Source organism: Embleya australiensis (genome assembly GCF_051903075.1).
Lineage (GTDB): Bacteria > Actinomycetota > Actinomycetes > Streptomycetales > Streptomycetaceae > Embleya.
Genome location: NZ_CP182422.1, coordinates 1605859 through 1663529, shown reverse-complemented (window position 1 = coordinate 1663529; position 57671 = coordinate 1605859). Strand labels below are relative to the sequence as shown.

Annotated in this window: 43 protein-coding genes (2 of these 43 only partly in view); 20 read left to right on the top strand and 23 right to left on the bottom strand. The window is 72.6% G+C overall.

The window, feature by feature from the left end:
• On the top strand, positions 1 to 1204 hold the 3' portion of the coding sequence (locus ACMXN5_RS06875; RefSeq protein ID WP_439674493.1) for an NADP-dependent succinic semialdehyde dehydrogenase. 170 nt of this gene lie to the left of the window's left edge; the window shows 1204 of its 1374 coding nt (coding positions 171-1374); its start codon lies beyond the left edge, outside the window; the stop codon is at positions 1202 to 1204.
• 15 nt (positions 1205 to 1219) lie between these two features.
• On the opposite strand, the gene ACMXN5_RS06870 is transcribed toward ACMXN5_RS06875, so the two are convergent.
• The 3 genes from ACMXN5_RS06870 to ACMXN5_RS06860 form a co-directional block, all read right to left on the bottom strand.
• The gene (locus ACMXN5_RS06870) at positions 1220 to 2101 is read right to left on the bottom strand and encodes an acyl-CoA thioesterase (RefSeq protein ID WP_126643663.1); all 882 of its coding nucleotides are present in this window, start codon (positions 2099 to 2101) and stop codon (positions 1220 to 1222) included.
• 61 nt (positions 2102 to 2162) lie between these two features.
• Positions 2163 to 3890 (bottom strand): penicillin-binding transpeptidase domain-containing protein, encoded by a 1728-nt coding sequence (locus tag ACMXN5_RS06865; protein ID WP_439674492.1) that lies wholly within the window; start codon positions 3888 to 3890, stop codon positions 2163 to 2165.
• A 159-nt stretch (positions 3891 to 4049) separates the two neighbouring features.
• The gene (locus ACMXN5_RS06860) at positions 4050 to 4592 is read right to left on the bottom strand and encodes a low molecular weight phosphatase family protein (protein WP_439674491.1); all 543 of its coding nucleotides are present in this window, start codon (positions 4590 to 4592) and stop codon (positions 4050 to 4052) included.
• A gap of 146 nt (positions 4593 to 4738) precedes the next feature.
• Here ACMXN5_RS06860 and ACMXN5_RS06855 point away from each other — a divergent pair, with 146 nt between their 5' ends.
• From ACMXN5_RS06855 to ACMXN5_RS06825, 7 genes are all read left to right on the top strand, one after another.
• Entirely contained in the window at positions 4739 to 6037 is a 1299-nt protein-coding gene (locus ACMXN5_RS06855; RefSeq protein ID WP_439674490.1) for a DUF5685 family protein, read from the top strand.
• Between the two features lie 333 nt (positions 6038 to 6370).
• Positions 6371 to 7180 (top strand): glycosyltransferase family 2 protein, encoded by an 810-nt coding sequence (locus ACMXN5_RS06850; protein WP_439674489.1) that lies wholly within the window; start codon positions 6371 to 6373, stop codon positions 7178 to 7180.
• Positions 7177 to 8646 (top strand): glycosyltransferase family 2 protein, encoded by a 1470-nt coding sequence (locus ACMXN5_RS06845; protein ID WP_439674488.1) that lies wholly within the window; start codon positions 7177 to 7179, stop codon positions 8644 to 8646. The genes ACMXN5_RS06850 and ACMXN5_RS06845 overlap by 4 nt, the downstream gene beginning before the upstream one ends.
• The gene (locus ACMXN5_RS06840) at positions 8643 to 10025 is read left to right on the top strand and encodes a lipopolysaccharide biosynthesis protein (protein WP_439674487.1); all 1383 of its coding nucleotides are present in this window, start codon (positions 8643 to 8645) and stop codon (positions 10023 to 10025) included. Before ACMXN5_RS06845 ends, ACMXN5_RS06840 begins: the two co-directional genes overlap by 4 nt.
• Entirely contained in the window at positions 10022 to 12772 is a 2751-nt protein-coding gene (locus tag ACMXN5_RS06835) for a glycosyltransferase family 2 protein (protein WP_439674486.1), read from the top strand. The genes ACMXN5_RS06840 and ACMXN5_RS06835 overlap by 4 nt, the downstream gene beginning before the upstream one ends.
• Positions 12769 to 13113: a hypothetical protein gene (locus tag ACMXN5_RS06830; protein ID WP_439674485.1), complete on the top strand. Its 345-nt coding sequence runs from the start codon at positions 12769 to 12771 to the stop codon at positions 13111 to 13113. Before ACMXN5_RS06835 ends, ACMXN5_RS06830 begins: the two co-directional genes overlap by 4 nt.
• A complete protein-coding gene (locus tag ACMXN5_RS06825; protein ID WP_439674484.1) occupies positions 13110 to 13949 on the top strand; it encodes a polysaccharide deacetylase family protein in 840 nt (279 codons plus the stop codon). The genes ACMXN5_RS06830 and ACMXN5_RS06825 overlap by 4 nt, the downstream gene beginning before the upstream one ends.
• A gap of 34 nt (positions 13950 to 13983) precedes the next feature.
• On the opposite strand, the gene ACMXN5_RS06820 is transcribed toward ACMXN5_RS06825, so the two are convergent.
• Complete coding sequence (locus ACMXN5_RS06820) at positions 13984 to 14799, bottom strand: glycoside hydrolase family 16 protein (RefSeq protein ID WP_439674483.1); 816 nt, start codon at positions 14797 to 14799, stop codon at positions 13984 to 13986.
• A gap of 18 nt (positions 14800 to 14817) precedes the next feature.
• Entirely contained in the window at positions 14818 to 16026 is a 1209-nt protein-coding gene (locus ACMXN5_RS06815; protein ID WP_439674482.1) for a carboxylate--amine ligase, read from the bottom strand.
• Between the two features lie 94 nt (positions 16027 to 16120).
• Between ACMXN5_RS06815 and ACMXN5_RS06810 the strand changes: the two genes are divergently transcribed.
• On the top strand, positions 16121 to 17299 hold the full coding sequence (locus ACMXN5_RS06810; RefSeq protein ID WP_439674481.1) for an FAD-dependent oxidoreductase: 1179 nt from the start codon (positions 16121 to 16123) through the stop codon (positions 17297 to 17299).
• A 222-nt stretch (positions 17300 to 17521) separates the two neighbouring features.
• Here ACMXN5_RS06810 and ACMXN5_RS06805 read toward each other — a convergent pair whose 3' ends face one another.
• The 6 genes from ACMXN5_RS06805 to ACMXN5_RS06780 all read right to left on the bottom strand — a co-directional run bounded on the left by ACMXN5_RS06805 (position 17522) and on the right by ACMXN5_RS06780 (position 28314).
• Positions 17522 to 19798 (bottom strand): FdhF/YdeP family oxidoreductase, encoded by a 2277-nt coding sequence (locus ACMXN5_RS06805; protein ID WP_439674480.1) that lies wholly within the window; start codon positions 19796 to 19798, stop codon positions 17522 to 17524.
• A gap of 96 nt (positions 19799 to 19894) precedes the next feature.
• A complete protein-coding gene (locus ACMXN5_RS06800) occupies positions 19895 to 21058 on the bottom strand; it encodes a globin domain-containing protein (protein WP_439674479.1) in 1164 nt (387 codons plus the stop codon).
• 251 nt (positions 21059 to 21309) lie between these two features.
• The gene (locus ACMXN5_RS06795) at positions 21310 to 23292 is read right to left on the bottom strand and encodes a hypothetical protein (protein ID WP_439674478.1); all 1983 of its coding nucleotides are present in this window, start codon (positions 23290 to 23292) and stop codon (positions 21310 to 21312) included.
• A gap of 162 nt (positions 23293 to 23454) precedes the next feature.
• Positions 23455 to 25953: a protein kinase domain-containing protein gene (locus ACMXN5_RS06790; RefSeq protein WP_439674477.1), complete on the bottom strand. Its 2499-nt coding sequence runs from the start codon at positions 25951 to 25953 to the stop codon at positions 23455 to 23457.
• 184 nt (positions 25954 to 26137) lie between these two features.
• Positions 26138 to 27295: an acyl-CoA dehydrogenase family protein gene (locus ACMXN5_RS06785; RefSeq protein WP_439674476.1), complete on the bottom strand. Its 1158-nt coding sequence runs from the start codon at positions 27293 to 27295 to the stop codon at positions 26138 to 26140.
• A complete protein-coding gene (locus ACMXN5_RS06780) occupies positions 27295 to 28314 on the bottom strand; it encodes an acyl-CoA dehydrogenase family protein (RefSeq protein WP_439674475.1) in 1020 nt (339 codons plus the stop codon). Before ACMXN5_RS06780 ends, ACMXN5_RS06785 begins: the two co-directional genes overlap by 1 nt.
• A gap of 289 nt (positions 28315 to 28603) precedes the next feature.
• Here ACMXN5_RS06780 and ACMXN5_RS06775 point away from each other — a divergent pair, with 289 nt between their 5' ends.
• The 3 genes from ACMXN5_RS06775 to ACMXN5_RS06765 all read left to right on the top strand — a co-directional run bounded on the left by ACMXN5_RS06775 (position 28604) and on the right by ACMXN5_RS06765 (position 31187).
• Positions 28604 to 29674: a hypothetical protein gene (locus tag ACMXN5_RS06775; RefSeq protein WP_439674474.1), complete on the top strand. Its 1071-nt coding sequence runs from the start codon at positions 28604 to 28606 to the stop codon at positions 29672 to 29674.
• Between the two features lie 383 nt (positions 29675 to 30057).
• Positions 30058 to 30513, top strand: a complete 456-nt coding sequence (locus tag ACMXN5_RS06770) for an ATP-binding protein (protein ID WP_235618757.1) — start codon at positions 30058 to 30060, stop codon at positions 30511 to 30513.
• A gap of 437 nt (positions 30514 to 30950) precedes the next feature.
• Positions 30951 to 31187, top strand: a complete 237-nt coding sequence (locus ACMXN5_RS06765) for a DUF397 domain-containing protein (RefSeq protein ID WP_020554482.1) — start codon at positions 30951 to 30953, stop codon at positions 31185 to 31187.
• A gap of 76 nt (positions 31188 to 31263) precedes the next feature.
• Here ACMXN5_RS06765 and ACMXN5_RS06760 read toward each other — a convergent pair whose 3' ends face one another.
• Positions 31264 to 32130, bottom strand: a complete 867-nt coding sequence (locus tag ACMXN5_RS06760) for a helix-turn-helix domain-containing protein (RefSeq protein ID WP_126643644.1) — start codon at positions 32128 to 32130, stop codon at positions 31264 to 31266.
• A gap of 488 nt (positions 32131 to 32618) precedes the next feature.
• Here ACMXN5_RS06760 and ACMXN5_RS06755 point away from each other — a divergent pair, with 488 nt between their 5' ends.
• Positions 32619 to 34067 carry an SWIM zinc finger family protein gene (locus ACMXN5_RS06755; protein ID WP_439674473.1) on the top strand — a complete coding sequence of 483 codons (1449 nt, stop codon included), beginning with the start codon at positions 32619 to 32621 and terminating at the stop codon, positions 34065 to 34067.
• Positions 34064 to 36883: a hypothetical protein gene (locus ACMXN5_RS06750; RefSeq protein ID WP_439674472.1), complete on the top strand. Its 2820-nt coding sequence runs from the start codon at positions 34064 to 34066 to the stop codon at positions 36881 to 36883. The genes ACMXN5_RS06755 and ACMXN5_RS06750 overlap by 4 nt, the downstream gene beginning before the upstream one ends.
• A 104-nt stretch (positions 36884 to 36987) precedes the next feature.
• Here ACMXN5_RS06750 and ACMXN5_RS06745 read toward each other — a convergent pair whose 3' ends face one another.
• Together ACMXN5_RS06745 and ACMXN5_RS06740 are read right to left on the bottom strand one after the other, a co-directional pair.
• Positions 36988 to 37659, bottom strand: a complete 672-nt coding sequence (locus ACMXN5_RS06745; RefSeq protein WP_439674471.1) for an O-methyltransferase — start codon at positions 37657 to 37659, stop codon at positions 36988 to 36990.
• Positions 37660 to 37662: 3 nt separating this feature from the next.
• A complete protein-coding gene (locus tag ACMXN5_RS06740; protein WP_439674470.1) occupies positions 37663 to 38508 on the bottom strand; it encodes an arylamine N-acetyltransferase family protein in 846 nt (281 codons plus the stop codon).
• Between the two features lie 168 nt (positions 38509 to 38676).
• On the opposite strand from ACMXN5_RS06740, the gene ACMXN5_RS06735 reads away from it, so the two are divergent.
• A complete protein-coding gene (locus ACMXN5_RS06735; protein ID WP_395785845.1) occupies positions 38677 to 39102 on the top strand; it encodes an ankyrin repeat domain-containing protein in 426 nt (141 codons plus the stop codon).
• 77 nt (positions 39103 to 39179) lie between these two features.
• The gene (locus ACMXN5_RS06730; protein WP_380008109.1) at positions 39180 to 39842 is read left to right on the top strand and encodes a hypothetical protein; all 663 of its coding nucleotides are present in this window, start codon (positions 39180 to 39182) and stop codon (positions 39840 to 39842) included.
• A gap of 132 nt (positions 39843 to 39974) precedes the next feature.
• On the opposite strand, the gene ACMXN5_RS06725 is transcribed toward ACMXN5_RS06730, so the two are convergent.
• The 3 genes from ACMXN5_RS06725 to ACMXN5_RS06715 all read right to left on the bottom strand — a co-directional run bounded on the left by ACMXN5_RS06725 (position 39975) and on the right by ACMXN5_RS06715 (position 43269).
• Positions 39975 to 41342: a M16 family metallopeptidase gene (locus ACMXN5_RS06725; RefSeq protein ID WP_439674469.1), complete on the bottom strand. Its 1368-nt coding sequence runs from the start codon at positions 41340 to 41342 to the stop codon at positions 39975 to 39977.
• Positions 41339 to 42676: a M16 family metallopeptidase gene (locus ACMXN5_RS06720; RefSeq protein ID WP_439674468.1), complete on the bottom strand. Its 1338-nt coding sequence runs from the start codon at positions 42674 to 42676 to the stop codon at positions 41339 to 41341. The genes ACMXN5_RS06725 and ACMXN5_RS06720 overlap by 4 nt, the downstream gene beginning before the upstream one ends.
• 164 nt (positions 42677 to 42840) lie before the next feature.
• Positions 42841 to 43269 (bottom strand): type II toxin-antitoxin system Rv0910 family toxin, encoded by a 429-nt coding sequence (locus ACMXN5_RS06715; protein ID WP_395785852.1) that lies wholly within the window; start codon positions 43267 to 43269, stop codon positions 42841 to 42843.
• Positions 43270 to 43439: 170 nt separating this feature from the next.
• Here ACMXN5_RS06715 and recD2 point away from each other — a divergent pair, with 170 nt between their 5' ends.
• A complete protein-coding gene (recD2, locus tag ACMXN5_RS06710) occupies positions 43440 to 45695 on the top strand; it encodes an SF1B family DNA helicase RecD2 (protein WP_439674467.1) in 2256 nt (751 codons plus the stop codon).
• A 119-nt stretch (positions 45696 to 45814) separates the two neighbouring features.
• Here recD2 and pssA read toward each other — a convergent pair whose 3' ends face one another.
• The 4 genes from pssA to ACMXN5_RS06690 all read right to left on the bottom strand — a co-directional run bounded on the left by pssA (position 45815) and on the right by ACMXN5_RS06690 (position 52230).
• Entirely contained in the window at positions 45815 to 46663 is an 849-nt protein-coding gene (pssA, locus tag ACMXN5_RS06705; RefSeq protein WP_439674466.1) for a CDP-diacylglycerol--serine O-phosphatidyltransferase, read from the bottom strand.
• The gene (locus tag ACMXN5_RS06700) at positions 46650 to 47312 is read right to left on the bottom strand and encodes a phosphatidylserine decarboxylase (protein WP_078977923.1); all 663 of its coding nucleotides are present in this window, start codon (positions 47310 to 47312) and stop codon (positions 46650 to 46652) included. The genes pssA and ACMXN5_RS06700 overlap by 14 nt, the downstream gene beginning before the upstream one ends.
• A 394-nt stretch (positions 47313 to 47706) precedes the next feature.
• On the bottom strand, positions 47707 to 49407 hold the full coding sequence (locus tag ACMXN5_RS06695) for an N-acyl-D-amino-acid deacylase family protein (RefSeq protein ID WP_439674465.1): 1701 nt from the start codon (positions 49405 to 49407) through the stop codon (positions 47707 to 47709).
• Between the two features lie 1911 nt (positions 49408 to 51318).
• Positions 51319 to 52230 carry an NAD(P)-dependent oxidoreductase gene (locus ACMXN5_RS06690; RefSeq protein WP_439674464.1) on the bottom strand — a complete coding sequence of 304 codons (912 nt, stop codon included), beginning with the start codon at positions 52228 to 52230 and terminating at the stop codon, positions 51319 to 51321.
• 268 nt (positions 52231 to 52498) lie between these two features.
• Between ACMXN5_RS06690 and ACMXN5_RS06685 the strand changes: the two genes are divergently transcribed.
• From ACMXN5_RS06685 to ACMXN5_RS06675, 3 genes are all read left to right on the top strand, one after another.
• On the top strand, positions 52499 to 53617 hold the full coding sequence (locus ACMXN5_RS06685) for a hypothetical protein (RefSeq protein WP_439678123.1): 1119 nt from the start codon (positions 52499 to 52501) through the stop codon (positions 53615 to 53617).
• A gap of 276 nt (positions 53618 to 53893) precedes the next feature.
• Positions 53894 to 54472, top strand: coding sequence for an RNA polymerase sigma factor (locus ACMXN5_RS06680; protein ID WP_439674463.1), 579 nt, complete (start codon positions 53894 to 53896; stop codon positions 54470 to 54472).
• The gene (locus ACMXN5_RS06675) at positions 54469 to 54870 is read left to right on the top strand and encodes a hypothetical protein (RefSeq protein WP_439674462.1); all 402 of its coding nucleotides are present in this window, start codon (positions 54469 to 54471) and stop codon (positions 54868 to 54870) included. The genes ACMXN5_RS06680 and ACMXN5_RS06675 overlap by 4 nt, the downstream gene beginning before the upstream one ends.
• Positions 54871 to 54899: 29 nt before the next feature.
• Here the strand turns inward: ACMXN5_RS06675 and ACMXN5_RS06670 are convergent, their stop codons facing one another.
• Both ACMXN5_RS06670 and ACMXN5_RS06665 read right to left on the bottom strand, forming a co-directional pair.
• Positions 54900 to 56063: a phytanoyl-CoA dioxygenase family protein gene (locus ACMXN5_RS06670; protein ID WP_439674461.1), complete on the bottom strand. Its 1164-nt coding sequence runs from the start codon at positions 56061 to 56063 to the stop codon at positions 54900 to 54902.
• 214 nt (positions 56064 to 56277) lie between these two features.
• A protein-coding gene (locus tag ACMXN5_RS06665; protein ID WP_439674460.1) for an ATP-binding protein crosses the window boundary here: on the bottom strand, positions 56278 to 57671 show its 3' end. It continues 2119 nt past the right edge of the window; 1394 of the gene's 3513 nt are visible here — the last part of the coding sequence; the start codon falls outside the window, past its right edge — the gene reads right to left on this strand; it ends in the stop codon at positions 56278 to 56280.

The window sequence follows — 57671 nt, the reverse complement described above, 5'->3', positions numbered from 1 at the left end:
GCTGGATGCGGAGCGGGATGAGGTTGCGGCGGTGATGACCGCCGAGATGGGGAAGACGCTGGGTGCCGCTCGGGCCGAGGTGGGCAAGTGTGCTCGGCTGTGTCGGTTCTATGCGGAGCGGGCGGCCGGGTTTTTGGCGGATGAGCCGGCCGATGCCGATGCCGTGGGGGCGCGGCGGGCCTATGTGCGGTATGAGCCGCTCGGGCCGGTGTTGGCCGTGATGCCGTGGAACTTTCCGTTGTGGCAGGCCATGCGGTTTGCCGCGCCCGCGTTGATGGCGGGCAACACCGGGTTGCTCAAGCATGCGTCGAACGTGCCGCGTACCGCGTTGTACATGGGGGAGTTGTTCACCCGCGCCGGGTTTCCCGAGGGGGCGTTCCAGACGCTGTTGATCGGGTCGAAGCTGGTCGAGCGGGTGTTGTCGGACCCGCGCGTGGTGGCCGCGACGCTCACCGGCAGTGAGGGGGCCGGGCGGTCGATCGCGGCGATCGCCGGGCGCGAGTTGAAGAAGACCGTGCTCGAACTGGGCGGCTCCGACCCGTTCCTGGTGTTGCCCTCCGCCGATGTCGAGGCCGCCGCGCGGACCGCGACCACGGCTCGGACCCAGAACAACGGGCAGAGCTGCATCGCGGCCAAGCGGTTCATCGTGCACACCGACGTGTACGACGCGTTCGCCGAGGCGTTCACGGCGAATATGGCCGCGCTCCGGGTCGGCGACCCCACCGCCGAGGGCACCGACGTCGGCCCGCTCGCCCAGGAGCAGGGGCTGCGCGACGTCACCGAGCAGGTCGAGGACGCCCGGGCCAAGGGCGCCCGGATCCGGTGCGGCGGCGAGCGCCCGGCCGGCCCCGGCTGGTACTACCCGCCGACCGTGGTCGCCGACCTGACCCCGGACATGCGGATGTACACCGAGGAGGTGTTCGGGCCGGTCGCCGGGCTGTACCGGGTCGCCGACCTCGACGAGGCGATCGACCTCGCCAACGCCACCGCGTTCGGCCTCGGAGCCAACGCCTGGACCACCGACGAGGCCGAACAGGCCCGCTGCATCGCCGAGTTGGCCGCCGGGGCGGTATTCGTGAACGGCATGGTCACGTCCTATCCCGAACTGCCCTTCGGCGGGATCAAGTCCAGCGGCTACGGCCGCGAACTCGCCGCGCTCGGCATCCGCGAGTTCTGCAACGCCAAGACGGTCTGGGTGGGCTGAGCGGCGCGGCCGGCGCTACCGCTGCCGGATCACCGCCTCCTGCACCACCGAGGCCACCAGCACGCCGTCGTGGTTGTAGAACTCGCCCATCGCCAGCCCGCGCGCGTCCTGCGCGGACGGGGATGCCTGGGCGAACAGCAGCCACTCGTCGGCCCGGAACGGGCGCAGGAACCACACCGCGTGGTCGAGCGAGGCCATCTGGAGCGTCGCCGGGTTGGTGATGTACGGCTTCGCGGCGGTGCCGGCCAGGGTCAGGTCGGACATGTAGGTCAGCCCGCACACGTGCAGCAGCGGGTCGTCGGGCAGCTGCTTGGCGGCGCGCATCCACACCCGCTGGTGCGGGATGCCGTCGACCATGTGAGTGCCCGGCGAGCGGTCCTCCGGGACGAAGCGCAGGTCCATCAGGAGCCGGGTCTGCGACTCCTCGTAGTGCGCGCGCTCCTCGGCGGACAATTTCTCGTACGGGTCCGGCAGGTCCTCCGGCAGCGGTACATCGGGCATCGCGCGGCGGTGTCCGGGGGTGTCCTCGGCCACCTTGAAGGACGCCGACAGGGTGAAGATCGCCGCGCCGTGCTGTACGCCGGTCACGCGCCGGGTCGCGAAGGAGCGCCCGTCGCGGACCCGGTCGACCTGGTACACGATCGGCGCCGTGGTGCTGCCGGGGCGCAGGAAGTAGCTGTGCAGCGAGTGCACGTGCCGCTCCGGGACCACCGTGCGGCCCGCCGCGACCAGGGCCTGTGCGGCGACCTGGCCGCCGAAGGCGCGCAGCGGGGCGCCCGCGTGGCACCAGCCGCGGAAGATGTTCTCCTCGATCTGCTCCAGCCGCAGCAGGTCGAGGAAGGTCTCGGCCCGGCCCGGGCCCTCGTCGGCAAGATCGTGTTCGCTCACCCTGCCCATGATGGACTACGGCCGCTCGGGCCGTCGCCCAGCCCGTCGCCGCGCCCGCCCGCCGCGCCGCTCAGCCCGCCGCGCTCAGGAACGCCCTCACGATCGGCCCGGCCGACTGCCCGCCGGTCACCCCGCCCTCGACCCAGACCGCCACCGCGATATCACCCCGGTAGGCGACCATCCAGCCGTTGTTGGGCCGACCGCCGCCGACCTCGGCGGTGCCGGTCTTGGCGCCCACGTCGCCGCTCAGGCCGCCGAGCGAGGCGCGCGCGGTGCCCTCGGTGACCACCGCGCGCATCAGCGTGCGCAACTGCCCGCTCACGGCGGGGGACAACGAGTTCGGGGCCCGCCACAGGCCCTCCTGGTCGGTGAGCAGGTGCGGCTGGCGGAAGGTGCCGGACTTGGCGGTGGCCACCACCGAGGCCATGGTGAGCGGGTTCATCTGTACCTGCCCCTGGCCGATCATGTTCGCGGCCTTCATGGTGTCGTTCGACGCGGCGGGCACCCGGCCGTCGAACGAGACGATCCCGGTCTTCCAGTCGCCGCCGATGCCGAAGCAGTCGTGCGCCATGGTGGACAGGTCCGCGCCGGTGAGCTTGCCGGAAAGGTTGGCCATGGTGGTGTTGCAGGACTGGGCGAAGGCCAGCTTGAAGCTGCCTTCCGGGAACGCGCGGCCCTCGGAGTTGGTGAACCGCATGCCGCCCGCGTCGGCCGATTCGGGGCAGCCCACCTTTTCGTCGAGGCCGACCGCGCCCTTGGACAGCAGCGTGGCGGCGGAGACGATCTTGAACGTCGAGCCGGGCTGCGTGGTGGCCAGGAAGGCGTTGTTCTGGCCGGCGGCCGGGTTGTTGGCCACCGCGACGATCTCGCCGGTACTGATCCGCACCGCCGCCAGCGAAGCGGTCCGCGACTCGCCCTTGACCGCCCGCTCGGCCGCCGTCTGGAGGTTCGCGTCGAGCGTGGTGCGGATCCCGCCGTCCCGGGGCGCGGCGGTGACCGGCTCGCCGAGCGTGGCGAGTTGTTTGACCAGGGTCCGGGTGGCCGTGTCGACCAGCCGGACCACGCCGCCCGGCTTGGCCTGCTCGCCGGGCTTGGCCTTGCTCGCCAGGCCGGTACGGATCGCGGCCAGGGACGGGTTGTCTGTCGGGGACAGCGCCGTACCGTCCTTCGCCCGCAACACGTCGCCGCCCACACCACCCTGGTTGGGCGCCAGTTCGAGCGAGGTGCCCGAGGTCAGCTCCGGATGCGGGGTGGCCGGGGACCAGGCGACCAGGTAGCCGCGATCCGCGCTCTTGGCCACGTCGAGGGCGCCGGTGTACGACCAGTCGCCGGCGGATCCGAGGGTCAACTTGGCGGTGAACGGCACCGGGACCGTCCCGTCCGGCCGCGCGGGGGCGGGCTCGCCCACGGTCAGCGTGCGGGCGGTGACCTTCAGCCCGTCGTTCAGGGCCGGCAGCGCCGTGGACGCGGCGCTCACATCACTGGTGAGCCGGGCCGCGCGGGTCCAATTGCCCGCCTGCCATTCGCCGAGGAATAATCGCGCGGCGTCGAGCGGGCTCCGCTCGCCCCGAGTCGCGGTCTCGCTCGGTCGCGCGGTCGGGGTCGAGCCGTCGTCGTCCTTCAGGAATGAATAGGCCCCGTAGCCCGTGCCGAGGACCAACACCAGGGCCAGAACCAGGAAAATCCAACCACCCCGGCGTCCGGCCCCGCCGTGGTCCGCGTCTTCGTAGTCGTCGAATCCGCCGCCGTACTCGCGCTCGTCGCGCTCTTCGCTCCGGTAGTGCTCTGCGTCGTGCATGCCCACCCCCATGCGGTGCCGCCGGCTCCGGCGGCAGGGGCGTGAGTTTACGGGCCCGCCAAAGAGTCGGTGGGCTCCAGGGCCCTTTTGTTGCCGAGAGGAAAGCGCACTTGTTCGAACAAGAAGTCGCTCGGCGATCCGAGGCGGACGCCCCCGGGATCACGTCGTCAGCAGCGCCACCAGCCGGTTCGTCAGCTCGTCGACCCGCGCCGCCATCACCCGGAACGACTCGATCGGCTCGCCCATCGGGTCGTCGAGTTCGTCGGCGGGACGGGCCAGTCGGCTCGCCGGTCGCCGCGCGTCCACCCCGGCCACCCAGTCGGCGAGCGGCAGCGTGCCGCGCGGGCCGAACGCCTCGCCCAGGCGCACCAGTTCGCCGAGCAGGAAGGTGCGCGGCAGGGCGTCGGCGGCGAGCGCGTCGATCGCCCAGTGGTGCTCGCGGGACATGCCGATCACCAGGTCGGCGGCGCGCAGCAGGTCGGCGGTGAGCTTGCGGCTGCGGTGCGCGGGCGGGTCGATGCCGTGCTCGATCAGCACCAGCGCGCTGTTGTCCGCCATGGGCCGGGCGTTCCAGTCGATGGTGCCCGCCGAGGACACCTCGCTCGGCAGCGCGGACCCGGCCAACCGGTCGCGCAGCATGGCCTCGACGACGGGGGAGCGGCAGATGTTTCCACTACATACGACCAGCACCGATGCAGTCACGCTGCGGATCCTAGAACGCCGCGAGCGCGGCCCTCGGGCCGCCCCGGGGTCCGATCCCGGGGCGGATCCGTACGGGGATGACGGGTGATCAGTAGGCTGACCGCGCTGAGGGGGCCAGGAATCGGCGCAGTGAATGGGGCGAGGGCTTGTTCGGGATCATCCGGCCGTGCCGGCATCGACTGTCGGAGAAGTTGCAGAGCGAGTGGATGGCGCACCTGTGCGGCATGTGTCTGGCGCTGCGGGACGACCACGGGCAGGCGGCGCGCGTCGCCACCAACTACGACGGGTTGATCATCTCGGTCCTGGTCGAGGCGCAGTCCGCCCGGCCGACCGCGGACGGGCGGCGCAAGGCCGGTCCCTGTCCGCTGCGCGCGATGCGCCGGGCCGAGGTGGCCATGGGCGAGGGGGCTCGGCTCGCGGGCGCGGTGTCCCTGGTGCTCGCGTCGGCGAAGATGCGCGACCACATCGACGACGGCGACGGGGTGTACCGGCGGCGCGCGGTCGCGGGCGGTGCGCGCCGGGTCGCCGAGCGCTGGGCCCGGCAGGGTGCGGGCACCGCGCTCGACGTGGGCTTCGATACGGCCGTGATGGTCGAGGCGGTGGACCGGCAGGTCGAGGTCGAGGCGCTGGCCGGACCGGGCGTGTCGGTGCTGGTGGTGACCGAGCCGACCGAGACGGCCACCGGCGCGGCGTTCGCGCACACCGCGGTGCTGGCCGAACGGCCGGACAACGCCGAGTCGTTGGCCGAGGCGGGACGGTTGTTCGGCCGGCTCGCGCACCTGCTCGACGCGGTCGAGGACATCCACGCCGACCGGGCGGCCGGCGCGTGGAACCCGCTGTTGGCCACCGGGACCGGGCCGGACGAGGCGTACCGGCTGTGCCGCGACGCGGCGACCGGTATCCGACTGGCCCTGGCCGAGGTCGAGTTCGTCACGGGCGCGCTCGCCCACCGGCTGCTCGTGCACGAGGTCGACGAGGCGATCGACCGGTCGTTCCGGCACGCGGGCTTCCCCGTCGAGAACCCCTCCTGCTCGGTCGGCGGCAAGCACGGCAGTGGCTGCGCCAAGCACGGCGAGCGGGCCGAACCCCGGCTCGCCGCACGCCCCGACGGGTCCTGGCCGAACCAGCCGCCGAACCAGACGCCCACCCAGCCGCCGCCCGGCAGCCCGTACGACCCGAACAGCCCGTGGGGTCCGCCCGGCGGCCCCACTCCGCCCCCGCCGCCGCCCGGCGGGCACAACGTGTTCGTCGCCTGTGCCATCTGGGCCGGGTTGTGCTGTACCTGCCAGTGGTGTTGCCGGGAGACCTTCGAGGATCCGTGCACCGGTCAACAGCGGCAGGGGTGTTGCCACAAGTGTGACTGCGGGGACTGCTGCGACGGATGCGACTGCTGTGGCAACTGCTGCGAATGCGGCGAATGTTGCTCGTGCGACTGCGGTTGCTGAGCGCGCCCGACCACACGCGGGCGCTCGCGTCGATCTTCGCGCGGGCGCCCGCGCCGACCCGCTCCCGGGCGCTCCCGCCGGGTGCGCCGTATCCGACAAGGCGTCGGAAAGCCGAGAAAATCCCCGAACTGGCATTCGACGGGAAAAACGCCCAACCGTAACGTCTTGGCAAAGCATCTTCGGTCCGATTGACCCTGCTTTCGCCGCCCAACCACGATCAGCGATGACCGGGTGTCGTGCGATCGGCACCCGGTGTCACCGATTTCGGGCCGGTTCCGCCGGCCCGATGCCGTGTGCTCTCCGGGGTACGCGGCAGACGGGAGGGGGCCGTTCATGCACGACACGACGCACGCGACGCACCCGAAACGCCCATTGCCCCGGATTGCCGAACTGCCCGGCGCCGCACCGGTACGAGCCGGACAGGCACCGGCCGACCCGGTGTCCCGGGACCGGGTCACCCTGGTCGTGCCGGCCCGCAACGAGGCCCGCAATCTGCCCTGGGTGCTCCAGCAGATACCCGAAGGCGTCGACGAAGTCCTGCTGATCGACGGGGACTCCACCGACGCCACCTCGCTGATCACCCGCCGCTACCTGCCGGCCGCCCGGGTCATCCCGCAGTCCGGCCCCGGCAAGGGCAGCGCCCTGCGCACCGGATTCCGGCATGCCACCGGCGACATCATCGTCACCATCGACGCCGACGGCAGCATGTCGCCGCACGAGATCCCGCACTACGTGCACTTCCTGAGCAACGGCTACGACTTCGTCAAGGGCTCCCGGTTCGTCGGCGGAGGTGGATCGCTGGACCTGACCGCGGTCCGCAGCCTCGGCAACCACGCGCTGATGGCCCTGGTCAGCCGGCTGTACGGGTATCGGCTCACCGATCTGTGCTACGGCTTCTGCGCGTTCCGCCGGTGCTTCCTGGAACACCTGGACCTGCGCTCGACCGGCTTCGAGATCGAGGCCGAAATGATCGTCCGGGCCCTGCGCGCCGGACTGCGGATCGCCGAGGTCCCCAGCCTCGAACTGCCGCGCCGGAGCGGCCGATCCCACCTCAACGCGCTCCGCGACGGACACCGGGTGCTGCGCACCGTCCTGCGCGAGCACGCCGGCGCCCGCCCGGAGCGAGCAGGGGAGGACGCTTGACGCCCCGCCGAGATCCCGAAACCGACCCGAGGCCGCTGATCCCGAGGCAGCGCCCGGCCGAACCGAACGCCCCGCTGCCCGGCCCGCGCCCACCGGCCACGCCGACCCCGATCGCCATCCCACGCCCGGCCTCGCCGACGGCCGCCACGCCGACCGCCGCCACGCCCACGGACGAACGGCCCGCGTCACCGGCCGAGCCCGCCGCGCCGGCCGACTCCGCCCCCGCCCCACCCCCCAACCTCGTGCACGTCCGCGTCCTCGACCTCGTCGCCGACGCCGGGCCGAGGTTGAGCACCCCCGACGGCACCCCCGCCGACTGCCCCGCCGGCGCCATGCTCGCCCTGGTCCGGCACGCCGGCACCCCCGTCGGCCTGCTCGACCTCGAACTGCCCACCCCCGGCCCGGACCGGCTGATCGCCTGCGCGACGGCCCGCTTCGGCACCCCCGCCGCACCCGACCACGCCCCCGGCCCGCCCGCCCCACGCGGCACCCCCCGGGTCAGCGTGATCGTGGCCACCCGCGAGCGGCCCGAACTGCTCGCCGCGTGCCTGCGCACCCTGCTGTGGCAGACCTACCCCGACATCGAACTGATCGTGGTGGACAACGCCCCCACCACCAACCGCACCGCGAGCGTGGTCCGCGGCGGTTGCGCCGGCCTGGTGCGCTACGTGCGCGAACCGCGCCCCGGACTGGCCCTCGCGCACAACCGCGGCATCGCGGTGGCCACGGGCGAGTTGCTCGCGTTCACCGACGACGACGTCCTGGCCGACCCCGGCTGGGTCGCGGCCCTGGTCGCCGGCTTCGCCCGCGAGGGCCGGCCCGCGTGCGTCACCGGCCTGATCCTGCCCGCCGAACTGCGCACCCCCGCGCAACTGATGCTCCATCACCACGGGGGCTTCGCCAAGGGTTTCGAGCCGATCCTGTACGACCCCCAGGCGCCGCCCGCCGACCCGCTGTTCCCGTTCACCGCCGGCCGCTTCGGCTCCGGCGCCAACATGGCCTTCAGGGCCGACGTCCTGCGCGCGATGGGCGGCTTCGACCCGGCCACCGGCGTCGGTACCCCCGCGTGCGGCGGCGACGACCTGCTCGCCTTCTTCCGCACCATCGTGCGCGGACACCGGATCGGCTACGAACCCGGCGCGCTGATCTGGCACCGACACCGGGCCGATCGGGCCGCGGTGGCCGCCCAGGTGCGCGGGTACGGCACCGGCCTGGGCGCCTACCTGACCGCCGCCGTACTGCGCGAGCCGCGCACCCTCGGCGCGCTCGCCAGACGCGCCCCCGACGGAATCCGCTACGCGCTGTCCCGAACCCGCGCGCCCGGGCGGCCCGACGTCCCCTGGCCCGCCCGGCTGGCCACGCTGGAGCGCCGCGCGCTGGCCGCCGGCCCGCTCGCCTACCTGCGCTCGCGGGTGCGGATGCACGGCGTGCGCACGCCCTGGAAGCAGGCGGAGCCCGGCCGGTGATCCAGGCCGGGCTGCGCCGGTCCGCCCGACCCCGGGTGGACCCGCTGCTGCGCAACGGGCATGTGCTGACCGCCGGTTCGCTGGTGACCTCGGCGTTCGGCGCGGGCTACTGGGCGCTCGCCACGCGCTGGTACGGCGACGCGACGGTGGGGCGTACCTACGCGGCGGTGTCCGCGATGATGCTGCTCTCGGGGCTGGGCCAACTCGGCCTGGCCAACGTGCTCGTACGCTTCCTGCCGCAACCGGGCGCGGACCGGCGCGGGCTGATCCGCACCGCGTACGCCGCCGCGTTCGGCGCGACCCTGGTGGCCGTCCTCGGCTTCCTCGCGCTGATCCCGCTGTGCGCGCCGGGCCTGGGCTTCCTGCGCGAACCGGCGGCCGGCTGCTGCTTCGCGGCGACCACGGTGGCCTACGCGCTGTTCGCGCTCCAGGACGGCGCGCTCACCGGCCTGCGCCGACCCGGCCTGGTGGTGGGCAAGAACAGCGGCTTCGCGATCGCCAAACTGGTCCTGGTCGCCGCGTTGGCCGCGTTGTTGCCCACGCTCGGCATCCTGATGTCCTGGACGCTGGCCCTGGTGTCGACCCTGCTGGTCGTCGACACCTGGCTGTTCGCGCGCCTGCTGCCCGCCCGGAAGTCCGTGCGGGCGGCGGGCGTCACCCCGGGCCCCGACCCACGCGTCACCTCGGGTCCGGCCCCGGGCGACGACCCGTGCCGCCCGGCCCGGCAGCGTACCCCCCACCCCGGCGCGCGATTTCGGCCCGGAGCCGGGCTCGTGCGGTACGCCGGGGCGGACTACCTCGGCACGCTGTGCTGGCTCGCCGCGACCACCGTGCCGCCGATCATCGTGCTCGAACGCGTCGGCGCCCGGGAGAGCGCCTACTTCTCGCTGGCCTGGGTGGTGGCCAACACGCTCTACCTGGTCGGACTCAACATGGGGGCGTCGCTGCTCGTCGAGGCCGCCGGCGGCACCGCCGGGCTCGCCACCGGCTGCCGGCGGGTGTTGCGCCACACCGGGGCGCTGCTCCTGCTCGCGATCGGCGTCCTCGTCCCCGGCGCGCCGCTGGTGCTGCGGGTGTTCGGCCCCGGCTACGCCCGCAACGGCGCCGGGCTGCTGCAACTGCTCGCCCTGTCCGCGCTGCCGCACCTGGTGGTCGCGACCGCGATCAGCGCCTGCCGGGTGTTGCGCCGGATGCGCGTCGTGGTCGCCATCCAGGCCGGCCTCGCGGCGACCGTACTGACCCTGACCGTCGTCCTGTTGCCCGCGCTCGGCCTGCTCGGCGCCGGCATCGCCTGGCTCGGCGCCCAGACCGCGACCGCGCTCGTGCTGCTCGCGGCCCGCCGGATCTGGCTCCCCACCGTTTCCGGGAGGCCCGCATGACGGAGACCCCACCGCGCACCAGACGCCTGGCCTGGGTGGCCATCCGCGCCGAGGAGGCCGCCGCCAGGCGGGCCCTGGTCCGCGCCCGCGGCGCCGGCCCCGCCGTCGAGCGCACCCCGCCCCGCCCCACCCTGACCGTGGTGGTCTGCGCGTACACCATGGACCGCTGGGACGACCTCACCGCCGCGCTCGACTCGCTCCGGGCCCAGGACGAGGCACCCGCCGAGATCATCCTGGTCGCCGACCACTGCCACGAACTCGCCGCCCGCGCGAGCGCCGCGTTCCCCGGCGTCACCGTGCTGCGCAACCGGGGCCGACGCGGCCTCTCCGGCGCCCGCAACACCGGCGTCGAGGGCGCGCGGGGCGACGTCGTGGCGTTCCTCGACGACGACGCCGTCGCCGAACCCGACTGGACCATGCGCCTGCTCGACGGCTACGCCGACCCGAACGTGCTCGGCGTCGGCGGCCGGATCCGGCCGAACTGGGACACCGCACGCCCGACCTGGTTCCCCGCCGAATTCGACTGGGTGGTCGGCTGCACCTACCGGGGCATGCCCGAACAGGCCGCGCCGGTACGGAACCTGATCGGCGCCAACATGTCCTTCCGGCGCAGTGTGCTGCTCGACGTCGGCGGCTTCCGCACCGACCTGGGCCGCGTCGGCACCCGCCCGCTGGGCTGCGAGGAGACCGAGCTGTGCATCCGCGCCGCGGCCCGACACCGCGGCGGCGTGCTCGGGTACGAACCGGCCGCCGTGGTCCGCCACCGCGTGCCCGCCGCGCGCACCACGTGGCGCTACTTCCGGGCCCGCTGCTGGGCCGAGGGCCTGTCCAAGGCGGCGGTCAGCCGGCACGCCGGCACCGGCCGCGCGCTCGCCTCCGAACGCTCCTACCTGGCCTCGACCATCCCGCGCGCCCTGGTCCGCCCGTTCGCCCCGGACCCCGGCCCGCCCAAGGCCACCATCCCCGCGCTGGTCCTGGGCGTGCTCACCACCGCGCTCGGCTACGCCGCGGGCCGGGCACGCGGACTGGGTCGGGATCCGCTGCCCACCCCCGCCGCGCTCGCGTTCCGCGCGTTCGGCCGGCTCGCCCTGCCGCTCGCCGTACTGCTGTGGGTCCTGGCGATGCGCATGCCGGTCGCGGTGGACCGGATGGGCGGACTCGGGCTGCTCGACGTGCTGCCCGCCCTGTACTGGTGCGCACTGGCCGTGCTCACCGTCGGCTTCGCGGTGAGCCTGCTCGACCGCACCGCCCGGACCCGGCGCTACGCGCTGTACACCGGCGCCCTGGTGACCATGCTGCACGCCACACCGGCGGTGCTCTACGAGCACCTGCGCTACGCGTGGGCCTGGAAACACGTCGAGGTGGTCGACCAGTTCCTGCGCACCGGCCGAACCCTGCCGGACGCGGGCGAGTTGGCGCCCTACCACCAGTGGCCCGGGTTCTTCTCCGCCGCCGCCACGGCCGTGCGCGCATCCGGCGCGCCCGACGCGCTGACCATGGCCACCTGGTCGCCGCTCGCCTTCGACCTGCTGCTGATCGGCCCCCTGGTCCTGCTCTACCGCACGCTCACCCGCAACCGGCGGATCGTGTGGGCGGCGGTGTGGATCTACTTCGCCACCGCCTGGGTCGGCCAGGACTACTTCGCCCCGCAGACCTTCGCGTTCGTTCTGTACGTGACCATCCTGGCGCTGGTCCTGGACCGCGACCGGCGCCCGCTCGCCACCGTCGGACTGTGCGCGCCGCTGGTGCTCGCCGTGGCGACGGCGCATCAGCTCACCCCGCTGATGCTCGTCGTCGCACTGGCCGCGCTCGCCTGCTCGCGCGCCCATCGGCCCGTCGCCCTCCCGCTGCTCGGGCTCACCGCGGTGGCCGTGCTCGGCTGGGACCTGACCGTGGCCCGACCCTTCCTGTTCGAGCAATTCGGCTCCTCCTGGGCCCAGTTCGGCGACTTCGAGTCGAACGCGCATGCCGGCATGGTCAATCTGGGCAGCGCCGAACCGGGCCAGGTGCTGGTCGCCCGAGTGGACCGGGCGCTGACCGCCGGCGTCGCGCTGCTCACCGCCGCCGCGCCGATCCGCAGTCCGCGCCTGCGCCGCTCGCCCGCCATGCCGCTGGTCCTGGCGCCGCTGCCGCTGCTCGCGGCCGGCGCGTACGGCGGCGAAATCATCTTCCGGGTCTACCTGTTCGCGCTGCCCGCCGCCGCGTTCCTGATCGCCGGCCGGCTCGCGCCGCTGTTCGGCGACCGGGGCCGGCCGCGCCCGCGCGCGGTGTTGCTGCCCGTGCTGTTCGCGCTGCTGCTCACCGGCTTCGTGTTCGGCTACTACGGCAAGGAGCGCCAGAACCACTTCGACGACGGCGAGATCGCCGCCCGGCAGTGGCTGGCCCGGGTGTCCGCGCCCGGCGACCTGATCGTCGCGGCGAGCAACAACTTCCCCGGCGCCTACGCCGACTACGAGCAACAGCGACACCGCTGGTTCGCGATGGAGACGCCCGCGCTGCGCGAGGGGGTGGTGCGCGACCCGGTGGCCGGGCTGAGCGCGCTCGCCGACGAGTATCCGGGCGACACGGCGTACCTGTTCCTGACCGCCGGCCAGCGGGCCGAGTGCGAACAGACCGGACTGCTGCCGGCGGGCACCCTCGGGCGCATCGACCGAGCGCTGTCCACCGCGCCCCGATTCACCCTGCTGCTGCGCGACCGGGACGCGGTGATCTACCGGATCGGCCCACGACCGGGGCCCGTGCGATGAGCGGCCCGATCCGGGCCCTGTGGCCCGCCGCCGCCGGGTGGTCGGCGTTCGGCGCGCTCGAACTGCCCGCCGAACACCCGCTGCGGGTCCTGGTCGTGGTCGCCTTCCTGGCCGTCGGACCCGGCTACGCCCTCGCCGGCGAGGGTGCGAGCGTCCTGGCCACGGCGGTGACCTCGGCGGCCGGCAGCGCGGCGCTGTGCGCGCTGACCGCCGAGGCATACCTGCTCGCCGGCGCCTTCTCCGCCCCGCGCGTGATCGGCACCCTCGCCGGCCTGACCACCACCGCCGCGCTGATCCGCACCGTCGCGCGTACGCACACCTCCCGAGAGGAGCTTCGATGAGATCCGAGGCCGCGGTACCGGTCCTGCTCTACCACGCGGTGCGGGACGACCCGCCGCCGTGGATCGCGCCGTTCACCGTCGCCCCGGCCCAGTTCGGCCGACACCTGGACCGGGTGTCGGCGAGCGGCCGGGTCCCGATCGGCCTGGACCGGTTCACCGAGGCCCTGCACGGCGGTCGCGACCTGCCCCGGGAGAGCGTGCTGATCACCTTCGACGACGGCTACGCCGACTTCGCCCGGTACGCGCTGCCGCAACTGGTCGAACGCGACCTGCCCGTGACGCTCTACGTCACCACCGACGCGCTGTGGCCCACCCCGAACCCGGTACTGCCGCCGGCCGCCATGCTCACCTGGCGCGAACTGCGCCGGATCGCCGACGCGCCGGGCCTGACCATCGGCGCGCACGGCTGCACGCACCGCGAACTCGACACCCTCCCGCTCGAATCCATGCACCGCGAGATCGCCTGTTCACGGCAGCGCCTGGAGGCCGAACTGGAGCGCCCGGTCACCTCGTTCGCCTACCCGTTCGGCTACAACGACGCCGCCGTGCGGGCCGCGGTGCGGCACGCGGGCTTTCGTACCGCGATGGCGGTACGCGACGCGCACAGCTCGCGCGAGGACGATCCGTGGCGGATCTCCCGGCTGATGGTGCGCGCGGACACCGGGCTCGATCGCCTGGACGCCTGGCTGGCCGGTGTCGGCCCCCGGGTCGCGCCGTTTCGGGACGGGCTGCCCACGCTCGGCTGGCGGGCCTGGCGCCGGATCAGGGCCCGCCGGCGCGGCCGGCCCGATCCCTGGCCCGAGCACTGCGACCCGGTGGCCGGCCGGGCCGGTTGAGGTGAGCGCCCGACCGGGGCCGGCGCGCGCGGGTTCAGCGCTCCCAGACCCGCACCGCCCGGATCCGCATCTCCGCGCCGGTCACCGTGTCGGGGACCGGCTCCGGGTAGCCCATCGCGAGAGTGAACAACACCTCCATCGGCTCGTGCGGAACATGCGCCCGGTCGGTCACGGCGAACACCTGCTCGCCGTCGATCGACCACGCCACCCGATCCGGCCGCCAGTCGAGGGTGAACCGGTGGAACCTGCCCGCCCAGTCGCGCTCGGGGGAGGCGTGCGTCTGTGCGTCGGGCCGGCCGTCGGGCCCGGTCCAGTGCACCGTGGCCCGGGCCAGGCCGTCCAGGCCGATCAGTTCGACCACGTCCAGCTCGGGAGGGGTGCGCTTGGCGGCGGGCATCAGCCAGAACGCCGGGAACGAGAACGGCTCGCGAGGCAACCGCAGTTCGGCCTCGACCCGGCCGTAGGTGAAGGTGAACCTCGGCCGACCCGACCAACTCGGTCGCCCGGTGGACAACATGCCCGAGACCCACGGGTAGGCCACGCCGTCCGAACCGGTGGTGGGCCGCCGCGCGGCGGTCAGGATCGCCTGCCCGTCCCGCACCCGGACCTGCTCGGGCAGGTACCACTGCTGCTCGTGGTTGCCCGCGTTGGTACAGCCGGCCACGTTCCAGTCGTAGCACGTCACCCAGCGCTCGGCGGCGAGCGCCGCCCCGGCGAAGTCGTCGGCGAACAACAACCGCGGCCCCGCCGGCGGCGCGGACGCGCACCCCGCGAGCAGCAGCACCGGCACCACGACCGGCAACACCGCGGCGAGCCGTCGGCGGACCCACATCGCTCGACCCGTCCCCATCGAACCCACCCACTCTCCTCAGTGCCGCCGCCGGCGTACGGCCAGGGCGAGCGTGCGCACCGCCGTGACCGCCGCCGGCAGCGGATCGTCCAGGGCCAGCCAGGCCGCCTCCACCCCGCCCCACCCCGGCGCCCGGCCCGGTGGCCGGGCCACGCCGCAACGCCCCCGGTAGGCCACGAACGCGGCGAGATCCAGATGCTCGGCGACATAGCGCCGACCCTCGCGCTGGCCACCCGGGGGGATCGGCCTCCCGGTCAGGTCCAGATGCAGCGCACGCACCACGTCCAGGCCCCGCGCGGTCTCGAACATGCGGAACTGGGCGCCCACCCGCGGGTTGAAGTCGACCAGCTTGTAGCGCCCGTCGCGCAGGTCGAGCCGCCAGTCCAGGTCGGCCGGACCCCGATAGCCGAGCGCCCGACACAGCCGCGCGGAACGACGGGCGAGACCCGGGTTGGCCAACGCCCGGGCGTACGTGGTCACCCCCGCGTGCGGCGGCCAGGAGCGGAGCTTGAGGCCGGTGAACACCGGCGCGCACCGACCGTCCGGCGCGGCGTACAGGTGCACGATCCAATCCTGCGCCGCCTCACGCGGCACGTACGCCTGCAACAACACCCCGCGCGGGTCGCCGACCAGCGCGAGCAGCGCGCGCCGGTCGCGGACCAGCGTGGTGCCCGGCACCACCGGCGCCCGCAGCCGATCCCACGGCGCGAGATTCTTGACCACCACCGGGTAGCCCAACTCGGCCGCGAACGCGATCAGTTGTTCGCGGTCGGCGGGGAAGCGGGTGTCCGGCGCGGGCACCCCGTGGGCCAGGCAGCGCCGGTAGAGCCCGCGCTTGCCCGCCAGCCCGGCGGGCAGGTCCGGGTCGATCTTGGGCAGCAGGAAACACTCCGCGAGGCGGTCCTGGGCACCGGCGGCCAGCAGCGCCGCCTCGTCGTCGGTGGGCACCAGGACCGCGCGGGCGGGCAACCGGCGGCCGATGTCGAGCAGTTGCTCCACCAGCGCCCTCGGGTCCTCCAGGCCGGTGGTGGGCCACACGTGCCGCCGACTCAGGTGCCGGGACAGGGCGGTGGGGGTGTACGCGTCCTCGACCACCGCGTGCACCGGCACACCCGCGCGCCCGAGGGAGCGCACCGCGCCGACCGAGCCCTGGTGCAGCGGATAGCGGCCGACCTTGAACAGCAGCGCGGGCACCGCACGATCCAGCTCGACTCCTCGGACAACCATTTCGTCGCCTCCCCGTCCGGACCTTTCTAGCAGCGTGAACCGACTTTTCACCGGATAAGCCAATAATCCACTCGAATATCCGAAGGGCACCGCCATGACCGTGGCCATCGTCGGAGCCGGCCCCTACGGCCTCTCGCTCGCCGCCCACCTGCACCAACTCGGGGTGACCGTCCGGGTGTTCGGCGTACCGCTGGAGAGCTGGCGGCGGCACATGCCGATCGGCATGCTGCTGAAATCCAGGCCCGATGCCTCCTCGATCGCCGCGCCGAGGCCAGGATTCACCCTGGCCTGTTTCCAACGGGCCCGCGGCGAGCGCCCGCTGACGGGCGATCAGCCGGTGCCCCTGGAGTTGTTCGTGGCCTACGGGCGGTGGTTCGCCGAGCGCCTGGTCCCGGACGTGGAGCGCGAGCGCGTCACCGGCATCGAGCCGGCCGGGCACGGCTTCGTGCTCGCCCGGGACGGCGGCCCGGACCTGGCGGTCGACGCGGTGGTGCTGGCCACCGGCCTGGCCGCGCACCGCTACGTGCCGGCCGTGCTCGAACACCTCGGCGACGACCTGGTCTCACACCCCGCGCAGCGCCCCGACCTGGCCGAACTCGGCGCGGACCGGGACATCGTGGTGATCGGCTCCGGCCAATCGGCCCTGGAGAGCGCCGCGTTGCTGCACGAGGGCGGCGCCGCACGGGTCCGGGTGTTCGGCCGGGCAGAGCACATCCGGTTCGCCGCCCCGCCCCGGGCCCGGCGGCTCACCCCGGACTCGCCGCTGGGAGCCGGCTGGACGATCGCCGCCGCCGCGCGGGGCCCGGCCGCGTTCCGGCTGCTGCCCGCCTGCGTCCGGGTCGACCTCGCCCGGCGCATCCTCGGCCCGTCCGCCGCGTGGTGGTTGCGCGATCGGCTGGACGGACGGGTCCCGGTCCGCGACGCGCAGACCGTCACCCGGGCCCGGCGCGAGACCGACGGGCGGGCGCGGATGTGGCTGCGGGACCGGACCGGCTACCAGCGCGAGGTACACGCCGACCACGTGCTCGCCGCGACCGGCTACCGGGTCGACCTGGCCGCCCTCGGCTTCCTGACACCCTCCGTGCGGCGCCGGATCGCCACGGTGGGCGGACTGCCCGCGCTCGACGCGTCGTTCGAGACCACCGTGCCCGGCCTGTACGTCACCGGCCCGCCCGCCGCCGCCACCTTCGGCCCGGCGATGCGCTTCGTCCACGGCACCGACTTCGCCTCCCGCCGACTCGCGGCGGTACTGGCGGCCCGATTCCGGGGCTGACCGCCGCCGGACCCCGTGGCGCGTCAGCGCCCACGACGCGGGCCGCCCCCGTGATCGACGCGCGAAGCGCGGAGAGCGGCGGAGCCGCAAAGTTCAGGTCGGATGGCCCGGAGCGAAGCGGAGGGACAGCCGACCCCGAGCGAGGGGCCGCTTTTCTGCGGAGGAGCGAAGCGGGGGAGCAGAAAAGCGGCCCCTCGCGAGCCGGCGCGAAGCGCCCAACAATCAGTGCGCGTGCGGCTCCAGACGGACCACGATCGACTTGGACGTCGGCGTGTTGCTCTCGTCGGCCGTGCTGTCCAGCGGCACCAGCACGTTGGTCTCGGGGAAGTAGGCCGCACAGCAGCCGGCGGCGGTGTCGTAGGACACCACCCGGAACGCCTCGGCCCGCCGCTCCGACCCGTCGTGCCATTCGCTGACCAGGTCGACCAGCGCGCCGTCGGCCAGGCCGAGCGCGGTCAGGTCGACGGGGTTGACGAACACCACCCGGCGACCCTGCTTGATCCCGCGATAACGGTCGTCCAGACCGTAGATGGTGGTGTTGTACTGGTCGTGCGAACGCACCGTCTGGAGGATCAACCGGCCCTCGGGCACTCGCAACACGGCGAGTTCGTTGCGGGAGAAGTTGGCCTTCCCGGTCGTGGTCGGGAACCGCCGCGCGTCGCGCGGCCCGTGCGGCAACACGAACCCGCCGGGCTCGCGCACCCGGCGGTTGAAGTCGGTGAAGCCCGGGATCACCCGCTCGATCCGGTCCCGGATCAGGTCGTAGTCGCGCGCGAGGTCGCGCCACGGCACCGACACCCGGTCACCGAGCACCCGTTCGGCCAGCCCGCAGACGATCGCCACCTCCGAGCGCAACCGCGGCGAGGCCGGCGGCAGTTTGCCGCGCGACATGTGCACCGCGCTCATCGAGTCCTCGACCGTGACGAACTGGTCCCGCTCGGTCCGCCCCAGGGTGGGCAGGATCAACGCCCGCCGCCCGGTGACGGCGTGCGAACGGTTGAGCTTGGTGGACACCTGCACGGTCAGCCGGGTGGCCCGCAGCGCCGCCTCGGTGGCCGCGGTGTCCGGCGTCGCCGAGACGAAGTTGCCGCCCACCGCGACGAACACCTTCACGCTCCCGTCGCGCATCGCCCGGATCGTGTCCACCACGTCGTGCCCGTGCGCGCGCGGCGGCGCGAAGCCGAACTCCTGCTCCAGCGCGTCCAGGAACGCCGGCGCGGGCTTCTCGTAGATGCCCATCGTGCGGTCGCCCTGCACGTTGCTGTGCCCGCGCACCGGACACACCCCCGCGCCCGGCCGGCCCACATTGCCGCGCAGGAGCAGGAAGTTGACCACCTCGCGAATGGTCGGCACCGAGTTCTTGTGCTGGGTCAGGCCCATCGCCCAGCACACCACGATCCGCCGCGAACCCAGCACCCGCCGATGGATGCGCTCGATCTGCTCGCGCGACAGGCCGGTCGCCTCCAGCACGTCGGCCCACGGCGTGGTCCGCACGTCGGCCGCGAACTCCTCGAACCCGTGCGCGTATTCGTCGATGAAGGCGCGATCGAGCACGGTGCCGGGCGCGGCGTCCTCGGCTTCGAGCAGCAGCCGGTTCAGCGCCCGGAACAGCGCGAGGTCGCCGTTCACCCGGATCTGCGCGAACTCGTCGGTCAGTTGGGTGCCCGAGCCGAGCACACCGGAGACCTTCTGCGGATTCTTGAACCGCAGCAGACCGGCCTCCGGCAGCGGGTTGACCGCCACGATCGAGGCGCCCGCCTCCTTGGCCTTCTCCAGCGCGGACAACATCCTCGGGTGGTTGGTCCCCGGGTTCTGGCCCACCACGAAGATCAGGTCGGACCGGTACAGGTCCTCGAGCGAGACACTGCCCTTGCCGACCCCGAGCGTCTGGGTCAGCGCCGAACCGCTCGACTCGTGGCACATGTTGGAGCAGTCCGGCAGATTGTTGGTGCCGAACGCGCGGACGAACAGCTGGTACACGAACGCGGCCTCGTTGCTGGTGCGGCCCGAGGTGTAGAACGCCGCCGCGTCCGGCGAGTCCAGCGCCGCCAACTCCTCGGCGACCACGTCGAACGCGCCCTCCCACGAGATCGGCGCGTAGTGCGTGGCACCCTCGGCGAGATACATCGGCTCGGTCAACCGACCCTGTTGGCCCAGCCAGTAGTCCGACTTGTCGGCCAACTCTGCCACCGGGTGCGCGGCGAAGAAGTCGGCGCCCACCCGGCGGACCGTGGCCTCCTCGGCGACCGCCTTCGCGCCGTTCTCGCAGAACTCGGCGACACTGCGGTGGTCCGGCTCGGGCCAGGCACACCCGGGGCAGTCGAAGCCCTGCTTCTGGTTGACCTGGACCAGGGTCAGCAGGCTGCGCTTGACCCCCATCTGGCGGCCGGCGTGGCGCAGCGACCAGGCGACGGCCGGCAGCCCGGCCGCGTACTCCTTGGGCGGCCCGACCACAAGGCCCTCGTCGCCGACGTCGTCCACGGGCGGCTTGCTGACCATGCGGGTGCTCCTGCGGCTCGAAGCGGTCGTATCGACACGACTCGACACGACCCTGATGACCCGTACGTTACGCCCCCGGGTCCCGCCCGCCGCAGCTCAGCGGCCCCGGAGCAGCACCGTCCCGCCGGCCGCCCCGTCCAGGCTCTCGGTACGCAGGCGCTGCGGGGCCACCCCCAATTCGCCGGTCAGGCGGTGTGCGGTGGCCCGGACCAGGGCCGCCGACCCGCTGACGAACACGTCGTGGTCCGCCCAGTCGCCGTACCTGGCCAGCACGTCGGGCAGCGCGCCCTGGTCGCCCGCGAACGAGCGGTCGTGGGTGACCGCGGGGATCACGTTCAACCACGGGTACACGTCGGCCATCGCGGACAGCGCGCCCAGGTCGTACAGGTCCGCCCGGTACTTGGCGCCGATGAACACATGTGCGCGGTGCGCCAGCTGACGCTGCGCCATGTGCTCCACCAGCGCCTTGATCGGCGCCAGGCCGGTGCCGTAGGCCACGCACAACGTCCGGCGCAGCGTCTCGCCGCGCAACACCAGGCCGCCGCGCGCCGGGCCGAGCCGGATCCGGTCGCCGACCCGGGCCCGATGTACCAGCGCGTTGCTCACCCACCCCGCCGGCACCGCGCGCACGTGCAGCTCCAGCCGGCCGTCGACGCGCGGGGCGTTGGCGATCGAGTAGTGCCGCCACACCCTGGGCCACCACGGGGTCTCCACCGTGACGTGCTGGCCGGGGTGGTAGGGCAGCGGGCGATCCGGCTCGACGGTGATCACCGCGATGTCCCGGCCGCGCGGCTCGTGGGCGGTGATCACCGCGTCCCACCACGCGGGCGCGTCCTCGGCGTCGTCGGCGGCGGCCTCGATCATCACCGCCGCCGCCCACGTGTACACCTCCACCCACGCGGCCTGCAGTTCCGGCGTCCAGCGCTCGCCCAGGTAGCGGGCCAGCGCGCCGATCAGCGCGCTGCCGACCGCGTCGTAGTGCTCGTCCAGCACCCCGTACTTGCGATGGTCCCGGCCCAGTCCGCGCAGATAGCGGCGCAACTCGTGCGGTTCGTCGCTGCTCCCGCCGACCCGGAGCAGCGCGGCGAGCAGGCGATCGCGCTGGTGGTCCATGGCCGGCGGGAACAGCGCGCGCAGGTCGGGGCGGCGCAGGAACAACAGCGCGTAGAAGTGCGAGACCAGATCGTGCGCGGCGGGCGCGACGGCCTCCAGGCTGCCGCGCAGCAGATCGGCCCGGGAGGGATCGGGACTTCCGGACATGACGGACCGCATCCTCGTGTGCTCGGAGAGCGATCCTGCGGCCGGACATGTACCACCGAAGCCGGAAACCGCCGGTCGCCCGAAGGGGAAGTGACCCGACGGTATGCGCCGGTCCGACTGCGGAGGGTGGGTAATGCGGTAAGCCCGCCGCGGGGAACCGCGACGGGCTTACGCTTGAGGATTTCTTGCGCCGTGTGGGTGACACGGCGGCCGGGCTCCGGCCACCCGGTCGAGGAGCGGTCGGAGCCGGGTCAGGACCGGTATTCGCTGAAGCTGCCCCCGATCCTGGCGTCCTGCTCGGCGCCGACGTAGACCGGGTCGGCGCCGCCCAGCACCTTCTCGGCGAAGTCCTTGAGCGGAACCGCCGTCCAGCCCGGTGCGGCCGGATACGGCTTGCCCTGGGCGAGCGCGGTCAGCGTCGCGGCCCGGGCCGGGTTGGCGGCGCCCGTGGTGGTGGTCAGCCCGCCGAGCGCCGACATCGTCTCGTTCTCGTTCGCCCAGCGCTCCTGCCACACCGACGAGGACATCACCCGGAGCAGGTTGGTCGCCCCCACCGGGTGTTCGGTCTTCGCCGACACGGCCAGCACGCCGGCCCACACGCCGACCGTCGCGGGCTTGCCGGCGGTGGTCCCGGGCATCGGGAAGGCGCCAAGGTTGCGGGCCGTCTCGGGGGAGGTGCGCAGCAGTTCGGCCACCACCCAGTCCGGCTGGACCGCCATCGCCGACTTGCCGGCGGTGAGCACGGCGGTGATGCTGCCGGCCGGGTCCTTGTACTCCTCGACGTTCTTCGGCGCGCTCGAATAGGACTGGAGCTTTTGGAAGAACGTGATGCCCGCGCGGCCCGCTTCCGTGTTCAGGCGCCCGGCCCAGCGCTCGTTCTGCGGCACGGCTATCTCGCAGCCGCTCGCGTACAGGCACGCGGCGATCGTCTGCCAGGCCCGGCCGACCAGGTGCAGCGCCTCGAACTGCGGGTCGCTCGCGTAGTGCTGCTTGAGCTTGTCCAACTGGGTGATCCACTCGTCGCGCGTGGTGGGCACCACGAACCCGGCCGGATCGCACAGCCGCTTGTCGTACAGCACGACCGGGGCGTACACGTCCATCGGCAGCGCGTACAGCTTGCCGTCGACGGTGCAGGCGGCCCGGGCCGCCGGGTGCCAGGAGTCCGCGTTCAACCGCTTGGCGTACGGGGTCAGGTCGAGCAGTGTGCCCTGCTTGACCCGGCGGGCCAGGCCCAGGCTGTCGATCTGGAAGAGGTCGGGGCCGTTGCCCGCGGCGAGCGCGGTGTCCAGCTTCGTCTGGTCGACGTATTCCTGGACATCGCTGCGCACGGTGCCCAGCGGGTCCGCCTTGACCAGCGCGGCGGCCAGGTCGGTGGTGGTCTTCGCCTGGTCGACGCCCGGGGTGTAGATCTTGTCCAGCCACATGGTGAGCGTGTACGGACCGCTCTCGGTGGTGGGCGGTTCGGGCAGGGCCGGCGGCCCCGGCGGCACCGGTGCGGGGGAGGTCGGGTTCGGCTTGGGCGGCGGGGCGGCACTCTTGTCGTCGCCTCGGGTGAGCAGCCACGCCGCGACCCCGCCGCCGGCCGCGACGGCCGCCGCGACCGAACCGGCCACGATCACCCGGCGCCGGGAGGTGCCGGCGCCTGCGGCGGGCTGCGGGGGTTGCGGGCCCCAGCCGCCGGGCGCGCTCGGGTACTGCGGCGGGCCGGGGTATTGCGGGGCGGCTCCCGGATACGACGCGCCCGCGCCATACCGCGCTCCCTGGGCGGGGGGTTGCGCGGGCTGCCCTGCCGGGTATTGCGGTGCCTGGTTCGGGTATTGCGGGGGCCGGCCGGGGGGCTGTGCGGGCTGCCCCGGCGGGTACTGCGGTGCCTGGTTCGGATATTGCGGGGCCTGGCCAGGCGGCTGCGCGGATTGCCCCGCCGGGTATTGGGGGGCCTGGCCTGGCGGGTAGCCCGGCGCGGCGCTCGGCGGCGGTTGCGGCACGGTGTCTGCCGGGGGCTGTGCCCCCGCCGGGTATCCGGGTGACTGGCCGGCCGGGGACTGCGCGGCCGCGCCGACCGGGTGGCCCGCCGGCTGTTGCCCCGCCGGTCCGCTGGCGTGCCGCGCGGGTGGTCCGGCCGGCTGCCCCGGGGGCGGCGGCACGGCCATCGGGGCATACGTGGGCCGAGGCGGTGGTTCGGCCGACGGGTCGTCGTCCCTCGACGCGGGTGGTTCCTCGTTCCACGACGACACGGCGGGGCTCCTCCGAGAGTGGGCGACAGGCATGGCCGGATGCCATGCCTGCGCAAACCCTAGGGCGTGTCTTCAGGCCCCCGTCGGGCGTCGTGGAGCTCGGCGGGGGCCTGAAGACACGCCCTGGGGCCGCGTGGTGATGGTTGCCGCCGGGGAGATCCGTCAGGTGGGGTCGACGCCGAATTCGCGGGCCACGATCGTGTTCGCCGCGGCCGCCGCCGCCAGCGGGTCGGTGCCGGCCAGCGTCTGCCGGGAGAGTTCGGTCAGCGGACGCTCCGACCACCCCGGGGCGACCGGATACGCCCGACCGCCCACGGGCAGTGCGGACAGTGCGGCCTGGATCATCGGATTGTCCGACGGCACCGCTCGATCCAGGCCACTGCGCACCGGAACCAGCCGGGCCTCCGTCGCGATCCGGGCCCGCCAGCGGTCGGTGGCGACCAGGGAGAGCAGGTCGATCGCCGCCTCCTTGAACAGGCTGGCCGCCGACACCGCCAAGACCGTGCCGCGCACCCCGACGGCGGCCGGCTTGCCCGCCGTGCGGCCCGGGATCGCGAACGCGCCCAGCACCGGGCGCAGCGCCGGATTCGCCGCCACCACCGCGTCGTACAGCGAGGCGTCGGCGATCACCGAGGCGACCCCGCCCTTGGCGACGCGGGCCGTGGTCGCCGGGTCGTCGTTGCCCGCCCCGACCGCGTCCGGCGCGTACGACTGGAGGTGTCGGAAGAACCGGGCCCCCTCGACCGATCCGGGCAGGTCGAGCGTGCCGCGCCAGGCGTCGCCCTCCTGCACCGCGATGGTCCCGTCGTCCTCCCACACGCACGAGGCCAACACCGGCCAGGCCCCGCCGGGTACGTACAGCGCGCGGTAGTCGGGGTTGGCCGCGTTGGCCTGGCGCAACTTCTCCAGGTCCGCGACCCACGTCACCCGGTCGGTCGGAACGCCCACCTGCGCGGCCTGGAACAGCCCCTTGTCGTAGAGCACCACGGGCACACCGGCGCCCAGGGGCAGCGCCATGATCCGGCCCCCCGAGGTGACCGCGGCCCGCACGGCGGGGAACCAGCTGCCGCCGTCGAACCGGCTCTGCAGCGGGGTCAGGTCCATCACGAGGTCGGCGGCCTTGAACCGGGCCAGGGCGAGCAGGTCGAGTTCGAACACGTCGGGCCCGCGGCCGGCGCGCAGCGCCTGTTCGAGCGCCTGGGTGTAGCCGGCCTTCGGCTGCACGCGGGTGCCGATCCGCACCCCGGCGCCGGTGGTGCCCATTTTTCCGAATTCCAGGCCGAGTTCGCCGAGCAGTCCGGCGGGGACCAGGCTCTCGGTGGTCCAGACGGTGAGTTCGCGGACCGCGCCGGGTACGGCCGGGCCGGGCGTGTGTGCCGTCGAACTCGGTGCCGGCGCCGACGGCTTCGGGGCGGTCTTGGGCGTCTTGTCCCCGCCCCGGCTCAGCGCCCAGGCCGCACCGCCGCCGCCCAGGATCGCGGCGCCGGCCGCGACGGCGAGGAAGCCGCGGCGGGACTTGGCCCGGGAGGAGCCGGCGGCCCGGTGTGCGCGGGTGGGCGGTTCGCCCCCGGCGGGCGGCGCGGCGGGTTCGGTCCGGGCCGCGCGGTGGGTCCGGGCCGCGGTGGTGGGCGGCGCCGGTTCCGGCTCGGGGGCGGGCGGCGCGGCGGGGGAGGGCACGGTCGTGGGCGTGGGCTCGGGCTCGGCCGGCGGGGTCGCGCCGGGCGGCGGGGCCGGTACGGTGTCGGCCGCGTACGGCTCGCTGCCGGGCATCGGCTCGGGCGGCTCCCACGGGTTGGCCACCCGCTCGGCCACCCACGTCGCGGTGGCCGCGGGCAGCCAGCTCGGGCCGGGAGTGCCGGCCGCGACCCGGGCCACCTCCTCCGGAGCGGGCCGCCGGTCCGGGTCCTTGACCAGGCAGGCCGCGATCAGGTCGCGCAACGACGCGGGCACGTCGCCCAGTTCCGGCTCGCCCTCGGCGACCCGATCGGCCGGCGAGCGCTCGTCGCCCCGGTCGAACGGGCCCGCACCGGTCGCGGCGAACACCAGCACCGACCCGAGCGAGAACACATCGCTCGCCGGACCCACCGTCAGATCCCGTACCTGCTCCGGCGAACGAAAGCCGGGGGAGTCGAGCACGGTGCCGATCACCACGCCGTCGGAGGTCACCGACGAGCCGAGCGAGGCGTGCGCGATCCCGACGTGCGGCAGCCGGGGGCCGTTCGGATCGAGCAGCACCGCGCCGGGGTCGAGCCGCCCGTGGTGCAGCCCGGCGGCGTGCAACAGGCCGAGCGAGGCGGCGAGTTCGCCGGCCAGCGTGCGCAGCGAATGGCCGGGGAGCAGGCCGTGCCGACGGACCGTCTCGGCCAGCGTCGGACCGGGCACGTGCGTGGTGGCGTACCAGAGCTGCCGGCCGGTGGTGTCGGCGTCCAGGACCACGGCGGTGCCGGGGCCGGGCAACCGCCGCGCGGCGTCCACCTCTTCGCCGAAGCGGGCGCGGAAGGCGGGATCACGCCCGAGGTCGGCCCGGATCACCCGCACGACGACGGGGGCGTCGTCGGGCGCGGCGCCCAGATAGGTCCGAGCCGTGGTCCCTTCGCCGAGCCGGCCCACCAATCGGTAGGCGCCAACGCTCGAAGGGTCCTCGTCGTGCAGCGGCCGCATGGCAGAAACTCCGTTTCGCTCACCGGTGTGAACGGTGCCGAAGTCTGCCATGAAGCGCGCCCGCTTCCGGCCACCCGTTCGGCGGCACCCCCGCCGAGCCCGTCATATCCGTAAAACACCGGGCGGCGCGCCCGCGAGCGGCCCGCCCGCCCGGCACGGGACCCGCGCGCGGGTCCCGCCGTACCTATCGCGACCGGGGCAGCCCCAGCCGGTGCTCGGCGATGTTGTTGCGCTGGATCTCGCTGGTCCCGCCGTAGATCGTGGTCACCGGCGCGTCCCGCGCGGCGTGGTCGACGAACCACGCATCGCCCGGCTCGCCCAGCAGCCCCTCGGGTCCGGCCATGTCCAGGCACGCCTCCGCCGCCCGGTTGTACGCCTCGCTCGCGTACAACTTGGCGATCGAGCCCTCGGTGGTGGGCAGGCCGCCCGCGCTGGCGATCAGCGCCGGGCGCAGCGCGAGCAGCGCGGTGATCTCGTTGTCGATCGCGATCCGGGCCAGCCGCTTGCGCACCGCGGTGTCGTCCATCGCCCCGGTCTCGGTCGCCCACCGGGTGAACCGGCGCAGCAGCGACACGCCCTGGTTCATGTTGCCGAACACACCCCGCTCGTAGGCCAGCGCCACCTTCATCACCTCCCACCCGCCGTGCACCTCGCCGAGCCGCCAGCGGTCGGGGACGCGGACGTCGGCGAAGTAGGTGATGTTGGTGCGGTCGCCGCCCATCGTTTCCACCGCCTGGAAGGAGATGCCGGGCAGGTCGGTCGGCACCAGGAACATGGTCAGGCCGCGATGTTTGGCCACGTCCGGGTCGGTGCGGGTCAGCAGGATCACATAGCCGGCCTCGTGCACGAGGGTGGTGAACATCTTCTGCCCGTTCACCAGCCACACCGGCTCGTCCTTCGGGTCCCCGGGCACCCGTTCCGCGCGGGTGGCCGCCGCCGCGACGTCCGATCCCGAGCCGGGTTCGCTGTAGCCCAGTGCCGCGATCGCCTCGCCCCGATGGAACCGGGGCAGTACCTCGGCCAGATGGAACGCGCTGCCGATCTGCTCCACGACTCCCGCCACCAGCATGGTGTTGGCCAGCCCGTAGAACGGCGCGTCGGCCAGCCCCAGTTCGTCGAAGAAGACGTACAGCTCCAACGGGTCGCGCCCGCCGGTCCGCCCGGGCCCGGCCATGCCCTCGGCGATCACCCCGGTCGCGGCCAGCGCGCGGTGGAACTCCCAGTCGTGGAAGGTGCCGGTGCGCCGGGCCCGCTCGATCATGTCCTCGGTCAGGTGCTCAGCGACGAAGCCCCGGATCCACCGCCGGAACTCCTCGACCGATTCCTTGGGTCGAAAGTCCATCAGACGCCTCCCACCGCTCCGAAGAGATCGTCGGCCAATGCCCGGTACTCCTCGTCCGGATCACCCAGGACCAGCGGCCAGCCCCGGGCGCGCCGGAAGTAGAGCTGGATGTCGTATTCGAGGGTGACGCCGTATCCGCCGTGGAAGTGGACCGCGCGATAGGTCGTGGTCCGGGCCACCTCCGCCGCGGCCAGGAACGCCATCACCGCGAGCCGGCCCGCCTCGGCCGGGTCGCCCTCGTCCGCGCACCACGCGGCGCGCGCGGTCAGCAGCCGGATCCCGTCGATCGGCCCGACCAGATCGGCCAGCCCCTGCTGGACCGCCTGGAACGCGCCGATCGGCTTGCCGAACTGCTCGCGCTCCAGCGTGTACGCCACCGCCGACTCCAGCGCCCGCTCGGCGAGCCCGACCAGTGTGGCGGCCGTATACAACTGCCACTCCCGGCGCAGCGCGGCGTGTCGCCGGGCCGCGTCCTCGCCGCGGGCCAGCACCACCCGCCCGCCCCGGTCGTCGCGCACGTACCGGTCGGCCAGCGGCGCCGCCGCGTGGTTGACCGGCCCGCTCATCGGCGCCTCGCCCCGTACCGCGACCAGTTCGTCCTCGTCGAGCGCCACCACCACATCGGCCACCGCGCCGCCGGGCACCAGTCGGGCCAGCCCGTCCACGGTCGGCCGCAGCGCCGGCGCCGCGATCAGCGTGCCGTCGGAGACCCCGGCGCACCACGGTGTGTCGAGCAGCAGCCGGGACGCGGCCAGGTGTGCGCTCAACGGCACCGGCGCCAGTACCCGACCGGCCTCGTGCAGCAGCAGAATCAGCTCGGCGCGGCTCGCGCCGCCACCGCCGGCGACTTCCGGCAGCGCCATTCCGGGTACGCCCATCGCGGCCAGGCGCCGCCACAGATCGGCCGCGAAGCCGAGTGGTTCGGCCGCGCGTACCACGGAAATCGGACATCGGTCCGTGAAGAACTCCGAAAAGGCGCTCCGTACCGCCTTTTGATCTTCCGTCGGTTCAAGATCCACCGGCGACCTCCGTTCACACCTCACCGCTCGCACGAGCCGGCCGGCGCACGCTAGCCGGTGTCGCCGCACCGTTCCATGGCATCGCGGGGGCGAAGTGACCGATGTGCCGGAGATCTCGATCCCATGACATTACTTGCCGGTAGCTGACTGGCGGGTTGCTCTTTGCGAAGATCGGCTGCCCGAGTGACATCCGACGAGAACAGCTGCTTTCCGCCGTGCGGGTCCTGGGGGATCGAGCCGATCACCCATACGATCCGAGGAATAACGGAAAGCGAAGGGAGAACCCGCTGTGCGTGCATACCGCCACGTGGCGCTGGTGTTGATCGCCTTGCTGGGTGCGGCCCTGATCATCTTCCCGCTGGCCGCCGGCCTGCCGAAGAAGACGCAGGCCGTCGACGACCTGACCAATGCCTTCCGGCCCGCCTTCACGCCGCAGGCCATCGAGCAGAGCCGGACCGACCTGGTCACCATGAACCAGATGCTGGAGCAGCTCCAGGCGGAGACGCTGCCCGGACTCGCCCAGCAGGCCGGGATCCCCACACCTTCGCTGATCAACCTGATGGGCACCACCGCGCCCGAGGTCGGCAAGGGTCTCAAGGAGATCCCGACGATCATGCCGCGGTTCAACAAGCTCGCGGGCACCATGGACGCGCAGGCCGGGAACTTCCGCCAGGCCGACGACATCCCCACCGCGGACGCGCCGAACACCGCGGTCACCTATCTCTATCTGATCCCGGGCATCGTGCTGCTCGTGGTGGGCGCCGGCGGGCTGCTGTTCTCCTTCGTCGGATCGCGCGCCGTGGTGAGCACGGTGTGCCTGGTGATCGCCGCGGTGGTCGGCCTGGGCATGGTGGTGGGCACCCTCGCCACCGGCGTGATCGGCAAGACCAAGGCTTCCGAGAAGATGTTCACCGCGTTCCGGCCGACCTTCACCGACGCCGGGTACAAGCAGGCGCACGACGACCTGGACACGCTGGGCAAGATGGCCGTCGGGATGAAGACCAAGTCCATCCCGTCGATGGCCGCGCTCCTGCGCAAGCCCGTCCCGCAGTTCACCGCCGAGCTGGCCACGCAGTACCCCAAGGTCGGCAAGGGCCTCGCGGAGACCGACCGGATCCTGGCCAAGTTCAACGCCCTGGTGGAGAACATCGGCGCCAACGTCGACACGTTCGAGAAGGCGGACAGCATCCCCAACAAGGACACCGAGGTCTCGGTCATGCCGTGGCTGCTGCTCGGCCCGGGTGCGGCGGTCTTCCTGCTGGCCGGCGTCGCGCTGGTGATCCAATTCACAGGGCGCGGCAACGGCTCCACCGACCCGAACACGGGGGCGCCGAGGCAACCGTCCGGTGCGGCGGTCTGACCACTCGACGGCCACGCAGCGGAACCGTCCGTCAACCGTGTGTCTAGGTTGTCCGGATTATTCCTGATGTAGGACCAAAAGAAAGAAAAGACTGGTTCCCTGAATGTCCGGGAACCGGGTGTAAAGCGGCCCTTGGTCGATCGAAATGCACGTGCATCGGCGCGGTGCAGACGCAGAAATCGTCGATGCACGTGCATCCGGTCTTGCAGTTGGGGTCGGCATCCTCATAATGAAGTGTGTGCATGTGCACGCGCATGTGCATGGACGCTCTGTGAGGCGAGTCCTCTGGCGGCGTTCCCAACAGGCCGGGGACCAGTACCCGCTCGGAGGCACGGATGACCGTCGCGAGTCCCGCAGGGTTCCGGACGTCGACGTTTCAGTGGATGGAGCCTCTGGCCGGGGATATGGGCCCAACATCCGATATCGCGATACAAGCCCTCGCCGCACGTCGGGAGTCGGTCAAGGCCGCTCGTGACTTCACGCAGTCGGTGCTCGCCGGCTGGGGCGCCGCCTGTCTCGAGGACGACCTCGCCCTGGTCGTGTCCGAGCTCGTCACGAACGCACTGTGTCACGGTCTGGGTGCGGGCCGCGACGACGCGACGGATGTCGCGCACAACATCCAACTGGCGCTTCTGCGCAAGGGCGAACGTGTCATGTGCGCGGTGCAGGATCCGGGCGAGAGTCTGCCCGAGGCCCAGGCCGGCGGCGAGGACGAGGAATCGGGTCGCGGGCTGTATCTGGTGGGCTGCTTCAGTGATTCCTGGGGCTGGTTCCCGCTGAACGGTATGGGCCGACGCACCGGAAAGGTCGTCTGGGCCATGTTCGAGATACGCGGCTGATCCATACGTTCCGCAATATGGGGACCGCATTGCGTGGCGACATTGTGTTGCGGCGAAGCGGCGAGTTTTAATTCACATTCGCCGGCGGCAACGAATGCGGGCGGTATCCGAGTCACCCGGCGCCAAGCGTTTACCCGTCGATCCCGTCGACGGGTTTTCTGCATTCTTACGCCCGTTTCGTCCCCGCCGGCTTAAGCAGCTTTTACGCTTCCTTTGAAACCTTGAGGAATGCATGAGCCCTCACGTGTGGGTGAACTCCGGCTGCGCTATCATCGCCGTTGTACGCTGCAAATGCATGGTCAGATGCACGTGCATGCGTAAGTCGGACCGGTTTTGGAAGAAATTGCCACGGACCGGGACGAAGGAACGACACGTGCCGCAACCGGGGGCGGGCGACCGCTGTCGGGTCGCTCGGCGAGAGGTCCAGGAGAAGCGTCATGCAGGCAACGCACAACGGGGTATCGGCGACCGCGCTCGACGGGGTCACCTGGCAGAAGAGTCGCCGCAGCAACTCGCAGGGAAATTGCGTCGAAATGGCCGCGCTGCCGGACGGCGACGTCGCGGTCCGCAATTCGCGCCACCCCGACGGGCCGGCGCTGATCTATACGCGCGCCGAGATCGAAGCGCTCATCCTCGGGGTCAAGGACGGGGACTTCGACAACCTGCTGGCGTGACGACCCGCCCGGGGCGCTCCACCCGGGTGGGGGTATCCCCGGCCTAGGCGGCCGAGGGACGGGGCGACCGTGCCGGTCAGTTCTCCTTCAGGATGCGCTGGAGCAGATCCACGCTCTTGTCCGGCGGCATACCGTCCACGCTCAGCCGGTCCATCACCTCGGTGTACGCGTCCACCTCGTCCCGCTTGTCCAGATAGAGCGCGCTGGTGAGCTGCTCCAGGTAGACCACGTCGGGGAGGTCGCTCTCCGGGAAGCGCAGCAGCAGGAACGGACCACCCTCGGCCGCGTGCGCGCCGAACCTGAACGGCATGATCTGGATCGTCACGTTGGGCAGGGCGGCCATCTCGATCAGGTGCCGGACCTGATCGCGCATCACGTCCCGGCCGCCGATCGGGCGACGCAGGGCCGCCTCGTCCAGCACCACCCAGAGCCTGGGCGGCTTGTCGCGGTAGAGGATCGACTGGCGCTGCATCCGCAGACCGACGCGCCGGTCGACCTCGGCCGCCGACGCCGAGGGTTGCCCGGCGATCACCACGGCCCGCGCGTACTCCGGCGTCTGGAGCAGGCCGGGGACGAACTGCACCTCGTAGGTGCGGATCACCGAGGCGGCCTCCTCCAGGCCCACGTAGACCTGGAACCAACTCGGCAGGATGTCGTTGTAGTTGTGCCACCAGCCCTGGGCGTTGGCCTCCGCCGCGAGGCCCAGGAGGGCGGCCCGCTCGGTCTCGTCGCCCACGCCGTACATGGTCAGCAGATCAGCCACGTCTCGCTCCTTGAAGCTGACGCGCCCCAGTTCCATTCGGCTGATCTTCGATTCGGAGGCGCGGATCTCGTAACCGGCCTCCTCCCGCGTAATGCCCTTCGCTTCGCGCAGACGGCGAAGCTGGGAACCGAGGAGAATACGGCGAACCGTCGAGCCGCTCCCCGGCTGCGTTGCGGGCATCTGCTACCTCCGGCTGAATGGACCAGCGCATAGTATGCCGGCGCGTTGCCACGCGTCCTCGGATCATGGTTACAACAGCACTCTCTTGACGATGTGCCACCACCCACCCGGATCGACCATGTGCCGCACACTCGGCTTGTCATGTTCGGGCTCCGGGCCCCAGCCGCCCATGCTCGCACAGGTGATACCACCTAATCGATGCCGCGGCACCGCGAATCCCCCTCTACTGCCGGGTAATCCGGAAGTTTCCGACGAACCGACGGCCCGATACGCACGCTGCGCGCGCGGTTGGTGACACGCGTCGCATCCTGCGCCGAGCGAGTGACGTGGGCGCACTCGTGCACACGGGTGAGGCGGCCCGCATCCTTTCGGCCGAACTCGTCGCCGAAGGCGGCACGAAAGCACCCCGGCGCCCGCGCCGAGACCACCCGAGAGGACGCCGACAACATCCGATTCCCGCTGTCGGACGGGCTGTCTACGGTCTTCACATGTCCTCCCCGGTACATTCCTTCACCTATCTGCGGCCGTCCACGCTCGGCGCCGTCGACGGCTCCCCCTCCCTCGGCCTGCAGACCTGCGGCGGGCTCGGCTCGCGCGGCCTGACCCCCTTCCCGCGCTTCTTCTCCGGCTTCCTGACCGCACCCGAGGCGGCGGCCGGCGGCCTGCTCGCGGTCGCCGACGTCGCGGCGGCGCGCTACTACCAGCCGCTGCGGCCGGGTTCGCTGGATCCGGTGGTCACCGGCAACGGGGACCGGCTGCGCTTCGAGTCGTTCTCCGCCTGCTGCGGCGTACATGCGCGCCTCGACGTGCTGCCGGCCGGCATCGACGGCGAGATGTTCGGCACCGGCACCACCAACGTGGACGTCAACGCGCCGCTGCGCGAGGCGCTGGCCCGGGTCGGCGGCGCCGATCCGCTGCACCTGGCGGTCGGCCCCGACGACGTCACCGTCACCACGTTCGACGGCCCGGTGGTGGAGAAGAAGGTGCCGCTGCCCGAGCGCTGGCTGCGCGGCTTCGCCGAAGTCCAGGTCATCTCCGGCGGGTTCGACCTGCGCGCCGAGGTCGGTGCGGGCGAGGCGGTGCGCTTCCTGCGGGCGCTGCCGCGCGGCTCCCGGCAGGCGCTGTGGGCCGTCCCGGCCGGGCGCTCGCTGCGGCTGACCGCCCGCCCCGTGCCGGGCGCGGTGTGCGTGCCCGGGCCCGATCGCCTCCAGGCGCTCACCAGGCTGCTGCGGCACGCGCTCGCACTCCGTATATACGGACCCGCCGTGCAGGCGCGCAGCACGGCCGTGTCGTCCGCCTGGGAGGTCGAACTGCCCGGCATGCGGCTGACGTTGACGCTGTCCCCGGATCCGGCCCGCGGCTTCTCCGGCGAGGGCGCGGTGCTCACCGGCCTGGCGAGCGAGACGAGCGGCGCCGACGCCGACCTGATCTCCGCCCTGCTCGCCTGGGAACCCCGGGTCGAGATCGGCGAACTGGCCGCCCGCTCGGGTCTGGACACCGAGCGGGTGCGGGCCGCGCTGGTGCGCCTGGGCACCTCGGGCCGGATCGGCTACGACGTCGCCGAAGCGGCCTACTACCACCGCGAGCTGCCCTACGACACCGGCAGCGTGGAGCGGATGAACCCGCGCCTGCGCGACGCGCACGCCCTGGTCGCGGCCGGCGCCGTCACGCTCACCGGCGGCGGCGAGGAAGCCTCGGTGCGCAGCGGGGACCGCACCTACGGCCTGCGGTTGGCCGGGGACGGCAGCTGCACGTGTCAGTGGTGGGCCGAGTATCGCGGCGGGCGCGGGCCCTGCAAACATCTGCTCGCCACGCAGATCGTGCGCGGCCGGGCCGGGGCCGACGCGGACGGCGGCGCGATCCCCGGCGCCGCGGGCACCACCGGCACCGCGAACGGCGGCGTGACCGCGACCGCAGCCCAGGAGGCGAACCGATGACCGGCACCACATCGACCGGCACCCCAGCGAGCGATGCTCCGCCCACCGGCGCAGGCCCGGCGGGCGGCGAGTGCGTGCGCGAGCCCCTGACGTGGGAGCGGGTGCTCGCGGTCGTGGACGACCCGGGGCGCCACCAGGACGACCCCGCGCCGATCGTGGCGCTGTTCGCGGGCCGCACCGAGGCCGAGCGCCGCGCGCTGTCGCCCGCCTACAAGGAGGCGGTCCGTAGCCGCCGCACCGGCGGGATCGGCCTGCGCCCGCTGCGCCACGTCGGCGTCGCGCTCCTGGGCGGCCCCGCCGGCATCGCCCAGTGGCTGCTGCGCGAGGACATGGGTTGGCCCGGGGCGTTCGGCGAGGAGGCGATATATACGATCCTCGCCGAGCGCAACCCGGCCTGGATACCCGACGTCGCCACCCGCATGGCCGCCCGGCTGCCGCTGGATCTGTGGGGCAACCAGTGGCACGTGGTGGACGCCCTGGTGCGCGGCGCCGGGTTGCCCACGCCGACTACGCCCGGCTTCGTGCTGCGGTGGATGACCGAGGTGGCCGGCCGATGGCGCGGCTCCGGCCGCCCGCTCGCGGAACACCTCGCCGCCGACCGCTACTTCCCCGACCTGCTGCCCGCGCTGTTCGAGGTCGCCGGGGTCGGGCAGAACCTGGACACCCCCACCACCGGACCGAACGCCGTGCGGCCCGGCTGGGACACCGCGCTGGCCGCGCTCGCCGACGCGAAGACGATCCGGCGCGACGTGCTCCTGGACGGCTGCCTGTCCCGGCTGCTGCGCGGCGAACGCCCCGGCGCACTGCGCGGGTTCGTCCGCCTGCACGAGGCGCTGGCGCCCACCGACGACGAACTCGCCGCCCGCGTCGAGGGCTACCTCCGGCTGCTGCCCGACGCGCCCTCGACGGTGGCCGCACTCGCCCAGGCCGCGCTGCGCCGGGTGGACGGCGCGGACCTGCTCGATCCCGAGCGCATCGCCGAGGCGAGTCGCAGTGTGCTCTTCCGCGCCGAGAAGACCCTGGTACGCGCCCAACTCACCTGGCTGGGGGCGGCGATCAAGCGGCACCCGGCGTACGCGGGCACCCTGCTCGCCACCGCCTGCACCGCGTTCGGCTCACCCGCCGGCGACCTCCAGGAACGCGCCGTCGCGCTGATTGTCAAGCACGTCCGCTCGCTGCCGCCCGACCAGGTCGACCTCGTGCTCACCGAGGTGCGCGACGCGCTGCCGATGCTCGGCGACGCGATCCGCCCCGAGGCGGCCGCGCTGATCGGGGAAAGCGGGGCACCCGAGCCCGAGTTCGTGGTCCCGCTCGGCCCGCCGCCACCGCGCGAGCTGCCGCCGCCTATCTCGTCCATGGCCGAACTGGTCGAGGAACTCGCGGTGTTCTTCGGGAGCACCCCCAACCCGTGGGTCGATCCGCGCGGCCAGGCCACCGACCCGCTCGCGGTGGAGCGGATCGTGGCCGCTCTGCTGCGCGAACACGCCCGGGACCGCGAGGCGCTGCACACCGCGCTGCTCCCACTCACCGAGCAGCACGGGCACATCGTCCATCAGCAGTGGTTCGCCCATCAGGTCCGGGGCGCGGTCGGCGCCATGGTGGCCGCCGCCACCGGCCACGGCGGCCGACAGGGCTGGTTCCGCAGCCTGTTCGGCAAGGGCGACGCGGCCGATCACGACCTGATCCCCGGCGAGAAACGCGACATCGAGCGGATCGCCCCGCCGCAACGTTTCCTGCTCGCCCGGCTGTACGAGATGGGCGCCCGGCTGCGGGTGCCGCACTCCGGCCCCTACCTGGCCGAGATCGCCGACGCGGCCGGCTTCGTGGACCCCGAGGCCCTGGTGGCCGGCCTGGAGACGTGGGAGGCGTCCGGGCACAGCCCCTGGCGGCGCGACGTCGACCAGGCGCTGCTGCGGCTGCCGTTGCACCTCGACCCCGCGCCGATCGCCCGCGCCGGGCGGCTCACCTCGCCCGCGGGCCGGCGGGTGGCCCGGGTGATGGCGGCCGGCGGGCCCACCCCCGGGATCGTCGGCCGCGGTCGGTTCGCCCGGATCCACCGCCAATACGCGGTACGGCAGGGCGGCTGGGTGCACAGCGACGGACCGCTGGCCCCGGTCGCCCCCGGCGACGCGGACACCGTGCCGGAGACCGCGCGGGTGCTGTACGGACTGGCCGATCCGGGTGCCATCGCCCGCATGCCGGGCTGGTCCGAGGACTCCGGGCCGGACCTGCACTGCTGGCCGCTGCTGCTGCCCCGGGACCGGGACGTGATCGCGGCGCACCTGGCGATCTGTACCCAACGCGGCATCGACGCCCCGCGCCGGGGCGCGGAGGTGCTGCCGGCGCTGGCCGAGTCGTTCGGTCCGCTGGGCCCGGGCATGTCGTTGGCCCTGGCCTACGCGCTGGGCGCGCAGGCCGCCGAGGACCGCACCGGCGCGGTGGACGCGTTCGTGACGCTGAGCGCCCGGGACGACGCGTGGGACACCGAGGCGCTGGGCCGCGACCTGGGCGAGGCGGTGCGCACACGCGGGCTCAAGACCACCCGCGTGGTGGCCTCGCTGCGCGACGCGGCCCGAGCGGGTGCGACGGGCACCGTCTGGGGCACGCTGAGCGGCTTCCTGCCGGACCTGCTGGCCGGGACCAGGGCCACCGGGCTCGGCGACGTACTCGCGCTCGCCGCGGAGACCGCGGCCGGCTCGGGCGCGCGGGGGGTGCCCATCCCCGGCCTGGCCGAACTCGCCGAGCGCAAGGGCTCGTCCCGGGCAGTGGTGGAGGCACGGCGGCTGCGCAAGGTGCTCGACGGCGACCCCGGCTGAGCCGGAGCGGGCCGGGTGCGCGGTGCCGGACGGGTCGGTGTCGATCCGTCCGGCACCGCGGCGTCGGCTCGCCGGTCCGGTGCCCGGTGTGCGCCCGCGGCGGGTCAGTCCTCGTCGAGCGCCTTCACCCGGGCCAGCGTGATCCCGTCCGCGACCGGCAACATCACCGGCTCCACCCGACGGTCGGCCTTCACGTGCTCGTTGAACGCGTGCACCGCCGCCGGCGTCGGGTCGCCGTTCGGCTCGAGCACCTGCCCGTCGTAGAGCACGTTGTCCGCGATCAGCAGACCGTTCGGCCGCATCCTCGGGACCAGCGCCTCCCAATAGGAGATGTAGCCGTCCTTGTTCGCGTCGATGAACGCCAGATCGATGTGCGGATGCGAGGGCAGCGCGTCCAGCGTCTCCAGGGCCGGCGCGATCCGCAGGTCGATGCGATCGGCCACGCCCGCCTCCCGCCACGTCTCGCGGGCGATCTCGGTCCACTCCTCGGACACGTCGCAACACAGCAGCCGGCCGTCCGCGGCCAGCCCCTTGGCGATGCACAGCGCCGAGTATCCGGTGAAGGTGCCGACCTCGACCGCGACCCGCGGCCGGACCACACCGGAGAGCAGCGTCAACAGGGCGCCCTGCTCGGCGGGCACCTGGAGCTGGGCCAACCCGCCCATGCCCCTGGTGCGTTCGATCACCGCGCGCTGCGCCGGGTCGGGCGCAAGGGAGTGGTCCAGGACGTAGTCGTACAGCTCCGGGGTGACGCGCACCTGCTTGTCGAAGGACATCGGTCAATTCTCCTCGGGTCGTTCCGGGCGCTCGGGCGGTTCGGGGAAGGCCGTGTCCCAGGGCAGCAGCAGACCGAAGTCGCGGACCAGCAGCCGCAGCACCTCGTGATCGTCCGCGAGCCGGCGCTCCTCGGTGGAGCCGTCGCTGCGCACCACGGTCAGCAGCCGGTCCACCACGTAGGCGCGCTCGTGCGGGCCGCTGCGCTGCACCCGCAGGGTGTTCCGGAACGGGGAGCCGGGATGGGTGGCGACGTACCAGTTCGCCACCTCGTAGTCGACCAACTCCCGGCGCTGGAGCGTGAACTCGTAGACCGTGAACCACCCGTCGTCGCCGTACACGGTCTGCAGCAGCCACAGATCGTCCTCGCGCACCAGCCGGTAGCGCCACGCGCCCTGCGGGCTGGACACCCCCGGCAGCAGCGGCAACGGCTCCAACAGGCCGCCGCTGCCGAAGCCGACGTCGGCGATGTAGGGGTGCGCCTCGCCGGGCACCTCGACCGCGAGCAGTATGTGGGTCAGCGGCCGGATCGCGTCGGAGCCCATCCGCACCCGCGCGGCCAGCCGGGTCACCCCGAAGCCCAGCGCCTCCAACACGCCCGCGAACAGCAGGTTGTGCTCGAAGCAGTAGCCGCCGCGGCCCTGCCGGACCAGCTTGTCCTCCAGGTCGGCCGGCTCCAGCGAGGGCACCCCGCCCATGACGACCTCGACGTTCTCGAACGGGATGCCGACGACGTGCGCCAGGTGCAGCGAACGCAGCGTCGCCCACGTGGGCGCCCGCTCACCGGACCAGCCGATCCGGGCGAAGTAGGCGTCGAGGTCCGGATGGTGCTGATGGCGTTGCCGGCGCAAGAGCCGTCTCCTTCGGATCCGGGGCCCGGGGCCGGGCGTGGACCGATTCTCACATGCGTGTCCGCGCGGGTGGGACGGCTCGCACGGTGTGCCACCCGATAGGTTCGGATCGGGTCGCACGGCGGCCCGGCCCGCGCCGTGCGGGCCGTCACGTGCACGGAGGTCGTCATGAGCGAGCAACAGCCCGAGTCGCGTCCGGAGTCGCCGTCCGCCGCGGACGAACGCGCCATCGAGGAGTTGGCCGGGCGCATGTTCGAGGCGGCGCGGGTCGGCGACGCCGAGACGCTGGGCACCTACCTGGACGGCGGGCTGCCGGCGAACCTGGCCAACGACCGGGGCGACACGCTGGTGATGCTCGCCGCGTACCACGGACACGCCGACGCGGTACGCGCGTTGCTGGAGCGCGGCGCGGATCCGGACCGGGCCAACGACCGCGGCCAGACGCCGCTCGCGGGCGCGGTGTTCAAGAACGAGCCGGAGGTGGCGGCGGCGTTGTTGGCGGCCGGCGCCGACCCCGACGCGGGCACGCCGAGCGCGCGCGAGACCGCGCGGATGTTCGGCAAGGAGGACATGCTTTCGGCGACCGGTGGGTAACAAAACCATGACCCTCCGTCAGTTCCCGCCTGCGCCAGGGACAGCCGGGCGTGAGGGAGTCGGGGGAGGCGCACACGATGTCCGACCAAGCCGCGATACCGCGACTCGACCTGGACGGATTCCCCACAGGCGCGGGGCTGCTGCACCTGCGATCGGATCTGCCCGAGGCCCTGGACGGAACATTCTCCCCCTGGTGCGATCGACACCACGACGACCTGCTCAAGGTGCCCGGATTTCGGCGCGCCCGCCGCTTCGTGCTGTGCGGCGCGTTCACCAACGGTGAGGCCGAGGCCGGGCCGCCGGCCGCGCGGTACCTGACCGTGTACGACCTCAAGCACGTGGGTGTGCTCGCCGCCGCGGGCGACGACGTGCACACCCCGCTGCCGCCCGAACTGATCGGCGCGATCACCTCGTCCCGGCTGGACTGCCGCGAGGTGCGGCGCTGGCCCAACGTGTCGGTGAGCCGGCTGTTCCCGGCCGGCGACAAGGTGCTGCACCTGACCGCGCACGGCTCCGGCACGGCGATGGGCCGCTGGTTGCACGAGGAGGCGGTGGCCGAACTCCTGCGCTCACCGGGCGCGGTGGGCCTGCGCTGGTTCGACGCGGGCAACGGCCTGCACGTACTGCTGTGCGAGGTGAGCGGCCCGATGTGGCCACTCCCCCCACACGTACCACAGGACCTGGGCCCGGCGGTATGGAGCGGCTACCGCCAGGTCTACCTGGCAGACGCCCCCACCTGACCACTCTCTCGCCCGCCGATTGGCCCAGGGGCCCCGATCGGCCACGCCGAAGCTTCCATACCCCGGCGTGGAACCTCAAAGCAACGGGTGAAGCGGGCGGGTACACCACCCGACCAAGACGCACCCGCAGCGTCACACCTCGGACCGCACCACCTCGAAGCCGGCCCTTTCCAAGTCCGGAACCACCACAGAGGCGTCGCCCTCGACCACGACGGCAAGCTCATCGGGCCGCAGATGCGTCGCAGCCGCCCGAGAGACCGCGGCCAGATCCGTGGACCCGATCTCGGCGTACTCACGCGTCACATGATCGTCCGGCAGCCCGTGCACGATCGCCTCGATCAACCTGCCTCCGATGCCGCCCGGCGTCTGCAGATTGATCGGCATGCTACCGAGCGCATGGGCCCGCGTCGCGGCGAGTTCGTCCGCGGTGACCCCGTCGGAGTGCATCCGGCGGATCTCCGCGATCGTGTCCACCACCGCCGCGGCGGTGACCTCGGTGTGCACCGCGGCGGACATCGTGAACGAACCCGAGCGGCGCCCGTGGCCGAAGCTCGCGTGCGCGCCGTAGGTGTAGCCCTTGACCTCGCGCAGCAGGTGGTTGAGCCGGGAGCCAAAGCTGCCGCCCAGCACCTCCGCGCACAACTCGACGGCGATCAGATCCGGCGTCGAGCGCGGCGCCGCGGTGTGCCCGATCCGCAACACGGACTGCACCGCGCCGGGCCGGTCCACCACGATCGCCTGCCGGGTCGAGGGCGCGCCGGTGAACTCGGCGAGTTCGGCGGGGTGTCCGGTGCCGGTCGCGCCCGCGAAGACGATCGTGCCCAGCGCCGCGAGGTCGATCGTGTCCAGGTCGCCGACCACGGCCAGGGTGCCGGGCGCGGTCATCCGGTCCGCGTGGAAGGCCCGGATCGCGTCCGCGGTCAGCGCGGCGGCGGTGTCCGGGGTGCCGCCGAGCACCCCGCCGAGCCGGTGTCCCGGTCCGAACAGGGCCTGCCGGAAGGCAAGTTGGGCCCGGGTGCCGGGCTGCGCCCAGGCGGTCTTCAGGGAGCGCACGTGGTCGGCGAGGAAACGCTCGACGTCGGCGTCGGTGAAGGCCGGGCGGCGGATCGCCTCGGCGACCAGGTCCAGGCCCTCGGTGAGCCGGTCGGCGGGCAGGTCGATGCCCACCTCCTGGGTCTCCCACCCGCAGGCGATGCGCCACTGCGCGCCCAGGGCCTCGACGGCCACGCCGAACGCGTCGGCGTCGCGGTCCAGGCTGCCCTCGTCGAGCAGGGAGCAGGTGATCCGGGCCAGGCCGTCCAGGCCGACCGGCTCGTGCAGCGCGCCGCTCTCCATGACCGACTTGGCCCAGGCCAGGCGGTGTCCGGGCAGGTGCGCGCCGACCACCTCGCCGCCGGCCACGGTGACCCGGCGGACCTCGGGGAAGCGGTACGGGCGCGGCTCGGTGCCGGTGGGCCGCTCGGCGACCAGGGTGTGTCGGGTCCCGACGTGTGCGCTCATGCGGCGGCCTCCGGCTCGTCCGTGTCGATCCCGGCGCCCGCCTCGGCGGCCTCGGGCAGGAACTCCAGCACGATGCGGTTGTCCGCGTGCAGGATCTCGCGGGCGACGCGGTGCACGTCGTCGGTGGTGACCGCGAGCAGGTGGTCGAGGTGGTCGCGGATCGACTCGGCGTCGCCGAAGCGGGTGGTGAAGCGGCCGATCGCGTCGGCCCGGCCGCCGGCGGTGGACAACTCGCGCAGCCAGTCGCCGGCGAGCATCGCCCGCACCCGGTCGAGTTCGGCCTCGGTCACCCCCTCGTCCGCCACCCGGTCGCACACCGCGACGTAGGCGTCGAGGAGCTCGCCGGGTTCGGTGCCCTCGCTCGGCGCGCACGAGCCCATCAGGACCGACTCGTGGTTGAGGTAGCCCCACGCGGACAGGAACGCGCCGGTGGACTGGGCCAGATTGCGGGCGGTGACCAGCTCGCGGTACAGCCGGCTGCCCCGGCCGCGCCCGACGACCGCGGCGAGCACGGTCGAGGCGGGCGCGTCCGGGGTGCCGAAGCGCGGCGCTCGGTGGCACAGGAACAGGCGCGGCGTGGGCACGTCCCGATACACCGTCACATGCCGCCCGGCGCCGAAGCGGGCGGGCAGCGGGTCGGGGGAGGGCTGCGGGAAGGAACCGCGCGGGGCGATCCCGCCGAAGTAGCGCTCGGCGAGCGCGACCACCCGGTCCGGGTCGACGTCGCCGACCACGGTCAGGACCGCGTTGTCCGGCGCGTAGTACGTCTCGTGAAAGGCGGTGAAGTCGGCCAGTTCGGCGCTGTCCAGCTCCTCCATCGAACCGATCGTGGACGTCGCGTAGGGGTGGCCCGGGGGGTAGGCGAGGGCCGTCATCTCCTCGCTCCAGGTTCCGTACGGCACGTTGTCATAGCGCTGCCGGCGCTCGTTCTTGACCACCTCGCGCTGGTTGTCCAGGGTCTCCTGGGTCAGCGCGAGCGAACCCATCCGGTCGGCCTCCAGCCACAGCGCGAGGTCGAGCCGGCCCGAGGGCACCGTCTGGTAGTAGTTGGTCCGGTCCGGATTGGTCGACGCGTTGATTCCGTCGCCGCCGCAGCCCTCGACGGCGGCGAAGTGGCCGCCCTTGTCGACGTGCGCCGAACCCTCGAACATCAGGTGCTCGAAGAGGTGGGCGAAGCCGTGCTTGCCCTCGACCTCGTGCCGCGAACCCACGTCGTACCAGAGGTTGACCGCGGCGAGCGGCACCGTGCTGTCGGGGCAGACCACCACACGCAGACCGTTGGCGAGCCTGGTCCGGTGCAGGGCCCACGGGAAGTGGGCGGAAGTTGACGGCACGTCAGGTTCCTCCGGGGGTGCGGCGATCGACGACGAACCGCCATTGTTTCAGGCGGACGCGCCGAGCGGGCGCGACTCCGGACGCACCACGACCACCCGCCCCGGGCACAAGCCCGGGGCGGGTGGTCGTGGTGCGTGGTCGTCGTGCGTGCTGCGCGGGGGTGTTACTTGACGAGCGCGGCGAACTTGGCCAGCGACTCGATCAGCGCCTCCTGAGTGGCCTTGGTGACCTTGCCGGCCATCATCTGTACCGCGCCGCCCTTGACCTCGGACTCGATCCGCAGGATCGAACCGTCACCGGACGCCTCGACGATGAAGGTCTCGGTCATGATCACGCCCATCGGGCCCTTGCCGTCGAGCGCCAGGGACTTGCCCGCCTCGACATCCTTGATCGTCCACTTGATGTCCGCCGGGAAGCCCATCAGCTTCATCTTCTCGTCGTACGCCACGCCGGCTTCGAGCTTGTCCGGGGCGCCGTTCGGGAACTCGACGTGCGGGACCATCCATTCGCCGAAGACGCTGTAGTCGGTCAGCTTCGCCCACACGGCCTCGGGACTGGCAGCGACCTCGACCTGCTCGTTGATGACGGGCATGCGTGTGTCCTCACGGTTTCGATCTGTTTCGATCTGCGGAGAGCTTGCGGCTCGGAGCATGGAGTGCACGGAACGTACCGCCGATATGTGACACAGTCAATGGTGTCGGGGAGCAAAAAGAGAACATGTTCTAGTTACTGTGTCGCCCCCGTTGACTACGCTCGGGCGGCATGACGAGCACGCTGCCGGGGATACCGCCCGGCCCGGAATCCGGGGCCGGGGGAGGGGCCGTCCTCGAGGCCGTGCTGGAACGGATCACGTACCAGAACGACGAGAACGGCTGGACCGTCGCCCGGGTGGACACCGGCCGCAGTGGCACCGAACTGCTCACCGTCGTCGGCGCGCTGCTCGGCGCCCAGCCCGGCGAGTCGATCCGGATGCGCGGCCGGTGGGGCAGCCATCCGCAGTTCGGCAAACAGTTCCAGGTCGAATCGTTCAGCACCGTGCTGCCGGCCACCGTCCAGGGCATCCGCCGCTATCTCGGCTCCGGGCTGATCAAGGGCATCGGCCCCAAGACCGCCGACCGCATCGTCGAACACTTCGGGGTCCGCTCGCTCGACGTGATCGACGAGGACGCCACGCAGCTCATCCAGGTCCCGGGCCTGGGACCCAAGCGCACCAAGCTGATCGCCGCCGCGTGGGAGGAACAGAAGGCGATCAAGGAGGTGATGGTCTTCCTCCAGGGCATCGGCATCTCCACCTCGCCGGCGGTGCGGATCTTCAAGGAGTACGGCGACGCGTCGATCACCGTGGTGCGCACCGAGCCCTACCGGCTCGCCGCCGACGTGTGGGGGATCGGCTTCAAGACCGCCGACGCGATCGCCAAGGCGGTCGGGATACCGCACGACGCGCCGCAGCGGATCAAGGCCGGCCTGCAGTACACGCTGTCCGAGGGCTCCGACAGCGGCCACTGCTACCTGCCCGCCGACGTCCTGGTCGCCGAGGCGGTGAAGATCCTCGACGTGCCCTCCGACCTCGTGGTGCGCTGCCTGAACGACCTGATCGGGGAGGAGGGCGTGGTCTGCGAGGAACTGCCCGGCCCGGTGACGGTGTCCGGGACCCAGGGCGATCCGGTCCAGGCGGTCTACCTGGTGCCGTTCCACCGCGCCGAACTCTCCCTCGCCGGGCGGGTGCGCGCGTTGTTGGGCGCGCGCGAGGACCGGCTGGCCGCCTTCGCCGACCTGGACTGGACCCGGGCGCTGACCTGGCTGCGCGGCCGGACCGGCACGGCGCTGGCGCCCGAGCAGGAGCAGGCCGTACGGCTCGCGCTGACCAGCAAGGTCGCGGTGCTCACCGGCGGTCCGGGCTGCGGCAAGAGCTTCACCGTACGATCCGTGGTCGAACTGGCCCGCGCGCGCGACGCGAAGGTGATCCTGGCCGCGCCCACCGGCCGGGCCGCCAAACGGCTCGCCGAGCTGACCGGATGCGAAGCGGCCACCGTGCACCGGCTGTTGCAGCTCCAACCCGGCGGCAACGCGGCCTACGACCAGGACAAGCCGCTCGACGCCGACCTCGTGGTGGTCGACGAGGCGTCGATGCTGGACCTGCTGCTCGCCAACAAGCTGATCAAGGCGATACCGGCGGGCGCGCACGTGTTGTTCGTCGGCGACGTGGACCAGCTGCCCAGCGTCGGCGCCGGCGAGGTGCTGCGCGACCTGCTCGCGGCCGAACGGGTGCCCCGGGTGCGGTTGACCCAGATCTTCCGCCAGGCCCAGCAGTCGGGCGTGGTGACCAACGCACACCGGATCAACGCCGGCCGCCCGCCGGTCACCGACGGGCTGAGCGACTTCTTCCTGTTCCCGGCCGAGGAGACGGAGGACGCGGCCACGCTGACCGTGGACGTGGTCGCCCGGCGCATCCCGCGCAAGTTCGGTCTGGACCCCCGCCGCGACATCCAGGTGCTCGCCCCGATGCACCGCGGCCCCGCCGGAGCCGGCGCGCTCAACCTGCTGCTCCAGCAGGCGCTCACGCCCTCGCGCGAGGGCCTGCCGGAGAAGCGGTTCGGCGGGCGCGTCTTCCGGGTCGGCGACAAGGTCACCCAGATCCGCAACAACTACGACAAGGGCGCCAACGGCGTCTTCAACGGCACCGGCGGGGTGGTCGTCGCGCTGTCCCCCGAGGAGCAGAAGCTCGTGGTGCGCACCGAGGAGGACGAGGAGGTCGACTACGACTTCGCCGAGCTCGACGAGCTGTCGCACGCGTACGCGGTGACCATCCACCGCTCGCAGGGCAGCGAGTATCCGGCGGTGGTGGTGCCGGTGACCACGGGTGCCTGGATGATGCTCCAGCGCAATCTGCTCTACACCGCGATCACCCGCGCCAAGCGCCTGGTGGTCCTGGTCGGCTCGCGACGCGCGCTCGGGCAGGCGGTGCGGACGGTGTCGGCGGGCAAACGGTTCACGGGGTTGGCACACCGGTTGCGGTAGGGGCGGGCCGGGACCTTGACTCACCCGACCCCGTGAGGCCCGGCCCCGGGCCCGGAAACGCCGGACGCCGCCACCCCGAGGGGTGACGGCGTCCGAAGCGGTGGTGCGGATGCCGGCCGCTAGCGGATCATCCGCAGGCCGATGCGCTCCACGCCCTTGCGGGCCATCGCCATCGCGGGCACGAGCAGGGCCAGGGCGACCTGGGTGGTCGCGCCCATGTTGAGCATCCAGTCGCTGCCGGGCGCGTCGGCCGCCCAGGCGATCAGGCAGCTCATGCTCAGCGCGATCCCCGCCATGACCAGGATCGCCATGTTGCCCTGCGGCTTGGGGTACTCGATCCGACTGACCATCAGCCCGGACACGGCCACGATCAGCACCGCGGCCGGCGTGAACGGCAGGTCGAGCAGCACGATCGAGACGACCGTCATCGCGCCCATCGGGATGGGCATGCCCTGGAACACCCCTGGACGCCCCGGCGTGGTCGCGAATCTGGCCAGCCGAAGGACACCGGCGATCAGCACGGACAGCGCGACCAGTACCGCGGCCGGCGCCTGACCCGCGTTCACCGGCACGGCGGCCCAGGTGACCACGAAGAACGCCGGCGCGACACCGAAGGTGATCACGTCCGCGAGGTTGTCCAGCTGCGCGCCGAGCGAGGACATCCGCAGCTTGCGGGCGACCATGCCGTCACACAGGTCGCACAACGCGCCGACCAGCATCAGCACCACGGCCGCCGCCATGCCGCGCTCGGCCGAGACGCCGACGTCGCCGCCGCGCTGCGCCATCACCGAGCAGGCGAGGAAGTAGATCGCCATGAACCCGCACGCCGCGTTGCCCAGCGTGAGCACGTCGGCGACCGAGATCCGCGAGGACAGGCACGCCTGCGGATCGTCCTCGACCGGGGTGCCCAGGATGTTCAGCTCGGCGACATCCAGGTCGGCCGTATCGTCGTAATCAGTCCCGGTCAAGACGTGTCTCTCCCGCCGTCGTCCGTTGTCCCACGGTCACCGCGGGCTCGACGCCCGGCGGCAGGTACACGTCCACGCGCGAGCCGAACCGGATCAGGCCGATGCGGTCGCCGCGGGCGACCTCCGTACCCGGCTCCAGATACGGCACGATGCGCCGCGCGACGGTCCCGGCGATCTGCACCAGCTCCACGTCGCCGATCGCGGTGTCGAAGATCCACACAACGCGCTCGTTGTGCTCGCTTTCCTTGTTGAACGCCGGAACGAATCCGCCGGCCTTGTGCTCCACGGACTTCACGACGCCGTCGAGCGGCGCACGGTTCACGTGCACGTTCAACGGGCTCATGAACGTCGCGACCCGGGTGCGGCCGTCGGGCCAGGGGTCGATGCTCTGGACCACGCCGTCGGCCGAGGCGATTACGCCGTCGCCGATGACGCGCTCCGGGTCACGGAAGAACCACAGCATGCCACCGGTGAGAGCCAGCGTCGGCACGGCCGCGAGGGCCCAGCGCCGGTTGCGCAGTGCGGCCAAACCGGTCAACGCGCCGGTCACGGCCGTCGGCACCAGCCAGGGAGAAGCTCCCTTGGCCAGGCGCGGCCGTTGCGTCGGCACGAACCCCGCCGAAGCCGGCGAGGGGGAATCGTCACTCATCGAGAACCTTTGTCGGGGGGCGTGCCCGTCGGTAACGGGCGGCACTCGGCGGATGCTACCTAGACGGAGGGCCATCGCGCTTCCGGCGGTGATTGCTCACGACGTACCGTCATTGCCCAAATCGGCGTAATTCGGACGCCGATCGAGTCATTTTCGGTCGTGGAACCGGTTGCCCGTATCCACAAGGTTGCCCTCCGCGCATGCCCGCTGTGAAGAGGCCGCGGGTCCCGCTCCCCGTACGCGGTCCGTGGCATCGATCACGTTGGCCGTAGCGTCCCTGTGGTGCCTGCCCCATGGTGAAGGCCAGGCCGGATCGTCACGAAACCGTGACGCGGCGGAGGGTCGGTGACCCACCGCCGTGTTCCAAGGGTAAGGGGAGTTATGTGACGTTCCGTCAGTCGGGCGACGAAACGAGCCCGACCATCGTGCCCGGCCGCTCCCCCGTGGGCTCGGCGTCGAGCACGGTGGGCACGCCGCGCACGATGGTGGCCCGTACGCCGGCCGGTCCGCGCGTGAAGCGCCACGAGCTGTCCGGGTTGTCGTAGCGCTTCTCCTCCGGCCGCACCTCGATCTCGTCGAGCGCGAACACCACGAGGTCGCCGGCCAGGCCCGGGGCGATCACGCCCCGGTCGCCCAGCCCGAAGAAGCCGGCGAGCTTGCCGGTGAGGTTGTGCACCGCCTGCTCGACGCTCAGCAGGCCGGTGTCGCGCACGTAGCGGGTGAGCAGGTAGACGTTCTCGCCCGAGCCGCAGAACAGTTGCAGGTGCGCGCCGGAGTCGTTGATGTTGGTCAGCGTGTGCGGCTCGGCGAACAGGCCGGCCACGACCGGCTCGTCGAACGCGTCCGGGATGCCGCGCAGGCAGGACAGGATCCCGTTGTGGCCGATCCAGGTGGCCAGCGCGTCGGAGATGTGCAGCCCCTCCCGGTCGGCGTACTCCTTGAGCGAGATGCCGAGCGGGCCGTGCCCGGTCTCCGAGATGGCCAGGATCAGCGACTCGGGGCGATCCAGTCGAGATGTCGACGACGAGACCCGGTTGTCCCAGTCCTCGCGGGCCTGGGCCCGCCACCGCGGATCGGCGAGGGTGGCGAGCTTGGTCTCGGCCGGACCGTTGATCCAGTGGTTCCACGCGGCGACCCGCTGGAAGGTGAGCGCACGCTCGAAGTTGAAGAACGGCTCCAGCGGTTTGTGCGGCACGTTCGGCCAGAAGTCGACGCCGTCGGCGCGCAGCCTGCGGTGCAGCGCGATGGTCTGTTCGCGCAGGTAGTCCTCCCGAACGGTGGACGGGATGGCGGTCCACTGGGCCCGGATCCCACGCGGCTTGCAGATGCGGGCGAAGCGCTCCACGTCGGCGTCGATGTTGTCCGGTTCGTTGAACCGGGTGATCAGTTGGAGGGTGGCCCCGGGGTGCCGGGCGAGCACGTCGGCCAGCGCCTCGAACTCGGCGTCCTCGGCGAGCCGGGTGGGGACGGGCTTGAGGTAGCGGTCCTTGTCGAAGACATTGGTCGACAAGCCGATAGCTCCATGAGTCAACGACTCGTCAAGCAACGCGGCCATCTCGGCGATCTCCTCGCCGGTCGCCGCCCGCCCCCAGGACGCCTCCGCACCCATCACGGTGGTGCGCAGGGTCAGGTGCCCGACGAACCCGGCCACGTTGACCGCGACGGCCTGCCCCTCGACCGCGCGGCGGTACTCCGGCCAGCGCTCCCACGTCCACGGCACCTTGTCCTGGAAGGCGGAGAGCGGAAGGTCCTCCAGGAAGCAGAACAGATCGAGCACGGGCCCACGCGCACTCTCCCGCAACGGCGCCACCGACATCCCACAGTTGCCGAACACGACGGTGGTGGTGCCGTAGGCGGGCAGCGGATCGAGATCCGGGTTCCACCACATGGCCCCGTCGACGTGCGTATGCGCCTCGATGAACCCGGGCGCGACGTAGGCCCCGCCCGCCTCGACGACACGCTCGGTGCCACCGTCCGGGAGCAGCCCGGGGCCGACCTCGACGATGACGCCACCCCTGATCCGCACGTCGGCGGGGGTGGGGGGCGCTCCGGTTCCGTCGACGACGGTGCCTCCGCGTACGAGCAGATCGGCCATGGGGCTTCTCCCTATTACTTGTGCCGGATACCGGGGTGGGATTACTTGTGCCGGATTGCCGGGGGGTGGGTCGGGTCGGACTGCCGGGGCTCCCTTGGATTTACGTTACGTGTTGTAACTTAACTTGGTGAACTATTCAAGGGTGACGGGTGGTTGGCGCGGGGGGAGGGGGTTGGGTCGGGTGCTTGGGGGCCTTCCCGAGTGGGTCTGGTGCTTTCGGGGGGCGTTGGGTCTTTGGTTGCGGGCCGGCCGGCCGGCCGGTGCGGGGCTGGTCAGAGCCGGTGGTTGGCCGCCGCCGGCGTGCGGGGCTCCGAGACGCCGGCTCCTGGCGAGACGGCCGCATTGTTCGGCAAAACCGGCCGGCAGCGAGGGAGCGGGAGGGCGCTCGGGTCGGGTCCTCCGGATGGCGTTCCCGAGTGGGCCGGGTGCTTTCGGCGGGCGCTGCGCCTTTGGTCGCGTGGGCCGGTCCGGGGCTGGTCAGAGTCGGTGGTGGGCCGCCGCCGGCGTGCGGGGCTCCAAAACTGCCGGCCCCCGACGAGACGGGTGCGTTGCTCGGCAAAAACCGGCTGGCGGCGGGGAGCAGGTAAGTAGTCGGGTCGAGTGCTCCGAGGGGCCTTCCCGAGTGGGCCGGGTGCTTTCGGCGGTCGTTGCGCCTTTGGCTGCGTGGGCCGGTGCGGGGCCGGTCTGAGTCGGTGGCGGGCCGCCGCCGGCGTGCGGGGCTCCGAGGCCCAGGGCGCCCGACGAGACGAGTGGGTTGCCCGGCGAAAACCGGCTGGCGGCGGGGGAGCGGGAGAGCGCTCGGGTCGAGTGCTCCGGAGGGCCTTCCCGAGTGGGCCGGGGGCCTTCCGCGCGCGTTGCGTCGTTGGTTGCGGGTGGCTGGTGCGGGGCTGGTCTGAGTCGGTGGCGGGCCGCCGCCGGCGTGCGGGGCTTCGAGACCCGGGGTGCCCGGCGAGACGGGTGCGTTGCTCGGCGACAAACCGGCCGGCAGCGAGGGAGCGGGAGGGCGCTCGGGTCGGGTTCTCCGGGGGCCTTCCCGGGTGGGCCGGGGCGTTTCGGGGTGTTTGGAGGAGAGTTGGGGTTCGAAACCGGATCGCGGTGGGTGGTTGTGGGCTTTGAGCTTCGGTGACCTGCGGTTTTGTGAGATCAGAGCGGAAAGTCGGGCGTCGTGTGCCGGTTTCGTGCGCTCCGGCCTCCCCATCGCCGCAGTGGAGACCGCAACTGCCCAGTCGGGTTGGCTTCGGGCGCTGCGACCTCGCAGAGGCTGTCGAGCCGACCGAAAGTGCCCAGTGGGGGCCGAAACCGGATCCCGAGGCACTCGAAGCGGCTTCCCTCCTCGCTGACCTGAGGTTTTCTCGCGCGCCGAGTCCACGGCACCTCACGCTGTCCGGTTTTGTGAACTCCCGCCCCCCACACGCCCACCGCACCTCGAAATGCCCTGCCCAACCCACCCGGGAAGGTCCCCGGACCTCTCCGACCCGACCACCCACCTGCCCCCGCCGCCAGCCGGTTTTCGCCGAGCAACGCACCCGTCTCGCCGGGCGCCCCGGGGCTTGGAGCCCCGCACGCCGGCGGCGGCCCACGACCGACTCTGACCAGCCCCGGACCGGCCCACGCGACCAAAGGTGCAACGCTCGCCGGAAACGCCCGGCCCACTCGAGAACGCCACCCGGCGGACCGGACTCGACTGTCTCCCTGCTCCCCGCTGCCGGCCGGTTTTCGCCGAGCAAATGCGGCCGTCTCGCCAGGAGCCGGAGTCTCGGAGCCACGCACGCCGGCGGCGGCCCATCATCGACTCTGATCGGCCCCGCGTCGGCCACCCGCAGCCAAAGGCGCGACGTGCGCCGGGAACGCCCGGCCCATTCGGGAAGGCCCCCGGGGAGCCCGACTCAGCCCACCCCGCCCCCGCCGTCGTCAGCGCCCTTCCCCACCGCCACCACCGCCGGCCACCGGCCGCCGCACGCTTTCGATGATTCGGGCGAAGCTTTCCTTGCCGTGGCCCGCCGCGATTTGGCGGTCGATCAGGTGTTGCACGACGGCGATCACCTCCGTCCGCACGCCCTGGTCTCGGCCAGCCTCGGCGATGGTGTCGACGGCGGCCTTGTTGAAGGCCAGGCTCTGGGTTTCGGCGGTGTAGTCGGCGCTGTCGAAGTACTCCGCGTGGCCGGCCAGGCCGCCGGTCATCGCGGTGAGCCAGGGGGCCGCCAGCTCGGCGAACTCGGTTGCCGGGACGCCTTCGCTGCCGACCAGGGCGGCGCCGTAGGCGAAGCCGGCGAACATCGAGTACATCGAGCCGAGCAGAGCCAGGTCGTAGAGCGAGGCCAGGCCCGCGTCCTCGCCGAACCAGCTTGCGCTGCCGAGCAGTTCGAGGAGGTCGCGGTGGGTGTCGAAGGCGGCGTGCGAGCCGCTGTACAGGAGCGAGGCGACGGGCAGGCCGATCATCTCCGGGATGGCCATGATCGCGCCGTCGAGGTATTCGATCCCGTGCTCGGCGGCCCAGGTCGCGGTTTCCCGGGCCTGCTTCGGGGTCACCGTGGTCACGTTGATCACCAGGCGGCCGACGAGCGGGTCGACCAGGGTGGCCAGCGTGTCGCGGACCGACGCGTCGTCGAGGAGGCACACCACGACCACCGGCGAGGCGCGGACCGCTTCGGCGGCGCTCGGGGCGAGCGTGACGCCCTGGGCGACCAGATCGTCGGCGCGGCCGGCGGAGCGGTTCCAGACGGTGGTGGGGTGGCCGCCCCGGTGGATCGCGCCGGCGATGGCCCGACCCATCGCGCCGAGGCCGAGGACGGTTACGGGGGCGTGGGACTGCTGCGCGTTCACAACGTTCTCCAGAGGGGGTGGAGGTGGGTGAGACGCCGGTGTTCGGCGCCGGGGTTCATCCTTGATCGACGCACTCCAGTCAGCAAGTACCTACTAATAAGTGAGGTACTGACGAATTGGTAAGTATTGAGGCGAGCGGCCATGGCAGCGACCGTCCGGGCCGCTGCCCGGCTCGGAATCGGGGGAACTCCCCACGTCCTGCGAACAGGTGGTCGGTTTTCGCCCGGACGTCTTTCGGCGTCCATCCGGGACCGGCACAATCGCCGCCATGGCGATGATCGAGACCCGCGAATCCGTCGGTGAGCGGCTGAAGTCCGGTGCGCTCGGATTTCTCTCCGGCGGCGTGATCGGCGCTGCGCTGGGCTGCTTCGTGGTTGCGTGCATCCTGGAGAGCTGGCGGCTCTGCGTGGTCGGGGTCGGGCTCTTCCTGCTCAACATGGCCGCGTGGGCCGTCCGTGGGCGCGTACAGGGGGCCCGAGACGTGCGTGCGCCGGCTCGGCTTGCGCTCGCCGTGATCGAGAGCCGGCGGGCCCTCGGAAGCGATACGGCCGACATCCCGGTCGAGTTCGAGCTGACCGTGGCGCCGGACGAGCGCACGGCGTACCGGGTGAAGATGCGTCAGGACCTCAACATGGTCGACATCCCCGACTATCGGCCGCGTGGGGTCGTGGTGGTGGAGTACCGCCCCGACGACCTGTGGGACGTCAAGCTCGTGACCGAGCCGACCGAGGAGTGGGCCCGGCGCGCGAGCGTGGAGACGGTGGACTCCGCGCCGGTGTCCGCCATGGTCGAGGCCCCGCGCGGCGACGGCGCGTTCTGCCTGCTCGTCCTGCTCGGCATGTTGGTCGGCGCGGGGATCGTGGTGCTGCTCTTCCGGGCGGAACTGGCCGACGAGCTCGGCGACTCGAGTACGAAGACCACGTCCTCGTCGTCCTCGTCCTCGACGTACTCCGAGACGAAGGTCACGAGTGGCGTCTCGACGGGTACGACGGTCTCCGGCACCGCGTCGTCCGACTCGATGCTGGCCGAGGGGGAGCTTCGCCGGCTGGTCGGCTCGCTGGTGAGCGGGATGCGCACGGGCAACGCCGCCACGATCACCATCGACGACCACGGCATCTCGATGCAGGGCGTGCTCGGCGCGCCGGCCGACCCCGGCGCGGTGATCGACGTGAATGCGCTGCCGTTGGAGCGGTTGCCCGGACTGGTACGCACCGCGCAGACCAAACTGGGGATCGCCGAGCCGAATTCGTGGCGGATCACCTTCGAGCCGGTGGCCGGCTCCGCGCCCGGGGCTGTTGTCATCCGGGTCACCGTGACCGGAGCCGAAGGCAAGGCGTCGCTGGAGGCGGACACCGAGGGCCGGATCACCAAGCGCAATCCGCGCTGAGGCCACCCCCGCCCGGCGCGGGATCATCGGGTTCGTGATCCGTCGTCACCGTCGCGCGAACTCTCGCGAACTCGCGCGAACCCGCGCGAATCCTGCTCGTGAACCCGGGTGAATCCTTTCGCGTCCGCCGCGCCTCTCATGCGTGTGCGGACGAGCACCTCGTCCGCCCCGCATCCCATCGGGAGGACCCCATGACCGTAGTCGTCATCATCGTCGCGGCAGTCGCGCTGCTGCTGTGCGTGTGCACCGTCACGCTGCGCCGCCGGAAGCGTCAGCGTGGCTGACCACACCTGGCCCGGCGCGGTCCTGGTCGCGGCGGCGCAGCGCGGTGACGTCGACGCGCTCACCGCGCTCGTGCACGGCTCCCACCCGCACGTGCGTCGGTTCGCGCACACGTTGTGCGCCACCCCCCAGGACGCGGAGGACGCCGCGCAGGAGGCGCTGATCATCCTCTACCGCAAGATCGGCATGCTGCGCGCCTCGGGGGCGTTGGCGTCGTGGATGTTCCGGATCGTCCGCAACGAGTGCCTGCGTCGCACCCGTGCCCTGGTCCACCACGCCTCGGCCGCCGAGTCCGACCCGTTCGACACCCCCGGCGGTACCGCGCGCTCCGCCGAGGAGGACGCCCTGCTGCGCCTGGAGGCCGAACGCGTCGCGGCCGCCGTCTCCGCCCTGCCCGACGACCTGCGGCAGGTGCTGGTCATGCGGGACATCCAGGGGCTGCCCGGCCGGATGGTCGCCGACCGGCTCGGGATCAGCACCGCCGCGATGAAGTCCCGCCTGCATCGTTCCCGTTCGGCGGTACGCGAGGCCCTGCGCGACGAACCGTCCCGTAGTGAGGAGAACCGACGATGACGCTCGACTCGACCACGATGACGACCACGCTCACGAAGACACGCACCGCCGAGCCCGTCTCCCCGCCCGCCGATCCGGTAGGGCCGGCTGCCCACGACGCGCGGGCCGCCCTCGCCGCGCACGCCGTCCACGTCGCGCCCAAGCCGGCCGGCTTCGCCAGTGCCACCGTCCCGCGCCACCTGGCCCGGGGCGCCGTCGGGTTCGGCGCGCTCGTCGCGTCCCTGGCCCTGCTGCCGGTCGCCGGCTGGGTGAGCCTGCTGCTCGCGCCGGTCGGCCTGGTCGCGCTGCGCGGTTGCCCGATGTGCTGGGCGATCGGCCTGATGGAGACCATCTCGGCCGGCCGCCTGCGCCGCTCCTGCGCGAACGGGAGGTGCGAACTCACCCGTCCCGCGAAATAGGCGCCACGCCGCGCCCGCGCCGCCCGGCCTCACATCCACGACATGGCCGACTCGTGCCCCCTGTTGTCGTAACCCGGGATCACGTGCTCGTAGCTCTCGTACGGGCTCGTCACGTCGAAGATGCGCGGGTTGTCGAACTGGACGTAAAGCGTGCGCCGGCGGGCGGCGCCGGTCGCGGCCGGGCCCGCGTGCATCCCGCATCCCATGTGTACGGTCACGTCGCCCGGGTCGGTGGTCATCCCCACCACGGGCAGCCCGGCCCACTGCTCCGCCGTGTAGCGCTCGTGCGCGACCGTGCCCCACGACCCGGCCAGCGCGTACAGCTGTGAACTGTCCTGCGTCACCGCGTCGAGCCGGATGCCCACGTGTACGCGCGGACACGTGATCGGACAACCGCCGAGCGCGCAGTCCTTGTGCCAGGGCAGGTCCGGGATGGACAGCGGCTCGGGCGCGGTGCCGAACTCCTTGAGCACGGCGATCTGTCCGGAGTCCCGGTCGGTCACCGCGACCACGTCCTGGCCCGCGAGGCCGCACAACATGCGCACGGTCGGGTCGTCGGCCAGCGCGGCGATCCGCGGCGAGCGCATGCCCAGGTAGGTCAACCGGTAGGGCGAGCGCCGGCCGGCCGGGTCCGCGGCCCACAACGAACCCCGGTCGCCCTCACGGCACAACCCGCGAATCCGGTCCACCTCGCCGGCCAACTCCTCGACCCGGTCCGCGTCGAAGACCTGACGCACCACCAGGTAGCCGGTGGTACGCAGGAAATGCGCCATCTCGTCGGGTTCGTCCCGGGTGGTGAAGTCGCGGTGCAGGTCGATCGGCCGATCCGCCAGGTCGCGCAGATCGAGGGCCTCGGGGTGGTAGATCGGCGTCCCGGAGTACATGCAGCGGATCGCCGGCTCCCAGGTATCCCAGTCGGCGAACGTGCCGCGCACGAAACGCACCGCGTGCGACTCGACCAGGCCGCGGCTGGTGCGCAGTTCGTACAGGTAGTCCTGCCACGCGCCGGACGCCAGCTCGACGACCAGTTCGGCGTCCGCGCTGACCCCCGGCACGATGCGCACCTGGCCGCGGTCCTCGACATAGCTGTACGCCGAACCGTCGGGCATGCACAGGGCGATCGGGGCGCGGCCGGCCACGTCCCAGGCGACCCGTTCGCCGAGTCCGCCCTCGAGCCGGCGTGGCAGTTCCACCCGATGAAACGAATCGAAGCACACGACCGGCCAGCCCAACACACTGAACGTGCCTCGGTCGGCGTCGTGCGCCACCGCCGATCCCGCGCCCGCAATCCCCATTGCCCCGTCCTCCCCGTTGTGCACCCGGCACACCGGCCGGGTCGTCACCAACGGTAGGCAAACAGCGTCAGAACAGCGTCAGAGCAGCGCGAAAGCGCAAGGTGACAGCCAGTCAGCTCCGCGATGGTGCGCCGGCGTCCGGCGAGTCTCCGAGCAATCGCACCGCGTCCTGAAGCGTACGCTCCGCGTGTCCGGGCAGGCCCAGTTCGACGCAGCGCGCGTACGCCGCCGCGAAGTGCGCGCGGGCGGCGGCCTCGTCGCCGGCCAGCGCGGCCAGGCCGCCGAGCACCCGGCGTACCGGGCCGAGCGAGGAGCCGGTCCAATCCAGGTGGTCCGCGTACGGCGCGAGCGCCTCCGCCACCAGCAACCCCCGCTCGGTGTCGCCCAGTTCCAGGGACACCTCGCCGAGTCGCATCAACGAGCCGGTCCACAGCAGGTCCACCGGGATGGTCGCGAAGCCCGGTACGCACAGGGCGTGGAACTCCTCGCGCGCCGACTTGGGATCCGCCGACGCGGACGCCGCCCAACACGCCTGTACCCGCCACCAGGACACGTCCCGGGACCAGCCGGCCGCCACCCCCGCCCGACGCGCCATCACGCCCAGCCGGCCCTGCTCCCAGCGCACCGCCAGGATCTGCGACAGATTGAACGAGCGCACCGCCTCGCGCGGCAGCCCCGAACGGCGGGCCAGGCGCAGCGCGTCGGCCAGTACGTCCGCGGCGCGCGCGGTGCGTCCGCGCAGCAGTTCCAGGCCGCAGCGGTAGATCAGCACCTCCCACGTGAACCATGGGTGCCGCAGCCGCCGGGCGACGCGCTGCGCCTGCGCGTACTCGCGCTCCGCGGCCGGGATCGCGCCGCACACCACCAGGTCGTAGGCCTGGTTCAAGTGGCTGCGAAACAGCGACTCCTGATCGCCGGTCAGCCCGGACAACACGGTCAACTCGCTGCTCATCCGCAGCCGTTCCTGGACCAGGTCGGGTCCGGACGCGGCCAGGTGATGCGCCTCCAGGCCCTGCGCCAGCGCGTCGTGCGAGCCCGACTCGCGGGCCGCCTCCAGGGCTTCGTACAGCATGCCCAGCCGGGCCTCGCGGTCCTGCCCGAAGGTGAGCGCCACCGCGAGCGCGGCCAGCAGCAACGAGCGCAGCGCGATGTCGGCGGGCAGCGCGGAGGCGATCGGCAGCGCCGCCAGCGCCTCGCGCAGCAGGGCGACCAACTCCAGGTCCACGCCCACCTGGTACACCTGCCCCAGGCGGACCATGGCCAGCGCCACCCGGCCGAGCCGGCGCGAGTCGGAGAGCGCTCGGGCCTCCTCGGCGGCGCGGCGCAGCACCTCGCGGCAGCGCCGGTCGCCGCACCGGTCCAGCGCGGCGCCGCGCGAGAGCAGCAGGTCGCAGCGGGTCTCCGGGGCGGGGTCGGTGACCATCGGCAGTACCTCCAGGGCCTGCCGGTAGTGCTCGGCGGCGACTTCGAACGCGCCGCCGTCGCGCGCCTCGTCGCCTGCGCGGC

Coding starts and splice junctions, on each gene's coding strand:
- ACMXN5_RS06870 (WP_126643663.1), bottom strand. CDS start 2,101: ATGGGCAGGGTGAGCGAACACGATCTTGCCGACGAGGGCCCGGGCCGG.
- ACMXN5_RS06865 (WP_439674492.1), bottom strand. CDS start 3,890: ATGCACGACGCAGAGCACTACCGGAGCGAAGAGCGCGACGAGCGCGAG.
- ACMXN5_RS06850 (WP_439674489.1), top strand. CDS start 6,371: ATGCACGACACGACGCACGCGACGCACCCGAAACGCCCATTGCCCCGG.
- ACMXN5_RS06835 (WP_439674486.1), top strand. CDS start 10,022: ATGACGGAGACCCCACCGCGCACCAGACGCCTGGCCTGGGTGGCCATC.
- ACMXN5_RS06830 (WP_439674485.1), top strand. CDS start 12,769: ATGAGCGGCCCGATCCGGGCCCTGTGGCCCGCCGCCGCCGGGTGGTCG.
- ACMXN5_RS06825 (WP_439674484.1), top strand. CDS start 13,110: ATGAGATCCGAGGCCGCGGTACCGGTCCTGCTCTACCACGCGGTGCGG.
- ACMXN5_RS06820 (WP_439674483.1), bottom strand. CDS start 14,799: ATGGGGACGGGTCGAGCGATGTGGGTCCGCCGACGGCTCGCCGCGGTG.
- ACMXN5_RS06815 (WP_439674482.1), bottom strand. CDS start 16,026: ATGGTTGTCCGAGGAGTCGAGCTGGATCGTGCGGTGCCCGCGCTGCTG.
- ACMXN5_RS06810 (WP_439674481.1), top strand. CDS start 16,121: ATGACCGTGGCCATCGTCGGAGCCGGCCCCTACGGCCTCTCGCTCGCC.
- ACMXN5_RS06805 (WP_439674480.1), bottom strand. CDS start 19,798: ATGGTCAGCAAGCCGCCCGTGGACGACGTCGGCGACGAGGGCCTTGTG.
- ACMXN5_RS06800 (WP_439674479.1), bottom strand. CDS start 21,058: ATGTCCGGAAGTCCCGATCCCTCCCGGGCCGATCTGCTGCGCGGCAGC.
- ACMXN5_RS06790 (WP_439674477.1), bottom strand. CDS start 25,953: ATGCGGCCGCTGCACGACGAGGACCCTTCGAGCGTTGGCGCCTACCGA.
- ACMXN5_RS06785 (WP_439674476.1), bottom strand. CDS start 27,295: ATGGACTTTCGACCCAAGGAATCGGTCGAGGAGTTCCGGCGGTGGATC.
- ACMXN5_RS06770 (WP_235618757.1), top strand. CDS start 30,058: ATGGAGCCTCTGGCCGGGGATATGGGCCCAACATCCGATATCGCGATA.
- ACMXN5_RS06765 (WP_020554482.1), top strand. CDS start 30,951: ATGCAGGCAACGCACAACGGGGTATCGGCGACCGCGCTCGACGGGGTC.
- ACMXN5_RS06760 (WP_126643644.1), bottom strand. CDS start 32,130: ATGCCCGCAACGCAGCCGGGGAGCGGCTCGACGGTTCGCCGTATTCTC.
- ACMXN5_RS06755 (WP_439674473.1), top strand. CDS start 32,619: ATGTCCTCCCCGGTACATTCCTTCACCTATCTGCGGCCGTCCACGCTC.
- ACMXN5_RS06750 (WP_439674472.1), top strand. CDS start 34,064: ATGACCGGCACCACATCGACCGGCACCCCAGCGAGCGATGCTCCGCCC.
- ACMXN5_RS06745 (WP_439674471.1), bottom strand. CDS start 37,659: ATGTCCTTCGACAAGCAGGTGCGCGTCACCCCGGAGCTGTACGACTAC.
- ACMXN5_RS06735 (WP_395785845.1), top strand. CDS start 38,677: ATGAGCGAGCAACAGCCCGAGTCGCGTCCGGAGTCGCCGTCCGCCGCG.
- ACMXN5_RS06730 (WP_380008109.1), top strand. CDS start 39,180: ATGTCCGACCAAGCCGCGATACCGCGACTCGACCTGGACGGATTCCCC.
- ACMXN5_RS06725 (WP_439674469.1), bottom strand. CDS start 41,342: ATGAGCGCACACGTCGGGACCCGACACACCCTGGTCGCCGAGCGGCCC.
- ACMXN5_RS06715 (WP_395785852.1), bottom strand. CDS start 43,269: ATGCCCGTCATCAACGAGCAGGTCGAGGTCGCTGCCAGTCCCGAGGCC.
- recD2 (WP_439674467.1), top strand. CDS start 43,440: ATGACGAGCACGCTGCCGGGGATACCGCCCGGCCCGGAATCCGGGGCC.
- ACMXN5_RS06700 (WP_078977923.1), bottom strand. CDS start 47,312: ATGAGTGACGATTCCCCCTCGCCGGCTTCGGCGGGGTTCGTGCCGACG.
- ACMXN5_RS06695 (WP_439674465.1), bottom strand. CDS start 49,407: ATGGCCGATCTGCTCGTACGCGGAGGCACCGTCGTCGACGGAACCGGA.
- ACMXN5_RS06685 (WP_439678123.1), top strand. CDS start 52,499: ATGGCGATGATCGAGACCCGCGAATCCGTCGGTGAGCGGCTGAAGTCC.
- ACMXN5_RS06675 (WP_439674462.1), top strand. CDS start 54,469: ATGACGCTCGACTCGACCACGATGACGACCACGCTCACGAAGACACGC.